Below are 57,671 nucleotides of genomic sequence, written 5' to 3'. Positions count from 1 at the left end.
GCAACGCGGGAGATCGACCGCATCGAGCTACCCTCGCAAAGCATCGAGAGGATTTGGACGCGGGTTTGCAGGGGCAGCTTGTTCATGCCCCTAGTATGTGAACTTTTATGCTTAGCGTCAAGCATTCAAAGTTCAATTCGAATTTCGAAGTCTCGGCGTGAACGGCACGACACGCGTATCCAGGTGACCCTTTGGCAGGCCACAAAGCCGCTCGATATCACCCAGGCTAAGCGCTAGCGCTTCCTCTAATTGGTCTTTGGTCTGCACTCCGTGATCTAAAAGCATTTTGATAGATGATTCCAGAATTGTCGGTTCGCGCGTCTGAAACAGCTCATCAAGCGGCTCGTGATTTCTGATGCGCTTCATATTTAACTGCCGCATAATATAGCCATGCTGATTTACGTTTATTAACTCCAAATCTTTACATCTATAGGCCATAGCGGCGATAGATACACCCCACTTCTGCTTCAAAAACTCAAAGTGACTAAGAGACGTACCCAAGACTTCCCGACTGAAAGTATCTTGCGGCAGAAGTAGCGCGCTGGCGAAGCGATTCGCCTGCCGCTCAATTTCATTAATATTGTCGGATGTAACCGCGACCGAAGAATGCAGCAACATATGCCCAAGTTCGTGTGCAAGATTATAGGCTGTGCGCGGACCGCTGGTTACATCGGACGAAAACAGCACGTATGGGCGGCCCGATTGCCAACACGACACCGCATCCATATCAGCGCAATCAACCGCTTCATGTATTAGAATGAACCCATGCAGTTCCATGATCGCAGATAGGTCTCGAATGGGTCCACGACCAAGCGACCAAGCGCTACGCAAAGCGTCAGCAGCCGCCTCGATTTGCTCAATCGATTGCGATGCCGGTTCAAAATCGAGCGATGGAAGATCAATCGTAGGCAGGTCGATGAAGCGCTCCAAGTACGCCACAACGTCGCTAGCCCATTCAAGACGTCGAGCGATGCGCTTGCGGTGGTGCAGCTCAACGCGTTTCAAACTCCGCCAAAATGGCAATATGCCATCTGCGGCGCGTTGCCTTGGCGTGGTGAAGAAGGCCGGAGGCTGCCGCGTTACGGCTATGATGCGACCGAAGGTCTCCCCACTGGGAGCCGACAGGCCGCTTTCCAGGCGGGAAACCGCCTGTTTAGTAATATCTAAGAGTTCGGAAAAGGCTTCGATCTGCAGGCCCCGCGCCTCACGAGCTTCGCGAATGCGCTCTGGGATTACCCTAGGCAGATTCCTCCTATCGGCCGAAAAGAGGTCATTCATAACTGCTATGCGCCTTTCTTCTTGGCGTCTTCTTCTAGCGCCTGAGCAACGTGGTCTTTCAAGCGCAGCACTTCCTTCGGGTCTGGCACCTTTGTAACGGCAGGCACTTCGGCGCCGCGTTTGGCCACTTCCTCCAACACGTTGATATGGCCAATCCAGGTATCAGTGTCGGGAGCCGGCGCACCCCAGCAGAGATGGCTAAGCTTTCCATCATGGGCCGCGCGAAACGTCAGCCACGCGTAAAGCTTGGGTATCTCGTGAACCAGCTTGTTGATGTCCTTGTCCTTCTCAGACCAGCTCAAGAGATCGGGTTGGATTGAGAGCCGCTTATCCTGTCTACTCTCTGCTTCGTCCGGGAAGCCGTCGACATCATCGGTACGGACGACATGGCCGATTGCACCTGTAGCCGTAATCTCCAGCCAATGCCAATTCCCCTTCGGCATCGGCTTCATAGCCGTGACGAACGGGAGATCGCCACGGTTACAATACAAATCGATCTGGTAGGCGATTCCGACGCGGCGAACGTGCCCTCGGATGTCCCGGCCGATCACATTGTTCAGGAAGGATTCACCCTCAAAAAGATGCCCGGCCAAGAAACTTCCTTCTTGAACCGCGCGTGAGAGGAGAAGGTCACAAGACGGCGGAAAAGCTAGGCGCAAGCGCTCCTGAATTTCGGGAATGATGGGCATTGCCAAATTGGCTCCGATCTGATTCGTGCAAACCAGATTCCAAAAAATGGCGTTTCAGGTCAACTATGCTACCGACTTCCCCATCTCTTTTTTGCAGCGTCCCGTGCGATTTCCGCTCGGCGCTCTGGCGTCATATTGGCGGCGCGCTTCTTTCCGCCTTTCGAACCAAGCTCTTTCGCGGCAGCACTCTTGCCGTCGTCCGACGTGTCGTCGGTTTCCTCGCCAGTTGCAATGCGCATGACGCGGACGGCGTTGCCGATCACGTCGGCGGGGCGTTTCTGTCCTTTGGGTCCCGTGGGCATTAGCTTGCCTGCACCAAAGAGTTTTCCTTCAAGGCATCCAGGGCTATCTTGACGATGCGATCATCAAACAGCCGCAACTTGCGCTCAGCCGCATCTTCGCCACCGGGCCATTTGGGCAGAGCTTCCCTGATTTCGGCAACTTGGGGAGCAACCTTTTCGTGGTGCACCAACCAATCGACAGTCGCGAGCAACTCCATTCCTAAGGGAGACTCGAATCCGTCGATAAGCCTGCTTGTGGCCTCCAAAGCCGATCGATATGGCTTTGCCTCTGCGGTAGAAAAGTAGGCAGAAACGTGCTCCTTTCGCTCATCATCAAAATGAATTGGCTCAAAGGGGCCGGCATCACCAAGTCGCTTGTCGCAATGTAAATAGCTCCCATCCAAAGCATTCAACATGTGCTTCATCTTGTCCGAATACGGACCATATTTATTTGCTCCAAATTCGAATTTCATTGCATCCAAACCTTCTCGGTTCGCGAATCGCTCTACGAAATAGCCAAGCTTCTGGACTTCAAGCAAAGAGCACTGGATTCCAAGAATACAATATCTCCTGACAAGTTCCGCTATCAGCGCTCGCGCTGGAGTCAACTTATCTACGCCAGTACGTTTGGCCACATTCTGGTATTGGTGAGTCGGTTCATAAACAACAACTTCAACATCTTTTAGAGGGTCAAGCTTAGAAAGGATGAGTTCACGAACCTCCTGCCACTCTAAGCCGCCGTTGCCAGCACCCAAAGGTGGAATTGCTATGGATTTGATGTTATTGCGCTTCAAGACCGCTTTAAGGTTGTCCAGGCCATTTGCTATCCATTCAATCTTGGATGGATACCGCCAGTGCGCCTTGGTAGGGAAGTTGATTATCCATTTCGGGCCATAGAGGTCGTTCCTCTCCGTAACGAACATCTCGCCAAGCCGCACGCGCTTGTCCTCACAAGCTGCTTCGTAAAGCTTGAAGTTTTCGGGGAATGCCTCCTTGAACATCAAGGCCACGCCCTTCCCCATCACGCCGACGGTGTTGACGGTGTTTACCAGAGCTTCAGTGTCAGCTTCGAGTAGGTTGCCACGGACAAATTTGACCATCAGAGGAACCATCTCCTTTCCGCCAAAACTTTCGCATTAGCGCCTGCTTTCGCGGCGGCTGCCTCGATCTCGGCCTTAGTTTCTGCGTCATAGCAAACGATGCCGAGCAGCGCATCGAGCGGAACGTGCTTATAGACCAGCGCTTCAGCCTGATATTTCTCGAACTTGTCAACGTCATCGCGTTTGAAATCGCGAGCTTGCAGGGTTGACCAAATGATCCAATTAAGATCGGCCAAATCGTCCGAGAACTGCGCCATCCTCAGATAGGCATGACGGTCGGTAAACACAAACGGAACTTCGAGCTTGGCCAAGTGACGCAGCGAAGACACGAGGATCAAGATATCCCGCATGGGGCGCTGCTTGATGCCGTTGTAACCCGTCTTGATATTGTAGAGCATCGGGCTGTAGGGCGTGAAATAGAACGGAACATAGTCGCTCAGAGTACCGCCTGGCCCGCTTGGCACTGCTTTTTCAGTGCGCTTTTGGATGAGCTCCGGGTTGCCGATCTCGATATATTTTTTACCTTCCATGGTGGCGCGGCAGTGGCAGCCATCGGCCAACACGGGTCCAATGTTGTCCCTGTGGACAATCCGGAAAATCAGCGCTTTCTCTGGGTTGAGGTCTTTGGACATGATTCGGCGTATGCTGCCATATGCTTAGCGGCAAGCACAGCCCGGAATGGTCCTCGTGACGACTCTGCTGACAAGATTTTCAAACTGAGACACTACCGCAACGATGTTGACTTCATCCTCGGCGTTGCGCCCGCCACGACCTTGCGCAAGCATGCCGCGGAGCTGGAGACCCGCACGATGGCGCGCCTTGAAGCGTCGGCAAGACGGGCAAGGTCCGCCGCTTCACGGAGTTCCTGGATGGGCCCGCCAGTTGGAGCCGCGTCGAGCACGTCATCGCGCGGGTCGAGGTCGGCGCCAAAGGTGCCGATACCCGCTTCATCGTCACCAACTTTGCCGGTGGCAAGGCCAAGGCACTCTACGAGGATGTCTATTGCCGGTGCGGCGCGGCCGAGAACCACATCAAGTCCTGGAAGATGCATCTCGCTGGCGACCGGACATCCTGCGCAAGAGCGACGGCTAACCAGTTCCGGCTGTTCCTGCATGCCGGCGCCTACTGGCTTATGCGGGGCCTGCGCGCCGCGATGCCGAAACGAGCTTTGCCGTCGCCCAATTCGACACGCTGCGATTGCGCCTCATCAAGATCGCCGCGCGTGCGATCGAGATGAAGACCCAAATTCGCCTGCACCTGCCGACATCCAGCCCGGACCAGCGCATCCTGCGCATCGTTCGTTTTGGGGCATCTGCGCCCCATCGTTTATGTCGCGAGTTGCGGGATGCGACTGAGGACGCTGACCGCAACCCGCAAAACCCCGCCTCCCATCACCGACGGATCAACCCGGCGCCCGACGAGGCTTGTCAAAACGTACCGCAATGGTGACCAGAGCGCCGCCTCAGGCCGCCGAAAGCTCACCGCCGTGCATCAAGCGGGCTAGGTGACGGTAGGTCTTCGAGGACCTCTGGATCGCCAATGCACAATGCCCCAAGTATACAACTTATCCAGTCTTCACCAACCAAGCTTTGTTCGGAGTAGTGTTTGTCAGCATCTTGGGGGACTGCTGGAGCTGGAGCGGTCATTATAATGGCCAACGCCGTGGCAGCAAGTATCGTTCGTGGCCAGTGAGACCGCAATTTCAGGAGACTCGAGCGCGCCACAGCGTCTTTTTCTGAGGTATGCATTTTTCGTTTTCCTTTTGGATCATCACGGATTTGAAGAGGATCTGGTGTTATGTGCCATTGGGAGAGCCGGCGAAGCAGATATTCATGTGGTCGAGTCATAAGTTCTCCTGAATGTTTGTTTTACGAGAACCCTTATGGCAGCCCTAGCTGACAGCCTGAAAGCGATCTGAGGGATAGCGATCCTGTCTGCCGATCGCAGCGAAATCCAACGGAGCTAGGGCGTCCCACGCGGGATGCGCAGCCTGTATTGCGTTCGGACGAATGTCATGTGAACTCCTGGGCTAAAGACTGCGCGACGAGCCATGTCGGAACACGTATCATGGCTATGAATATGCAATTGGCATGCCACCAAAAAGGTTGTGAGCAGCGACCACAATCCGGAGGAGTCACCCCTGGCCGGCTTGATCCTAACCCTTAGGATGTCTGGACCTGAACACAGATTGTCGTCTATCGGACGCGGACAAAATGCTGTGACCAACTGGGCACCGGGCTGACGCCAGAGTCCTCGGTTGAGAATTGCGCGCCTGGTAGCGGATTGGGCAACAGCGATCGCCGGGGCCGGTAGAATTGCGCAGCCGTGTGTTGCTGTGCGTGGCGGCAGAGGGCCGCAGGTGTGATCCGAGCGCTGAATGCTGGCGCCGTTCGCTGCATCCGGCGACCCATCTAGCGATCACTGATCGCGCGTGATCGAGGTCACAGTGAGAGGCGCGTGGTAGAGTTGAAAACCCAAATTCACCTGCACCTGACGACATCCTGCCCGGATCAGCGCATTTTGCGCATCGTCCTCAGTCGCATCCCGCAACTCGCGACATAAACGATGGGGCGCAGACGTCCCGGAACAAACCCGCTGACCTCAACCCGCAAACCCTCGCCTTCATCCACGACGGATCACCGCCGGCGCCTGATGAGGTTTGGGAAAACGCACCGCAAAGGAAACCAGATCGCCGCTTCAGGCCGCCGAAAGCTCATTGCCGTGCATCAAGCGGGCAAGCATTTGGCTAGAATGCAGCTTGTCGTTTTTGATATCCTGCATCGGTGCCGACATCGCCGGTATGAGTGTCATGCTCGAAAACGGCTCCGGCGATTTCGCAAAGCGCAAATGCACCGCGTCTTCCCCTCACGCGAATGGAGCCTACCGCGCCGAATCGGAGGCGTGAGGATCGATCACGATCGCCTCTTAGCCGCCCTACCCTTTTGCAATCAGGAGGAGCTTCCACAGCTCACTCGGCGGGTCGATACGAGATCGCAGATGGCAGTTGGCCAAACACCAAAACTGGCGCACCGATGGCAATCGGCTTTCCTCGCTGGAGGAAGTGCAAGGCCTCTCGCCAGGCGGAGGCGCATGCGATGCCTACACCCGCTGCCTGCTCGAGGATGTGATCGACGCATGGTCGGACAAGGCGTTGGGCGCGGCCTACCTCGACATTCCTAGAAGCGCGCCGGCAGCCTGGGCGGGGGCTTGGGGCGAGACTGCCGGCGCACGCCACTCACGAAGAGCGGCCCCTTTTTGCGGTTCCGACACCTATAGTCAACCCAGCAGCGTCCGGGTGCCCGCTGTGCTGTTGTAACAGCGGTGGATGTCGGCCGTGTCGGCCGATTGTGGCTGGTGGGTCGGGCCGCTCTGGCCCGGCCAATGTGAGCTCCAGCCAGTATCGCCTTGCCGAGCGCGCCGTCGGCAGTCCTTTGTCGCGAGCCGATGCTATCATGCAAGCGTCGCAGCACTCCGGATGGCTATATTGCTTAAGACTGCATGAAGAAGCGTTCCAACTTCCTGTTCGGCGAGCCTGGGTGAAATCCCTGATTCGGACAATTGAACGAGAATTTGCTTAGCGGTGTTGCGCCAGAAGGCATTCGCGTCTTCCCCGTTCTTGGATTCCAGGATCCGGGCGATACCTTCGACCAACTTCCGCCGCCGGTGCAGCGGAAAGGCGCTTATGTTCGAATCACACATCCATCACCTCACCCGTTGAGCCGGCGAGTTTGTATTGGCGGCTTAGAAAATCTGGTTAACAGCGCTTTTTTTGCCGGTGATCCGCAATGGAATAAAAGCGTCGGCCAGGCTCGGTGGACGGTGCCGCGATAGCACTGGAGACGGCGACAGGGGCGAGTTTCGAGTTCCTGTTCAAGAGGGCCATCAGCCATGATGAGCCGCTGGCCATAGGCGTGACGCGGGTACAGCCGACCAGGCCAGCTGAGGGCAGGCAGGTTCTTGGACTTGATCAGAATCGAGTGAACCGCCATATCCCGATCTGCCCGCCAATTTCAGGCGGCCCATTTCATGGACGAGGCCGACCGGGCCTATTCGACGTCCGTTTTTTTGAATTGCTAGAGCGCTAGGTCGGGGACAAGTCTACCGATTTATCAGGGCGCCCTTGGTCTTCTTGGAGGTGTCTATGAAGGATTCCCGCATTCCTGAACCGGTTTTGGTGGCTATGTCAGAGGGGGTGCACATAATTCGCGCTTTTCGTGAACACCTTGGATATTCGATCGAGGACCTGGCGGTGACGAGCGGGCTGGCCGCTGAGGAAATCCAAAACATCGAGTCGGGTCTGAGGTACAACAAGGGCTATCGGGACCGCATCGTGAGGTCGCTATCCCTACCTGTGGGAATTCTTGCGGAGGCAGACCTATTGGGCGCTACGTGACCGCCTGGTTGCGCGCCTCCGATCTCGGTCTCTGGCAGCCCGATCTGAGTCGGGATCGCCGACGAGGGAGGCCAGACCGAATTGTTGCAGCTCGAGGCAGGTGCAAAGCGCAAACTCGAGCAAGATCTGTGGATAAGGTTTTGTCAGCTCCCCAGAAAGCGGAGGAAAACCGGAGCTTCTAACAGATGATTGAGCTCCGTGACGCCGTTCCTCCTAGGCGCGTCGTCCGCGAGGGTGGACTGCCTAGACAGATGAAAATAGTTGCAATGGCACCATGTGGCGGAAAACGCCGTCCGTGGACGCCGATTGTTCCGGGATGGTGCCATTGCTTATCGGCCTACAGGCACTGGTCTTCGGTCTGGGAAAAGGTGTTTCGGGACTTCTTGGAAATCAGCGAATAACCGGCTCGCCGTGGAAGCGTCGCCGCGAAGGTGGCGAAACGCCGAACCCGACTTCCATCATCAGCCGCGGCGTGTGCGCCGGCACGGTGCCCATGTGAAAGCCGAACGGATCCTCGACGAAGCCAAGCCCCGCCTCTCCGATAAGGGTCACGGGGCTTTGCTCGCCATAGACGTCCAGGATCTCTTCCGCGGGGTGGCCGACGAGAAGCGTCAGCTGGTGCTTGAGCGCGCGGCGCCTGTGGCTGCCGCGGACATAGACATGCGGACCGGTGCCCTCGTCGACCGGCAGCAGGTAGAAGAAGAACTTCAACATTCGCCAGTCGTCGAGGTCGAAGTGGTATTTGCCGAGCGATGCCAGGTTCCTGTCGGCGTCTGAGGCCTGGCCGGTGGGGAAGCTCCACCAAACACGCGTGGTGATCAGTTTCGCCTGGCCACCGAGATAGTGTGCAGCGATATTCATGAGCAGCGGATCGTTTTGAACGGCGAGTGCCGCCTTGCAGCCGAGAATGCGCTCGAAATAGTGGCCGCTGAGTAACGGACGGCCGAATCGAGCCTCAGCCTCCGCATGATCCGCCGGCATGAATTCGAGACGGCGATCGAAATTGCCAAAGCAAGGTGTGCACCGGACGAAAGCTGCGATTTCCTCATGGATAAATTTCGGCAAAACGAGTCCGGAAAAAAGCCCATCCGACTGCAGCGCATCGACAACGTCCTGGCGATTGACGCCGACAAACATTGTTTCCCGGCCGTTCTGCGACGCTCGAACAGGCTTTGCACCACGCCAGTGCATTCTCCGTGCCGGCATAGTGCGGGCGAGCACGAACATCGGCAGCCACGCTGGATTCTCGCGAAGATCCGACAGATATGTCGGAATGCGTACGGCCATGCGACGTAGCATACTGCCGTTTCGCGCGATCGCCTCGAGACTAGTAGCGCCGGCCTTGTCGGTATTCGTAACGGTCATCAGGATCCTCAGGTATGAATGCACTTTCGACGAAGCATTGGTTCTCACTGCTTCGTCCCGTATTACCCAAGCCCGATTCCCGCAGCGGAAGAACGCTAACCGCGCGTCAAATTTTGTGCAACGCACAATTACCGCGCCGCGCAAATGCAGTTAGGTCACTGCGCGCTTTGCAATAAGCCTTGCGAAGCTGTCACCTTAATTACATCAGGAACTGTCCGGCATTAGGCAGCAAAGACCACCAATTGCACGTTAAGTGCCTGGTTTTCGGGCCAAATTCATGATGCCTAATTTGTGCAAGACTCGCTTGCGCAGCAGAAGGGTGTTAGGTTCGTCGATCAGGGTCCCGGTCTCTGTCAGGAGCAGATTGATGACGTTTTCGCGCAGGCTTGCATGCTGGTCGGAGAGGGTCAGGTAGTACGGCACGCCGCCGAAAATGGCGTAGGTCTCTGTGAGCTGCTCGGCGCTGTACTCCGGAAAGAACCCCGGAAGGTCGCGCAGGGGCAACTGCCGCACCTCCAGGCGCAGCGTCACGCGCCCGTAAAGCGGGTTCGTTTCCGCCAGCAGGTCCTCCATCTGAGCGACGGCAGAACCGCACAGGATGATCTTGAGGTTTCCCGCCCGTGCCGCCCCGGAGTCCCAGAACCGTTGGAGCACCGATAGTAAAGCGCTGTCCTGATCGACGAGGTACAGGACTTCGTCGATCGTGACCACAGTGCCCGGTTTGGCCTTGGCTGCTTCGGCTACGAAGTGGAAAATACTCTCCCAGTTGTCGAGCGACGCCAGGACGGGTGACGGGCCAAGAACCCGGGCCACCTCAAGCTTGAACTGTTCCATGTTCAGGACTGAGGAGACCCGCGTCGCCTGGAAATAGATTTCGTTGCGGCCGACGGCAGCTTGGCGCAGGAGCCTTGACTTGCCGATCCGGCGGCGGCCATAGGCGACGACGAGCGATGCCGAACGCTTGTCCAGTTCGCGTTCAGCAGCCATAGCTCCTTTCCCCTCCCGATAAAGTGGTCCATGGCCGTACGTTCGCTTTTATAATCACGATTATTATAATCTGGATTATAGAAGATATCCGGCGACACCGACACACTGGTCTGCGATAGACCATCCGACCTGCCGGACGTGCGTTGCGATTCCGTTGGTAGTCATCAGGGAGGGAGAGCCTTCAAGCAAACTTGGCCACGCAACGCCGCGGGGCCAGGAGGCGATCTCCCAGAGGAACTGCCTGTTTGTGGTCTTGCCGACGTGCCTCACGCGCCCGGCTTTCGTGAGCTGGGTCAAGAGGGCAGCTTACGCGACACCTGGTCGACGATCTCCGCTTCATTGCCCAGTCCAACTGCCTGCGAGAACTTCGCAGCGCATTCGGCTGTCGAAACCGGGCTTGCCGCGTCGCGGAGGATTCCGAGCACGGCCTGGCGCTGGTTCACGCCTCCCATCGACGCTTTCACCTCATCTGAGATCCCGGCGGTCCGGCCGGAACGGACGCGACCTAGCTGCCGTCGGCTCGTAACCGGGTTCGTAAATGGCAATGACCCTGTCGATGGAACTGACCTGCTCGCGCACCTCGGCCTGCAGTTTCGCCAATTCCTCAAGCCTGCTGGTCAATTCGGCTCGTTTCAGCTTCAACTCATACGCGACGCTCGTACCCCGATTTGTCTCGTTTCGACTTGAGACAAGGGTAAATGAGCTCGCTCAGGAGATTTGGTGGTTTTGCCACCTAATGCCGGAACTGTCTCTAGCCGCCACCCCGCTATTCGGTATCAACCGCCACCAGAAGTTTAATCCTTGATCTGATACCTCTGAAAGGAGGATTTCGGGGGCGAGATGGGCGTTTCAGACGAGTTGAAGAGCAAGCGTAGCGAGCTGGCAGGGCGTCCCCGCGGCTGGCGGCGGCCTTGCCGATCTGCAGGCGCAGATCGCGGCCGTCGACAAGGTGATCTCGATCTACGAGCCTGAATGGAGGCCGGAAGACCAGCCGCAGAAGCGCCGCGGCCGACCGCCGACGGCCATGAGCGCCAACGAGCTCGACAAGCTTATCGGTGGGACGAACAAGCGACAGATGACGCTGGAGATCCTGCGCACCGCCAGGCGGCCGCTGTCGACAGCCGAATGCGCCCAGGAATTTGCGGCGGAAGATCGCGAAGGATTGCTCTTCGTCAATCTGGACGAGGTGCTGGATCGGCATGTCCCGGCATTCCGGGGACATGAGAAAGTGCTGGCCGTCCTGGTATTTCACACCTCCGCGCCTCAGCGTCGTAATCGACGTAGACGAAACCCCAAGGCTCCGGACGCTCGAGAACCCTCGGAGTCAGGCGGGGCGTGGGAGAATTAGAGGCGCGGGCGTTCATGTTCAGGCTCCAGGGCCGGCGGTCGTCGATACGCATGGCAGTGCGGCGGCCTCGGGAGGCCGTCGAAACTCAGCGCCGTATGCGTATCCGCCTGAACATGAAGCGGGCCTTTAGCGGATCTCGTTTCAGGAGTCGATCGGAATTGGACAACTGAGGAACGATTTGCAGGGCATTCGATTAAGCCTCGCCCCACTCTCGCGGCATACAACTGCGATGCAGCAACGAAGATCGGCAACCATAATCGGCAACCTATTGCCTATTGCTGACGTAAGTGCCTTATATAAAAGGCAATTGGTATCTTTCAAGATCGGCAAAAAATGTTTGAAACGCCTGCTCGTATCGAGCCCTGCTTTTTCCAGGACACCATCCCGTCCGTCTTAGCGGACCTCACGGTAGAACTGCAGAGGGAGGCAGACAATTTGGGGCGCGGCTTCCATCCAGAATCGGCTGCGGAACTCGCCGACCTGGTTCGGATGATGAATTGCTACTACTCGAATCTGATCGAGGGTCACAACACCCGTCCCAAGGACATCGAAAAGGCACTCGCGGGTGCGGAGGTCGAGCCGGAACGGCGAGCATTAGCGCTCGAGGCCAAGGCGCACGTCATCGTCCAACGCAAAATCGATGAGATGTATTCCAAAGGAATTTTGCCGAGCCCGACATCGGTTGAGTTCATCACTTGGGTGCATCGTATGTTCTATCACGAGATGCCCGAAGAGTTCAGGTTCATGGAACGGCCAGATGGTTCGAAGGTCGAGATCGTTCCCGGCGAGTTCAGAAAGACTGCGAGCGACGACGTGGTTGTCGGAAGACACCAGCCACCCTCTTCAGATCGAGTCGAGGCCTTCATGGCACACTTCTCAAAGCGTTTTGCAGTGGCGGAAAAATGGGCGAGCACCCGTATCATTGCCATCGCTTCTGCTCACCATCGCTTCAACTATATCCACCCATTCCCTGACGGCAACGGCCGCGTGTCCCGGTTGATGTCGCATGCGATGGCGCTGAAAGCAGGCATCGGGGGAAATGGCTTGTGGTCGATTTCCAGAGGCTTGGCCCGCGGTCTTAAGGATCGAGGCGAATACAAACGGATGATGGACCACGCAGACAGCCCCCGTCGCGGAGACCTCGATGGTCGGGGCAATCTCTCGGAAGCAGCTCTCAAGGACTTTTGCGAGTGGTTCCTAACCGTGGCACTCGACCAAATACGCTTCTCCACAGCGATTTTCGACCTTGGTCGCCTGGAAGATCGGTACCGCCTACTCGTCAAGGACATCAGCGAAGACAAACGCGCGCCCGATCTCTTAGCTGCAGTCCTCAAACACGGATCACTTGAGCGCGGTGATGTTCATCTCGTTCTCAAGACATCGGAAAGAACGGCACGGAACACGATGTCAGCAATGGTTAGACAAGGCTTCCTAAAGTCCGAAACGCCCAAAGCCCCTGTCCGAATTGCTTTCCCGCTGGACTATCGCGAGAGACTCTTCCCGAATCTGTTCACCGATGCCGAATTGACTATACCCGATCCGCGACCCCTATCGCTCCGCTGACAGCGGCGGACGCGGCAACCTTGACTTGGTGGCGGTTGCTACCGAATAGCGCGATACCCATTAGGTGGCCGCTATGTTGGATGGGCGCAACGCACCCGATCGCGAAGATGGCCATCCGGATGAGCCCAGTCTTCTTGGACACGCCCTCGCCCGAACAGGGCAATGGCGATTCTCTTGATGGGATGCCGCCGCAAGCGAGCCATCCAAAACCTGGAGCACGCAGACACCCTCCGCGCAGTTCCGGCGGAAAGCAAACGGGTGCCAGCCGGCCGCTATCCTTAATGTCATTGAGGAACTGAAGCGCTATTCGGCACCAACCACCACTAACTCCCGGTTAACCTGTGCCTGATCCCCGGATCCGCCGTCGCGCGTCCCGTCAAGTGCTGACGCGCGCAGTCCGCAAGGGCCTGAGCGAAGCGTCCCTTGAGGACGACTGCATTAAGGATGGAGCGTCGTCTGCCACCCCGGGCGACTTCCAGCTGGCCGATCGCTAGTGAGCCCAGTTCCCGCAGCCGGCGTTATCTATCAAACTCTAAAAGAGACTAGCGTTTTCCACTAGACTCCTATCTATCGGTAGACTTTGTTCTGGAGACCCCGACGGATCCGTTCGCTAATCCGTTTGCACCCGGCGCAGGAAGCCGTCCCCCCGAACTTGCCGGTCGCGACGCGATCCTTGAAGCCGCCAAGATCTCCTGCGGACGCGCGATCAATGGGCGGTCAGGCCGTTCGCTCATACTTTGGGCCTTCACGGCACCGGCAACACGGTTCTCCTGAGCGAGATCGGCCGGATCGCCGAGGCCGAAGGCCTTCTTGTTACGAAGGTCGAGGCTCCCGAAGAACCAATCTCGCGAACCTTCTTCTATCCTGAAATGCGCAAGGTATCTCGTTCGCTTTCCGGCACCGAAGCGGCAAAGCATTTCGCCTCGCGCGCCCTCGGCTGCTTGCGCAACTTCGCCTCCGTATTCAACATAGAGGTCGCCGGCGTGAATGTCGGCGTCGACCCGACGCCCGAGCCGGGCCTTGCCGAAAGCGGTGATATACAGCACGACCTTCCCGATCTATTCGGCCAGATCGGTCGTGCCGCCCAAGCTGCTAACAAGGGCTGGGTTCTTCTGATGAAGTGCAATATATTTCGCAAAAAGATTTATCCGGCCTGATCGTCGCTCTTCATCGCATGTCCCAGGATGGGTTGCCCATCGTCTTCGTTGGCGCAGGATTGCCCCAGGTGGCGCGTCTTGCCGGCGACGCGAAATCCTACGCAGAACGGCTCTTCAGCTATCCTGCCGTCGGCGCACTCGATAAGGAGGCTGCCTCGAAGGCGATCGAGAAGCCGATCAATGATCAAAAGGCGACCATCTCCCAAGAGGCGCTGACGACCGTCTTCGACATGACAAAGGGCTATCCGTTCTTTCTCCAGGAACTCGCCTCCTTCTCCTGGAACAACGCGCAGGGCCCGCAGATCAACGAGAACGATGTCCAAGCATCTTACACGGAAACGATCAAATCCCTGGACGACGGCTTCTTCCGCGTCCGTCTGGATCGTCTGACCAAGGCCGAGGTCCAATTCGTCACGTCGATGGCGGCCCTCGGCAACGGCCCCTATCCCGTCTCTGACATCGCGAAGGCGATGGGCCGAACGCAGAAGTCCATTGGTCCAGCCCGCGCGAGCATCATCTTTAAGGGGATGATCTACAGCACCGATCACGGCTATCTCGACTTCACCGTTCCGCTTTTCGCCGATTTCATCAGGCGACATCGCATTTCGGGTGAGTGATTTTCAGAGCTGTCGTATGGAGATCCGAGCCATGGCGCTTATGCCAGAAGCGTGGCCGGGAATTGACCGCTGGGAGGAACCCCGATGTGTCGCGTTTAGCGACAACGGTTTGCGGTAAAGTTGGTGGCGGCAGCTACCTAATGCCGAACTGAAGGGCAGCGACACGCGTTTGGCATCCGCAATCAGCTATGCCGAACGGCCAAGAACCGATTGCCACAGTACCAGTCCGCTCAGGCGCCGCCTGTGGCACACAAGGGTCGTTTGCGGAGCGCCGCGCAGGACCATGCCGACGCTGTCGCCGATAAGAACGATGTCGCAATGTCGATCGACCAGTTTTGCAATCGGCATCGTATAGGCCGTCAGCCAGACGACGGGGGACGCACCCTTACGCGCCTGGATATCGGGCGGTGTAATCGCCTTCGAACCACCAGCAGTGCTCAAGTGCCTCCTTCCCCTGCGCCACCCCCCGCAGGTGTCGCGTTTGGCACGTCTTTATGCAAGTGCGAAGAGCTAAAAAAAGCCGTGCGGCTGCGCGATGTTGACGTGCGGACAGCTGCGCTTAAATTAAATCGATTCAGGCGCCGTAACCAACCAACCACTTTCGCGAACATGGACGATCAAGAAACAGGAGCCAGCAAAGACCGAGCCGCCGTCACGGGCGATGAAGTCAAAGTGGACCTGATCGCCTTTGTCGTCGCCGTAAACGACGGTGAACCCTGTGTCCTCACCATCGGGCAGGCGGACACTCTGCCTTCCGGACCATTTGCGCTTGAGCACAGATCGCTGCAATCCGGGTTGAGGGGCTGGGTTGAGCAGCAGACCGGCCATCCGCTGGGCTATATTGAGCAGCTCTACACTTTCGCTGACCGGGACCGCGTCGGCGCCGAGCGTCGGCAGCGCGCCATCTCCATCAGCTATCTCGCACTGACTCGCATGGAAAAGGCATCGGGCTCGCCCAAGTGCGGCTGGCGAAGCTGGTATGAATATTTTCCATGGGAGGACCACCGCTCCGGCACGCCGCCGGTGCTGCTGGACGTCCTGCGACCGCGCCTGATTGAATGGGCAAACAGCGTGGGCGACGCGGCCATGCGACGCGAACGTCGGCAACGGGCGGCGATGGCCTTCGGCTTTGACGACCGCCATTGGAACGAGGAACTCACGCTTCAACGCTATGAGTTAGTCTACGAAGCAGGCCTGGTCCAAGAGGCCGGGAGCGGACGCGACACCACGAGGGCCTCGCTGGTGCCCAGCAAGCCCATGGTCGCCGATCATCGGCGCATCGTGGCGACGGGCATTGCGAGACTGCGCTCGAAGATCAAATACCGGCCGGTCGTCTTTGAGCTGATGCCGCAGTCTTTCACACTGCTCCAGCTGCAACGAACCGTCGAAGCGCTCGCCGGCAGGCTAATCAACAAGCCGAACTTTCGTCGCCTCATAGAGCAGCAGGAGCTGGTCGAGGAGACTGGAGAGACTTCTGTCGACACGGGCGGGCGACCGGCAAGGCTCTATCGCTTCCGGCACGCGGTCCTCGACGAAACGGCGATAGTCGGCACAAAATTGCCGGTCGCTCGGGGTTGACACTCTTATAGTCGACATAGATATATATCCCTTATAGTCAAACGGATTATAATTGGAGGCGCCGATGAGCGGGGCGTTACCTTCGGCCGCGTCTCTGTATCGGCGCGTCTGGCGCGTTATCCCACCGGGGGAATGGGCGGCTTTCAGCGATGACATCGAGGCCATTCTGACGCTCAAACGCGAGCGCAATGCCGTCATCCTGGCTCACAACTATCAAACACCCGAGATCTTCCACTGCATTGCCGACATCGTCGGCGACAGCTTGGCGCTGGCCCGCAAGGCCATGACGGTCGAGGCGAAAGTCATCGTGCTGGCCGGGGTGCATTTCATGGCCGAAACGGCCAAGCTCCTTAATCCGGACAAGATCGTGCTCATTCCGGATCTCGACGCCGGTTGCTCGCTGGCTGATTCGATCACGGCACAAGACGTGCGCTTGATGCGCCAGCGTTATCCCGGCGTGCCGATCGTCACCTATGTCAACACGTCGGCCGAAGTGAAAGCCGAATCGGATATCTGCTGTACATCGGGCAATGCCAAGGCGGTCGTCGAATCCCTTGGCGTCCCTCGGGTGATCATGCTGCCGGACGAATATCTGGCCCAGAACATCGCCGCGCAGACCGACGTCGAGATCATCGCCTGGAAAGGCCATTGCGAGGTGCATGAGCGCTTCACGCCGGCCGATATTCGCGAATTGCGCGAAAACCATCCCGGCGTGACGGTGCTGGCCCATCCCGAATGCCCGCCCGACGTGGTGGCCGAGGCCGATTTTTCCGGCTCGACCGCAGCCATGTCCGACTATGTCGAACGGCAAAAGCCGCCACGTGTCGTGCTGATGACGGAATGCTCGATGAGTGACAACGTCGCGTTAGCGCACCCGGATGTCGAGTTCATCCGGCCCTGCAATTTGTGCCCGCACATGAAGCGGATCACGCTTGGCAACATCCGCATGGCGCTCGAGCAGAACCGCCATGTCGTCACCATTGAGCCCGGGATCGCGGGGCGCGCCCGACTCGCAGTCGAACGGATGCTGGCAATTTGAACCCCGATGTCCGCAGCTTCTTCGGGCGGCCCATCATCATCGGGGGCGGCATCGCCGGATTGATGACCGCGCTTCAATTGGCGCCGGAGCCGGTGCTTATTTTGTCCAGGACGCTTCTGGGAGCCGACACTTCGAGTACCTCGGCTCAGGGGGGGCTGGCTGCGAGTTTCGGCCATGACGATCATCCGACACTGCACCTGGCTGATACGCTCGCCGCCGGCGACGGGCTTTGCGATACGGATATGGCGAACCGCATCCTTCAGGCCGCGCCTAGCGCGATCGAGGGGCTTGCGCGCTTTGGGGTCCGCTTCGACCGTACGCTAAAAGGACCCCTGTGCCTCGGATTAGAGGCCGCACACAGCCGGCGTCGCATCGTCCATGCTCATGGCGACGGCAGCGGGCGTGAGATCATGCGCGCACTGATTGATGCCGTGCGCTCCACCCCCTCGATCGTTGTCGTGGAGGGCGTGGAAGCGCGCCGACTAGCGGTCAGGGGGAATGCGATCCGAGGCGTCTGGGCGAGCTGTGCGCTAGGACCTGTCTTCTTCGGCTCACGGCGGGTCGTCCTTGCCACCGGTGGGATCGGCGGGCTATTTCTCGACACCACCAATCCTTCGGGCAGTTGCGGACAGGGCCTGGTACTTGCGGCTCGCGCGGGAGCTGTCCTTGCCGACCTCGAGTTCATCCAGTTCCACCCGACCGCGCTTGAGGGTCCCGAACGCCCCATGGCGCTGGTCAGCGAGGCTGTCCGCGGCGAAGGCGCCACCCTGATCGACGAGACAGGCCGGCGCTTCCTCGATGGCGTTCCGGGCGCCGAACTCGCGCCTCGCGACGTCGTGGCGCGCGCAGTCTGGAGTCATCTGGCAGGTGGCCATCAAGTCTTCCTCGACGCGCGGAAACGGCCTGGCCCGGAATTTGTTCGACACTTCCCGACAATCGCATGTGCCTGTCGTGGACTGGGGATTGATCCCGTGCACGATCTCATTCCCATTCGTCCTGCCCAGCACTATCACATGGGTGGCGTTGCCGTGGACGCCTCGGGCAGGACGTCGGTCAAGGGGTTGTGGGCCTGTGGCGAGGCCGCCTCGACCGGACTGCACGGCGCCAACAGGCTCGCCAGCAATTCCTTGACCGAGGCCGTCGTATGCGCGCGCTGGGTCGCTGAAAGCGTGGGCGGAACGCCTGCTCGCAGAACAAAGCCAGTGTTTGCGGACGATTACCCATCGCCCGATCCGGTACCCGCACGTCCTTTCGTGTCGCGCGCACTCGGTATCGTGCGCAATGGCGAAGCTTTGAAAGCAGCCGCACGGGCGTTGTTGCCGCTCGCTGAACGCGAGGACGCGGCATCGGATCCGGCGGCTGTCGGTCTGATGCTTGCTATTTCAGCCTTGCGGCGCCGAGAGAGCCGCGGCGCTCATTACCGCGAGGACTTTCCCCATCATGCGGCTGTTGCGCGTCGTTCCGAGATCACCCTCGAAGCCGCTCTCGCCGCGGCTCGGGAACTGGCGCACTCGCCAACGCTGGAAAGCGCCACCTGATGAGCCTGTTACCACTTCCCGCAATCATGCTCGAGCCGCTGGTTCGGTCCGCCCTTCTCGAAGACCTGGGCAGAGCCGGTGACGTCACCAGCGAGGCGACCGTAGCGAAGTATCATCACGCCACGACCGTGCTGGCCGCACGCCAGCCCGGGGTTGTCGCCGGGCTCGATCTGGTGAGCCTCGCGTTCAGGTTGATCGACCAAAATATCAAGATAGATGTGAACCGAGCAGACGGCAGCAAAGTTGCGCAAGGGGAGATAATTGCATCGGTGAGTGGCCCGACCCGGGCTATTCTCACCGCTGAAAGGACGGCGCTGAATTTCCTGTGCCATTTGAGTGGCATTGCCACGGCAACCGCATCGATTGTTGCAGCGGTTTGCGAGCACCGCGCCAAGATCACCTGCACCCGCAAGACGACGCCCGGGTTGCGGGCTGTCGAAAAGTACGCCGTGCGCGCTGGCGGCGGCGCCAATCACCGCTTCGGCCTCGACGACGCCATCCTGATCAAGGACAATCACATCATGGCTGCCGGCGGCATCCGCTCTGCCATCAAACGCGCGCGAGAGAGCGTCGGCCACCTCGTCAAGATCGAAGTCGAGGTCGACACGCTTGCCCAATTGGAAGAAGCCCTCTCGCTTGTGCCAGACGCTGTCTTGCTCGACAACATGTCGCTCGATGAGCTTCGCCAGGCGGTGGCCATGGTCGCCAGCCGGGCGATCACGGAGGCGTCGGGCCGGATCACGCCTGTGACGGCGCCAGCCATCGCGGCCACTGGCATCGATCTTATCTCCGTCGGCTGGTTGACCCACAGCGCGCCAATTCTCGACATCGGACTGGACTATTACGCGCCGTGATCGGCCAACGAATCGACAGTCATTCGAAGCGGCATGAATCAGACGAAGAAGCCAGGACAACGCAAAGTGCTAGGAAACAGGACGGATATGCACGACACCAATCCGACTAACACGATGCCACGGACGCAATGCGCTGATGGCGGGATGTGGACCCTAGAGAAGGCTCGGGCACTGCACGACGCACCTTTCAACAATCTGCTCTTCCTAGCGCAGACCGTTCACCGCCAGAATTTCGATCCTAACAGGGTCCAGCTCAGCCGGTTGCTCAACATCAAGACAGGCGGCTGCCCGGAGGATTGCGGCTATTGCAGCCAGTCCGCGCATCACCAGTCGGGCCTCAAGGCCTCGAAGCTGATGGAGGTCGAGCGCGTCATCGCCGAGGCCAGGAAGGCGCGTGACGCGGGCGCCACGCGCTATTGCATGGGCGCCGCTTGGCGCAGCCCCAAGCCGCGCGACATGGAGGCGGTAGTCGCCATGGTCGAGGGCGTGAAGGCTCTCGGCATGGAGACTTGCATGACACTCGGCATGCTCGATCTCGAACAGGCCGCTCGATTGAAGCAGGCGGGGCTCGACTACTACAACCACAACATCGACACGTCGGAGCGCTACTACGGCGAGGTCATCAGCACGCGCAGCTTTGCCGATCGGCTGGATACGCTCGAGAACGTTCGCCAATCCGGCATCAAGGTCTGCTGCGGCGGGATTGTTGGAATGGGCGAAGAGCCGGTGGACCGCATCGACATGCTGGTGACTTTAGCCAATCTGCCTGAGCATCCAGAAAGCGTTCCGATCAACATGCTCATCCCTATCGCTGGCACCCCACTTGCCGACGCCAGCCCTATCGAGCCGATCGAGTTCGTGCGCATGATCGCGCTCGCCCGCATCATGATGCCGAAATCGCATGTCCGCCTTTCGGCCGGCCGTACCGCCATGACCGACGAGATGCAGGCGCTGTGCTTTTTTGCCGGCGCCAATTCGATCTTCGTCGGCGATACGCTGCTGACGGCGGACAACCCCGGCGAGGACAAGGATACGCTGCTGTTTAGGCGTCTCGGCATCGAGCCGATGGAACTGGAGGCGCAGTGAACGAGGCACTGTTTGCCCGCTACGAGGCGACCTTGCAGGGACTGGCGCGCAAGGGCCGGCTGCGGCGGCTTGCGCCGCGCGCCGGCCTCGACTTTTCATCGAACGACTATCTCGGGCTTGCCGCCTGCAAGAGGCTTGGCGATGCGGTTGCTGCCGCGATTGCACGCGGCACGCCGGTCGGCGCAACAGGATCGCGGCTGCTGCGCGGCAACGCGCCGGAGCACGAGGAACTGGAAGCTTACGCTGCGGCGTTTTTCGGGGCCGAGCGCGCGCTTTTCTTCGGCGGCGGTTACATCGCCAATTTCGCTATTCTGACGGCGCTGCCGCAGAAGGGCGACCTACTCGTCCTCGACGAGCTCGCCCATGCCAGCATGCACGAGGGTGCGCGCGCCGGGCGCGCGGAGTTCGTTCTGGCTGCGCACAACGACGTCGACGCGATTGAGGATCAGATCGCGCGCTGGCGCGCTGAAGGCGGCATGGGACGCGTCTGGATCGCGGTCGAAAGCCTCTACAGCATGGGTGGGGACTGCGCGCCTTTGGAGAGCCTTGTGGCGCTCGCCGAACGGCACGAGGCGTTCATCATTGTCGACGAGGCGCACGCCACCGGGGTGTGGGGACCGGATGGCTGCGGCCTTGCCGTCGCTTTCGAGGGCCGCGACAACATCCTCGCGCTCCACACATGCGGCAAGGCGCTCGGCGCCTCAGGAGCGCTCGTCACAGGCCCAAGAACGCTGTGCGACTATCTCGTCAACCGCTCCCGACCATTCATTTACGCCACCGCGCCGTCGCCGCTGATGGCGGTTGCTGCGCGTGAAGCGCTCGCCATGCTCGCCGACGAGCCAATGCGCCGTATTCAACTGCATGAGCGCATTGCCTTGGCGGGCCGCCAATTGGCAGAGCGCTGCGGCATAAAGCCCAGCGGAACGCAGATCCAACCAGTGGTCATCGGCGACAACCGGCGCACCATGGCGGTGGCGGCGGCACTGCAGGCCCGCGGCTTCGATATACGCGGCATTCGTCCGCCGACTGTGCCGGAAGGGACTTCGCGCCTGCGCATATCGCTGACGCTCAACGTCGATCAAGCCGCCATATCCGCCATGACCGATGCGCTTGTCGAGGCGTTGGTCCAGAATGACCAAAGGTGACATGACCCGAAGCGACATCAGCAGAGGCATAGTCATCACCGGAACGGATACCGGCATCGGCAAGACGGTGTTTTCGGCGGGCCTCGCCGGCCTGCTCGACGGCTTCTACTGGAAACCGGTGCAATCGGGCCTCGACGAGGAGACGGACAGCGAGACTGTTACCCGGCTTTCCGGCCTGCCGGCCGGGCGCGTGCTGCCCGAAGTCTATCGTCTGAAGACGCCGCTGTCGCCGCATCGTTCGGCCGAAATAGATGGCGTCGCAATCGAGGCGGCAAAGCTCTCGCTGCCGGACTTGCCAGGCCCGCTCATCATCGAAGGCGCTGGCGGAGTGATGGTGCCGCTCAATCGGCAGACAAGATTCATCGACATATTCCGGGAATGGCAACTGCCGGTCATTCTTTGCGCGCGCACCGCGCTCGGCACCATCAATCATACATTGTTGTCGATCGAGGCGCTCAGGGCCCGTGCCATCCCGCTCATCGGCGTGGCCTTCATCGGCGAGGAAATGGCGGACAGCCAAAGGACGATCACGGAATTTGCCAATGTGCGGCAGCTTGGCAGGCTGCCGTACCTTGATCCGCTGACATCTAAAACCTTGAGGGAAGCGATGGTTTCAGGCTTCGATCTCTCGCCGATTGCACGGGGTCAATGATGTCGCTATCCCGCGTCTGGCACCCTTTCACCCAGCACGCGCTCGAGCCGGCGATCCCTCAAATTGTCCGGACTGAAGGCGCTTATCTCCACAAGGCCGATGGCACCCGCATCCTCGACGCCATTTCGTCCTGGTGGGTCGTCACCCATGGCCATCGCCATCCGCGCATCGTCAAGGCGATGGAGACGACTCTTGCCACCCTCGACCAGATCATCTTCGCCGGCTTCACGCACGAGCCGGCCGAGCGCCTCGCCAAAGCCTTGGTGAATCTCGCGCCGCCGGGACTCGACTGGGTGTTTTATTCCGACAGCGGCTCAACCGCGGTCGAGGTCGCGCTGAAGATGGCGCTCGGCTATTTCCGCAATATCGGCGCGCCGCGCTCGCGCATCGTCGTCATGGAGCACAGCTACCATGGCGACACGATCGGCGCGATGAGCGTCGGCGCCCGCGGTGTGTTCAACGCCGCCTACGAGCCCTTGCTGTTCGAAGTCGACACAATCCCCTTCCCGGCCGTGGGACGCGAGCAGGAAACCCTGGATCGGTTCGAGGTCGTCTCTCGCGACCGGCGCGCAGCTGCGCTGATTGTCGAACCGCTGGTGCTCGGCGCCGGCGGCATGCTGATGTATCCGGCCTGGGTTTTGGCTGAATTTAAGAAGATCGCCGAGACTTCGGGCACGCTCTTGATCGCCGACGAAGTGATGACCGGCTGGGGACGCACCGGAACCATGTTCGCCTGCGAGCGGGCGAATATCTCGCCCGACATCCTTTGCACCTCGAAGGGCCTGACCGGCGGCACCATTCCGCTCGCCGCCACGCTGGCGACCGACGCCATCTTCCAGGCCCATTATTCGGTCGACCGGAAGAAGACCTTCTTTCATTCGAGCTCCTATACGGCCAATCCGATTGCCTGCGCGGCCGCACTGGCCAACGTCGAGATTTGGCACGACGAGCCCGTTATCGAACGGATCGCGGCCCTGGGCGCGCTGCAGGCCGCTGGCCTTCGGCGCTTTCACGACAATCCTTGCTTCACCGACTGCCGGATTACCGGCACGATCGCGGCGCTCGATTTGGGTACCGCATCCCCCGGCTATCTGGCCGAGCTCGGCCCAAAGCTGCGGGCATTCTTCCTCGAGCAGGGATTGCTGGTGCGCCCGCTCGGCAACGTCCTCTATCTTCTCCCGCCCTATAGCGTAACCGGCGCCGAGCTCGATCGGCTTTATGACGCCATCGAGGAGGCCGGCGAACGCTTCGGATCGAAACCATGAGCAGGTCGTCGCGCATCCTCGGGCTTGGCCACCATGTGCCTGGGCGCAAGGTTGAGAACGCCGAGATCGAGAACAATCTCGGCCTCGAGCCAGGCTGGATCGAACGGCGCACCGGAATTCGCTCGCGCTTGTGGGCGACTGACGAAGACACGCTTTCGGGCCTTGCCGCGCGAGCCGGCGACATGGCGCTGGCAAATGCCTGTATCGACCGCGCCGACATCGGTCTTCTGTTGCTCGCTACGTCCACTCCGGATCACCTTCTGCCGCCGAGCGCGCCACTGGTCGCGCATCGGCTCGGCCTCGGCCGCGCTGGCGCCATCGACCTGACCGGCGCCTGCGCCGGTTTCATCTATGCGCTGATGTTCGCCGACGGGTTCACCCGCCTGCACGGCAGACCCGCCCTTGTCATTGCCGCCAACATTCTGAGCCGCCGCATCAACCCGGCCGAGCGCGCCAGCGCCGTGCTGTTTGCTGATGCCGCCGGCGCGGTCGTGATCGGTCCCAGCGAGGATGCCGAACGGGGCATTCTTGGCGCCTCGGTGGATTCGGACGGTTCGCGCTACGGATTGATCCAGATCCCCGCCGGCGGCAGCAACAGACCGTTCCACGATGGTCTCGACATCGAGCAGACCCGGATGACGATCGTCGACGGCCGCGAAGTGTTCGCCAAGGCCGTGGAGATGATGACGACATGTTCAAGGGAAGCGCTCGCCATAGCTCGAATGCGGCCGCAAGACATCGACCGGTTCGTCCCGCATCAAGCCAACGCCCGCATTTTCGATGCCGTCGGCCGAAACCTCGGCATTGCGGACCAAGCAGTCGTCAAGAGGATCGCCGAATACGGTAACTCTTCGGCCGCAACGATCCCGCTCTCGTTGTCGCTCGCCAATCGGACGCAGCCACTGCAACCGGGCGAAAAAATCCTTCTGGCGGCGGCGGGTGCCGGTCTCAGCGGCGGGGCGCTCGTGGTTGGAATTTAGCCGCGCGGCGGCCGCCGACAAGACACCAAGACTGTTCATGCGAGACGAAAATAGGACAACAGACCAATGCGAAAAATAGTCGCCGGCAAGCTTCACGGCATCCACGTCACCGAAGCAAATCTCAACTACCATGGGTCGATAACGCTCGACCCAGACCACTGTGAGGCAGCCGGGATCCTGCCGATGGAATTCGTCGAGATATGGAACAAGAATTCCGGCGCGCGGATTTCGACCTATGTCATCCTCGGCGAGCGCGGATCACGATGCTGCATCCTCAATGGTGCTGCCGCCCGCACCTGCCAGCCTGGCGACCCGATCATCGTCTGCAACGCCATCTACCTGAACGAAGCGCATATCACAGCGCTGAAGCCGCGGATCGTCACGTTCGACCAGGATAACCACATACGCGAGCGCCTGAGCTACTCGGTCGACCTCGACGCATCTGGCCGTTACAGTTTCTCGATCCATGATGAGGCCAATGAGGCTTTGGCGATTCCTGCGCTTGTTTCCCGGGCGTGACTTGTCCCTGACGCACGCGTGAGCCGATGCGCCGTCCCCGTCCCCGTCCACGACGTAGTGTCTTGACCCGCCGTGAGGAGGCTATGACGAACCTCGAGGCCATCCTAGTCGGCGAGCGCTGAGGTTGCGGCGCCTCGGGGTAGCGGTAGGGCCGCATGACAGGCCGCAAAAAAAGATCGCGACCAGATGATATGGAGCAAGTCATGATCTTCCGTCAGCTGTTCGATTCCGTTTCGAGCACCTATTCCTATTTGCTTGCCAGTCGCCAAGGCGGCGAGGCACTGATCATCGATCCGGTTCTGGACAAGGTCGACCGCTATCTCCGGCTCGTGCGTGAGCTCGACCTGAGGCTGGTCAAGGCGGTGGACACGCATCTCCATGCCGACCACATCACCGGCCTAGGCGCGCTGCGCGACAAGACGCAATGCATCACGGTGATGGGCGAGCAGACCAAGGCCGACGTCGTGTCGATGCGGCTTGCCGACGGCGACAGGCTGACCATCGAGGGGCTGGCGCTCGACGTCGTCTACACGCCCGGCCACACCGACGATTCCTACAGCTTCGCCCTGCCCGACCGGGTGTTCACTGGCGACACACTGCTGATCCGCGGCACCGGCCGCACCGACTTCCCGAATGGCGATGCGCGACACCAGTATGAATCGATCTTCGGCCGCCTGCTCAAGCTGCCGGACTCCACGCTGGTCTATCCGGCGCACGACTACAGGGGCGACACTGTCTCGACCATAGGCGAGGAGAAGGCCTTCAATCCGCGCCTGCAGGTGAGGTCGGTCGAGGAGTATGTCGAGATCATGAACAATCTGAAGCTCGCCAATCCGAAAATGATGGATTTCGCCGTGCCCGCCAATATGAAGGTCGGGCTGCACCAGGACGAGATCGCGCGGCGCGGCTGGGCGGCCAATGCCAACGAAGCGTTGGCGCTGGCCGGTAAGCCGGATGTCGCGCTGATTGACCTGCGCGAGCGCTCCGAGCGCGAACGCCAGGGCATTATTCCGGGGGCGCTGCATGTGCCTTACCCGAGGCTGCAAGAAAGCATCGCTCCCGGCGGCGTGTTGCACGAGCTCGTCCGTTCGACCGGCAAGCGGCTTGTGCTTTACTGCGCCTTCGGCGAGCGTTCGGCCATGGCGGTGCAGGCCGCCCAGGATGAGGGCCTCACATCAGCCTGCCACATCGAGGGCGGAATCGATGCCTGGAAGAGGGCGAATGGACCATTGGTAAGGTAGCTCCGCCCTCTCCCACGACAAGAAAGAAAGCGGGGCTCGTCAGAAATCCATGCCGCCGCCGCCCGGCATCGCCGGGGCGGGAATTTCCTTCTTCGGCTTCTCGGCCACCATCGCCTCAGTGGTGACGAGCAGGCCGGCTACGGAAGCGGCGTCCTGCAGCGCCGTGCGCACGACCTTGGCGGGGTCGATCACGCCTTGGCCGAAGAGATCGCCAAATTCGTTGGTCTGGGCGTTCCAGCCATAGCCGAACTCAGGTTTCTCGCGAACCCTGCCAACGATAATGGAGCCTTCCGCCCCGCTGTTTTCGGCGATCTGGCGAGCGGGAGCCTCGATGGCGCGCCGCACAATCTCGACACCGGTCCTCTGGTCGGGGTTGTCGAGAACGACATGGTCGAGCGCCCTTGCTGCCCTGAGTAGTGCAACACCGCCACCCGGCAAGACACCTTCCTCGACCGCCGCGCGAGTGGCGTGCAGCGCGTCGTCAACGCGGTCTTTACGCTCCTTGACCTCGACTTCGGTCGAGCCTCCGACGCGGATCACCGCGACGCCACCGGCGAGTTTGGCCAGGCGCTCCTGCAGCTTCTCGCGGTCATAGTCGGAAGTGGTCTCCTCGATCTGGGCCCTAATTTGAGCAACGCGGCCGTTGATTTCGTCCTTATGGCCGGCACCGTCGACAATGGTGGTGTTTTCCTTCTCTATCTCCACCTTGCGAGCGCGGCCGAGCATTTCCAGCGTCACATTCTCGAGCTTGACGCCGAGATCCTCGCTGATCGCCGTGCCGCCGGTCAGGACGGCGATATCCTCCAGCATCGCCTTGCGGCGGTCGCCGAAGCCGGGGGCCTTGACGGCGGCCACCTTCAGTCCGCCGCGCAGCTTGTTGACCACCAAGGTCGCGAGCGCCTCGCCCTCGACATCCTCTGCGATGATCAGCAGGGGCTTCGCCGACTGAACCACCGCCTCCAGCACCGGGAGCAGGGCTTGCAGATTGCCGAGCTTCTTCTCGTGGATCAGCACGTAGGGCTCTTCGAGCTCGACGCGCATCCTGTCCTGATTGGTGATGAAGTAGGGCGAGAGGTAGCCGCGGTCGAACTGCATGCCTTCGACAATTTCGAGCTCAGTCTCGGCAGTCTTGGCTTCCTCGACGGTGATAACGCCTTCGTTGCCGACCTTCTCCATTGCCTCCGCGAGGAAGCGGCCGATCTCGGCATCGCCATTGGCCGAAATGGTGCCGACCTGGGCGATCTCGTCGTTCTTTGTCACCTTGCGGGCGTTAGCCTTCAGATTGGCGACGATCGTTTCCACCGCCTTGTCGATGCCGCGCTTCAAATCCATCGGGTTCATGCCGGCCGCGACTGCCTTGGCGCCCTCGGTCACGATCGACTGCGCCAGCACCGTGGCGGTCGTGGTGCCGTCGCCGGCGATGTCGCTGGTCTTGGACGCGACCTCGCGCACCATCTGCGCCCCCATGTTTTCGAATTTGTCCTCGAGCTCGATCTCCTTGGCGACGGTGACGCCGTCCTTGGTGATACGCGGGGCGCCGAACGACTTGTCGATGACGACGTTGCGGCCCTTCGGGCCGAGCGTCACCTTCACCGCATTGGCGAGAATGTCGACGCCGCGCAGCATGCGCTCGCGGGCATCAGAATGAAATTTCACTTCCTTGGCAGCCATTCGTTCACTCCTGTGAATAGGCAGTTCTTGTTGAGTGTTTGTGTCACGCGGTTTCGGTCACGCGGCTTGCCTGGCCGAGGCCGAAACCTCGATCACACCCAGGATGTCGCTTTCCTTCATGATGAGCAGGTCCTCGCCGTCGAGCTTGATTTCGGTGCCGGACCACTTGCCGAACAGGATGCGGTCGTCGACCTTCACGTCGAGGGGGGTGAGCTTGCCGCTCTCGTCGCGAGCGCCTGGGCCGACGGCGATGACTTCGCCTTCCTGCGGCTTTTCCTTGGCCGTGTCGGGGATGATGATGCCGCCGGCCGTCTTTTCGTCGGCCTCGATGCGACGGACGAGTACGCGGTCGTGCAATGGACGGAACTTCATATCGTTCTCCTTTAGGACAAACAGATTGCGAGAGCCTCCCCGGATCCGGACCTCAGGGCCAGAAAGGGGTTCGCGCGACTTTTGCGGCATCGCGCGCGCATGCCGAACTGGTTATTGCTCCTTTCACGTTTCAAGAGGTGGAGTGACTCGGGAGAATTTCCGAACGCCATGGCCCCTGTGATTTCCCAAAGTGACGCTTGTGATTTCCCAACGCGGGGCTTGAGCTTTGTCGCGTAAGCGCGAGACCAGGGTTCGGGCCGGCACCATGCTAAGCACTGCGCAAAAGGGTGTTTGGCGCGTATTGCGTCTGGCATAGTTGTCAGATGCACGTCACTTCAGGCAGGCTGGAGAACTTGCGGCAAGTAATTGACGAAGACGCATCCGCTTTCCCATTTAACAGAGGGAGTGCCTTCTGGCGGCTGCACGGATACGTCTTGGCACCCCTGCGAGCATCAATACTTAGCACATCGTTGGTTTCTTTTATGTCCAATGCGAACGCCAACGTCGATGCCATAAGCAAAGCTGCTGTCGTTATGATGCTTGTCATTTGTCTTGCTCCATTCCTAAAGAAGAATGTTCATTTTCGTGCCTTTCGAATAAATCGAATCGAGCACGCATTTTTTTTTATAATGTCTTCATATTTTGTATAACGTCTTCACATGTTAACAGGCAGAGAGCAAACGTCATGCCAGATGCAGCGGTGGCTTAAATTTCAATCAGTTACCAATTCTCCACGCCTTGTGGGTAAAGCGGCGTCGCTATTTTGTCGAATTCCTTGCAGGAATTTGAAGGGAACCGGTCGTTCTTTCACAAATTAGCGGTCGGGACGCCTGGGCGAGATGCCTCGTTGCACGTTCGCGAGCCGGAAGTCACGGTTGGCGACGCGAGTGGCAACAGCCATGCGCAAGCATGGCATCCGACGTGGACTGATGTGGATCAAGACAAAGCCAACGGGCGATCCCGCCGCGCTCGAATAATCGGAACCAGAAACCTGACCCGGCCGACACCCCACCAGTCAGACCCGACAACGAGCCGGCGCCGCTGGTCGCGCCCAGCGACGTTTCACAGCGGGGACGCCCGGATTCACGAGAGGGGCTTCCGCGCCGTGGCCCGACCTCGGGAAGTCTGCCTGCGTGGCATTCGCGAATCGGTCGAACAGACGGACTTTGAAGGTCACGAGCTCCTCAGAAATTGAAGAGCTTTCATGCCGCAACCCTCTCACCGACAATTTGCGACAGGATGCCTTGGCATTGTGCGAGGCGCGACAAATATCGGACATGCCGCGATCGATCGGCGTGCCTCTAATGAGTTCTTTCTTTGGCACGCATGTTGCTGCGAGTGTCGCTAAACGCATCTCGCGCAGAGTGTTTCAATGTTCGCACCATGCTGTCTGCTGGGATCAGGCTGACCGTAAGACCTCCCGACCCAGAAGAAGCAAGCGGCCGCACTGCAAGAAATAGCCAGGCCAAAGGCTGCAAGGCACTTTGCCACGGATGATCCTCTTGCCTGGAGACCAACTCTGCAGTCGGTCCAACCTGGCCAATTTCTGGATGTCCGCGCCAGAACCCGAAAATCAACACAAAGGAGAATCTGCCTATGCGGCGAGTGCTTTTAACATATGTCGCGCTTTGCGATCTGTCGGCGGGCGCCGCCGCTGCCGACACCCCGGTGGTCGCCGAGCCGGCGGCAGTCGCCAGCGCGGTGTCCCCGGTCTTTTCGCTCGAGGGCGGGCTACGCTACTGGTACAGTAGCGGCGAAGCATCGAAGGAACTTTACAACACCAACGGCGCGGTGATGGTGTCGCGGCTCACATACAACGATCTCGGTGCCCTATCGGGCGAAATCTTCCTCAACGCGACCCACAATCCGACTGGCATCTTCGTCAAGGGCTTCCTCAGTGCGGCCGGGATCGCCCAGGGTTCTCTCACCGACGAGGATTTCCTGAAACAACCCTATTCGAGGACGTTGTCCGATCAGCACAGCGGTCGCATCACGTATTTCACCGCCGACCTCGGATATAATTTCTGGAACACGCCGCGTTACCGCATCGGTGCTTATGTAGGATATAATTTCTGGAACGAGAGCTACCACGCCGTCCGTTGCGCGCAGCAGGCGGCCAACCCGCGGATTTGCGTCCCAGCCATTACGACCAATATGGGCGGCGTCAGCCAGGATAATGATTGGCATTCGCTGCAACTCGGCCTGGCCGGGCAGACGCAACTCACCGAACGACTCAGCCTTTCCGGTGACGTCGCGGTGCTGTTCACGCGGCTTGACGGCAAAGATCAGCACCATCTGCGCCCAGAGATCAATCCGCAACCTGAAGACGGCAACGGGCATGGCGTCCAACTCGAGGCAATGTTGAACTACAAAGTCACGGATTTGTTCAACATCGGCGTCGGCGCCCGCTACTGGCGCGCGGGAGCTGCTGGCGCCGCTCATTTCGACGAGACGCCGGGCGGTGGTAGGCCGCAGATCCTGCATTGGGAGATTGAACGCTACGGCGTGTTCGGGCAGGCGAGCATCAAGTTCAACTGAGAAAGCACCGCCAGCACCAAGTTGCCGTTGGAACCAATCACAGTCCTGAGAGAAGCTGCATGATCGGACTCGGCCAACTACCACAACATGGCTGAATCTCGCGAGCGGGTACGGCACCCGTGAGACTCGCGCGCAACGCATACCCCAATCACCGTAGCCGGACGAAGGATTATATCACCTAAGCAGCACGCCATGCTCTGCGAAGTCAAAGGTGGTCGACACGTTGGCAGCACCCGTTCTCGGGCGTCCGCAGTCGTGTTGGTTGCCGTCGCACCTAGGCCTCGTTAGGGGGAGCTCGGTCGAGAAAAGCATCGAATGCGACAGCAACCGCGCGAATCGCGAAGCGATGCTGCCGCCGTATGTGAACAAGACCGTTCTCGAAGTCCACTATCTCGTCCTTGGCCAAAATCGCCAAGCGTTCAGTTGAATCGAGAAAACAGAAATGACGCTTACGTGGCCATGCTGCAAGGATCACATGCCCAGTCTCGCTCATGACTTATTTCAGCGTCGTGCGGCACCCGCCTGACGTACCGAGCGGTGCCGCCGCATGATGTCTCAATATCGAGGCTCACAACAAACAAAAGCTGTCGCCTTTGAACGCAACCTGTCGCGTATCGAACACGCGAACCATTCAAAACCCTGGCGTTTCGTGCGCGGCTTGATCTCAAGCCAAAATGAAAAGGAAGCGCGAACCAAGGTCCGCCGGCACACTTGAGTGTCAGCCACAGCTGCGTCGCCAGGATGGCACGTCACTTGCGTATGCAACTGTGGAAGTCGTTGTGAGGGTCTCCCCACAACTGGCGGAAATAACTTTGGCGGTTGGCTCAAAAAGGGGGAATTCACAGTGCTGTATTGCAGCAATTCACATATTTATAAATGCCCCTATCTTTTGATAATATCATTTAGCTTCATCGCCTTTGTTCTTGAACCGTTGTCATGACGGGTTCGTCGCGCTGCGAAAGGCGCAGCGCATTGCGCCTCATTTTTAGATCGCGGGGATAAGCGAAGGGTCCGCTCTTCGACGTCCTTCCTCTTTTATATGTTTGACGGAGATCAAATGAACTTCACGAGTCTTCTTCTCGGCTCAGCTGCGACCCTGATTGCCGTTTCCGATGCCCGCGCCGTCGACGCCGAGCCAGACGCGGGCGAATACGTCAAGATCTGCGACGTCTATGGCGCAGGCTTCTTCTATATTCCAGGCACCGAAACCTGCCTGCGCATCGGCGGCTATGTCCGCTATGACATCGCCTTGGGTGACGTCGGCTCGTTGGATGGGGCAAAGGCAACCGACCACGTGGGCGGCAGCACCAATGCAACCTGGAAGAAGAATGCCCGCTTCACAGTGAAGACCTGGACGAACCGGGAAACCGAGTTGGGCACGTTGAAGACCTACACCGAAACCCGCATGAACTTTGGTAACCGCAACGATTATTCGGATCCGGGCAGTCCTCAAAACTATGCCTCCAATAGAGACCTCAGCCTGACTTTCGCCTGGATCCAGCTTGGCAACCTTCGAATTGGCAAGGACTGGTCGGCCTTCGACATGTTTATTGGCTATCCCGGCAACGTGCTCAATCCGATGCTCGTTCCCTACGGTGATTTCGAAACCAACGTCATCCAGTACTACTTTGACGCCGGTGATGGCTTTTCGGCCGTGGTCTCGCTTGAAGAAGGCGAAGGCGTGGCCGGCTCCGTCGATAGCTACGTTCCGCACGTGGTCGGCGGCCTGAAATACACACAACAGTGGGGCGCGATCACCGGTGTTGCCGCTTATGATAGCAACTACGGATCGGTGGCCGGCAAAATCCGCGTCGAGGTCAATGTCACCAACGAGCTGTCGCTATTCGGAATGTTCGGCTACGGCTCCAATGGCAAGCTCAGCGATGATTCCGCTAACGCAATCGACGCTCACGGCCGCGGCTTCTACAAAACTTGGGGCGGCAACTGGGCTTTCTGGGCTGGCGCCACTTACCAGTTCAACGAGACAACTGTGTTCAACCTTCAGGTCTCGGGTGATCAGCTCAAGAACTATGGTGTCGCCATGAACGTCGCCTATACGCTCATTCCAGATTTCACGGTAACAGCCGAGGTCGACTATGACCACTGCGGCGACTTCGGCGTCGGCATGGTGAACCCTTCCAACGTGAACTGGACTAACGCCGACAAAAACGACAGCGTCGGCGGCATTCTGCGTTTCCAACGCTCGTTTTAACGGATGAAGAGTTGCATCCAGGCAATTGAGCGGGGATCAATCCCGCAACACTCTAAGAGAGCATCGCATGGAAGAGAGACGAGATTGGAAGCCTCGATCACAGGCCGGATGACGTTCGAGATCCGGACATGGGCGAATGTGCAGGCGACATTCATGCTCGGGCGCTCATAGCTGCGGCACGCATGAGCCTGTTTCGGTCCTGCAAGGAAGTCCTGGGTTCGCCGTCGGCTCAGATACAACGTCGTTGGACGCGGCCGAGCAGCGGCTTCATCACCGATCCGCCGCATGGCGGCGTTCGACCGTGGGGAATCCCGACGCGTCCAGCATTACTGAGACCGAGTTGCCGTGAGCGACTACCCAGACAAGCACCGCCCTCGTAGCCCAGTTCCTTGAGGCGATGGCGGTTTCTCCCGCCGGTCCAGGCAATGGGTCGCGAGGTGACCGTTTGTCGATGACGATTTCACGATCCCGCAAATGCGGCGCCGAAACGGGATTGACGTTACTCATCGCGGCGGTCGTTTCGCTCCGACAATGACGTTCGGCCGCTGCCACCTGTGTTGAGACGGCCAGTCGTCGCCCGAGTAGGCGGAAATCTTTGAGCGAGACACTCAGCAGAATCCGTTTTCGGCAAAGTGTGGCTTGCAGCATCAATTTTCAGGGAATAGGTTATAGACTTCTAGACTGCTAGTCGCTTTGGACAAGAAGGGGACCCCAATTTTCGTGGCAGCGGCGCAGCAGAACCAATTTTCAGGCCCTGTTATCGTTTTTCAGGAAATTCGGCTTCCCGAGACGGCGACGCCGGCCGGCTACAGCGCCTTGATCGGAGCCTACGATCTCGCCGTGCCCTTGCCGCGAACGTTGTCCGCCACCGGCCAGCATCATCGCATCAGCGAACGGAATGGCTGGCGGATCATGACGCCCCGCCATGCTCCACATGCAACCCTCGAAGGCCACCTGACCTTCGCGCTTAAGTACGAAGGGCTCGACCTTGCCGTCCTCAAGCGGCTCTTCCAGGTGACCGGTCCCGCGCCGATCGAGGCGCTGGTCCGTGAAAGCCCGAGCGGCAGTTATGCCCGCCGGATCTGGTTTTTATATGAATGGCTGACAGGCGCCCGTCTCGATCTCCCAGATGCTGATGCCGGACGCTATGTTCCGGTCCTCGATCCCGAGATGCAGTGGTCCGGACCCGAGAAAACCGTCTCGCGCTACCGCGTAAAGGAAAATCTCCCCGGTACGCCTGAGTTCTGCCCTCTGGTATTCCGCACCAAGACGCTCGAAAAATTCATCGACCTTGAGCTGCCGCGACGCGCGGAGGCAATCGTAGCGGACGTGCCGCGCGACCTCCTTGCTCGGACCGCCGCCTTTCTTTTGCTCAAAGACTCCCGATCAAGCTACGCGATCGAGGGCGAGCGCCCGCCGGAAGATCGCATCCAACGCTGGGGCCGCGCTATCGCCGAAGCTGGTCGGCAACCGATTGATCGCGATGAGCTGCTTCGACTGCAAAGAATTGTCCTCGGCGATGCCCGATTCGTTAGACTTGGCTTTCGAAAGGAGGGAGGCTTCGTCGGTGAGCATGACAGGGAGAATCGCATGCCCCTGCCCGATCACATCAGCGCTCGGCCTGAGGACCTGCCGCGGCTGATTGATGGGATGGAGGCCTTCGATCAAGGCCCCGCGCAAAACCTTGATGCAGTCATCGCCGCCGCTATCCTTGCCTTCGGCTTTGTCTACATCCATCCATTCGAGGACGGAAACGGCCGTATTCACCGCTATCTAATCCATCACATCCTTGCCACGCACGGATTCAATCCGCCGGGAATTGTGTTTCCCGTCTCGGCCGCGATCCTGGACCAGCTAGACGAGTACCGGCGCGTGCTCGAGAGCTATTCCCGGCGCCTTCTGCCATTGGTCCACTGGGAAGCGACGCCGCAATTCAACGTCCGGGTACTGAATGACACCGGGGATTTCTACCGCTTCTTTGATGCAACCCCGCACGCCGAATTCCTCTATGCCTGCGTTCAGCGAACCATCGAACGGGATCTTCCCAACGAAACCGCGTTTCTGAAGCGCTACGATCAGTTCCGGCAACAGGTGGATGCCTTTATCGACATGCCCGAGCGGCTGATCGATCTGCTCTTCCGTTTCCTCCACCAGAATGGCGGCCAGCTATCGAACCGCGCCCGCCAAAAGGAATTCGCCGCGCTGACTAATGATGAGGCAAGGCAGATCGAAGCGATCTACGCGCAAACCTTTGGTGCCGATTAACGGCGTGATCATCGCAAGAATCGAACTTTCAGCTCGGTGATTTGACAGTCTTCCGGCATTATTTAGCTCACACCTAAAAAGAATCGGGTCAACGAATGGCGTACGTATGGTGCGGTATGGGTGAGCCGCACGTCATATCCGCACTGGTAGCAAATCGTGCTGAACTGGCGGGTGCAGCTCTCACATCTGGTAAAGCCAAGGCCGAAGCGATCGGCGCCCAGATCGCACACGTTGACGCAGTGCTGTTCCTGTTCGGATATCGCGGCGATCCGCGCGACATCAAGCCCAAGGGCAAGCACTCTATATCTTCAAGCGGCGGGAGCTGCCGCGCCTCATGGCGCAAGTCGGACCGCAAGGAACCAACCGGGAAATCGCCCTGCGCGTCATCGAGGCGAAGGGATGGGATGCCGGCGACCGCACTTTGGTCGCTAAGGTGGCGAGTGCCATAAGAAGTTCCAAGAATTGGGACCGTCGCCGAAGAATGAACGCCCTTTAATTGGCTGCGCCGCCCCTGTTCGGTCGCAAATACATAGCCTTCAATATCAGATAGAGCCCCTTTCGGTCGACGGCACCGCCCAATAGGTAATTGAGCAAATCGTGGCGCATATCGGCCGTCATCGGTTGGCGGTATGGGATGGCTCGGTCCGTACGATTTCTTTCGAACCAATTAATAATTAGGAGGCAAAAATCGAGCGCAAGGATAGATTCCCTCCCGTCGATTAGGTCCTGCCTAGCGGTGGCTTTCTGCTCGTCGCTTCCTTTGAAATCGTACGGCACGTCCTCATTATATTCGTGGTCGAAGAAATTGCCCAAGAAGGGCTCTGAATTCAGATTAAAAAGGAGCAGGGCACAAATTTTTACGTGAGACAGCCGCGTCGTTTTTTCAGAGGTTTCCTCTGAAAGCCATTGCTGGTTGTCGGCCACCCACTGAGCGTGAATCTGCTTTGTGACGTTCGGAATGAAATGGGCTTCGAGTCCATGCACTTTGAAATTGGCGTAACAGAACTCGCGGAAAGCGTAGTTGAAAGATTCGTAGTCGGCGAGCCATTCATCCAACTTCTTTTCATCGAACGGAATCATACAGGCGAGAACTCCAAGCCCCAAAGCAAGAGGGCGAAGGTTGGTAAACCTTCGCCCTCTAAAAGGAAATAAAAAAACGGGGTTACGCGGCGGTTTTCACCGTCTCGTTTACCAATTCGACGGTAGACACATACCCGAGGGTTTTGTCAGGATCCGATTTGATAACGGCGCGACCATTTTCGTACAGCTTTTTAAATCTGGAAATGTCGCGCGGAAGGGCGCACCGTTCAGCGCTCTTCGGCAAGCCTCTCTCTGGCATCATCGTTCTCCCGGTCCTGTCCCTGGCTTGGGCCGTCTGTCGTGGCGGCGCCATACAAGCAACGCACATATTTGTCAATTTTCGGCAAATATGCAACGTGCATTTAGACGCATTTAAAATGCGTCGACCGTCATTTGGTTGCCGTTTAGACGATTTTCGATGCGAAAAGCGATTAAATTTTGTCCACGCTTCGCTGCCAATATCCAGTCCACACTCGGCTGATTGGGTGATTAAGCGAGGCGTTGGCGACGGCGAGATACTGCTCGCCATTGCTTACAACGGCGGTTGTCCTCACGCCATGCCATCTCTGCTGCGTAGGCATGAAGATAGCGACCGCTGACTTGATGATGGGTGCCGATCTCAGCGCGGCGCAGGCGGGAGAAGAAGCTTTCGGCCTAATTGGCGCAAGCGTCCCCGTGCTGGTCTCGGGCGCGCGATCTGTCGCCGCCATGTGCGCGAACTTTTCCGCCCGTTTGATCAGCAGCCGATCAGCGCCGCGGCCTGAAGGCGCTTGACAAGATAGCGGCGGCCCGGTCAATTCGAAAGCATTCACCAGGGGAGTCCCGGCAAGGGGCTGAGATACTGCTGGCTTTGCGGCGCAGTGACCCGTTGAACCTGATCCAGTTCATACTGGCGTAGGGACGGTGCAAGCGCTTGTGGGCGTTCATGCCCGAAGACCTGTCTCAAGCAGGCCTACCAAAAGCGTCTTTTCATCCTTCCGGCACCGAACTGGGTCTCCAATGCAACGAGCAAAGGAGCCTCAAATGAATGCCTTGACCCTGACCGTATCGACTGGACCGCTGCCGGCCTCGCGGAAGATCCACAAATTCGGCGTCCTCCATCCGCAGATCAGGGTGCCCATGCGCGAGATCGCGGTCCATCCGACTGCCGGCGAGCCGCCGGTGACGGTCTACGACCCGTCAGGCCCCTATACCGACCCCGCGATCGAAACCGATATCGAAAAGGGTCTTGCCCGCCTTCGTCAGGACTGGATCGCGGCGCGCGGCGATGTCGAAGCCTATGACGGCCGCCATGTGAGGCCGGAGGACAACGGATTTGCGACCGGCGAACGGCTGACGCCGGAATTTCCGATCCGCAATCGCCCCCTGCGGGCGAAAGCCGGCAAGGCGGTGACCCAGCTTGCCTATGCGCGCGCCGGCATCATCACGCCCGAGATGGAGTTCGTCGCGATCCGCGAGAATCTGGGCCGCGAGGCCCTGCGCGGCAAGCTTGAGCGCGACGGAGAAGCCTTCGGCGCGGCAATCCCCGACTTCGTGACGCCGGAATTCGTGCGCGACGAAGTGGCGCGCGGACGGGCGATCATTCCCGCCAACATCAATCATCCCGAGAGCGAGCCGATGATCATCGGCCGCAATTTCCTGGTCAAGATCAACGCCAATATCGGCAACTCCGCCGTCACCTCGTCGATGGCCGAAGAGGTCGAGAAGATGGTGTGGGCGATCCGCTGGGGCGCCGACACGGTGATGGACCTGTCGACGGGCCGCAACATCCACAACATCCGCGAATGGATCGTGCGCAATGCGCCGGTGCCGATCGGCACGGTGCCGCTTTACCAGGCGCTGGAAAAGGTCGGCGGCATCGCGGAAGACCTGACCTGGGAGGTCTACCGCGACACGCTGATCGAGCAGGCCGAGCAGGGCGTCGACTATTTCACCATCCACGCCGGCGTGCGGCTGCACTATATCCCGCTGACCGTCGACCGGGTCACGGGCATTGTCTCGCGCGGCGGCTCGATCATGGCCAAATGGTGCCTGCACCATCACCGGGAGAGCTTCCTCTACGAACACTTCGCCGAGATCTGCGACATTTGTCGCGTCTACGACGTGTCCTTCTCGCTCGGCGACGGGCTTCGTCCGGGCTCGATCGCCGACGCCAACGACGCCGCGCAGTTCGCCGAGCTGGAAACGCTAGGCGAGCTGACTCAGATCGCCTGGGCCAAGGACTGCCAGGTGATGATCGAGGGGCCCGGTCATGTGCCGATGCACAAGATCAAGCAGAACATGGACAAGCAGCTCGCCGTCTGCGGCGAGGCGCCGTTCTATACGCTGGGGCCGCTGACGACCGACATCGCGCCGGGCTACGATCACATCACCTCCGGCATAGGTGCTGCCATGATCGGCTGGTTTGGCACGGCAATGCTCTGCTACGTCACGCCGAAGGAACATCTCGGCCTGCCCGACCGCAATGACGTCAAGACCGGCGTGATCACCTACAAGATCGCCGCGCATGCAGCCGATCTCGCCAAGGGCCACCCTGCGGCGAAGGTCAGGGACAATGCGCTTTCCCGCGCGCGGTTCGAGTTCCGCTGGGAAGACCAGTTCAACCTGTCGCTCGACCCCGAAACGGCGCGCTCGTTCCACGACGAAACCTTGCCCAAGGAGGCGCACAAGCTGGCGCATTTCTGCTCGATGTGCGGGCCGAAATTCTGCTCCATGCGCATTTCCCACGACATCCGCGCCGAAGCCCAGAAGGAGGGGATGGCGGCCATGGCGGAGAAATATCGCGCAGGCGGCGATCTCTATATGCCCGTCGAAACGCCCGAGGCGGAAAAACAGGCTTTGGCGCAGAAAGATCAGGAGACGCGCTGAGCCATGCGCAGCGTCCTTGTCAAGGGCGCCGGTGTGGCAGGCCTCACCGTCGCCCATGAATTGGCCGCGCGGGGTGCGTCGGTCACAGTTGCCGAAATTCGGAGCCAGATAGGCGGCAATGCCTCCTGGCTCGCCGGCGGCATGCTCGCCCCTTGGTGCGAACGCGAAAGCGCTGAAGAGCCGGTTGTCACGCTCGGCAAGGTTTCGGCCGACTGGTGGGAAAGGACACTGCCCGGGCTCGTGAGAAGGGCCGGCACTCTCGTCGTCGCCCATGCGCGCGACGCCTCCGAGCTCGCGCGTTTTGCGGCTCGTACGCGCAATTGCGAGTCCGTCGACGAAGAAGCGATTGCCGCCCTCGAGCCCGATCTTGCCGGCCGCTTCCGCCAGGGCTTGTTCTTTGCCGGTGAAGCTCATCTCGATCCCCGTCGGGCTCTCGAAGCCCTCGTCGATAAGCTGCGCGCGATGGGCGTCGTCTTCCTTTTCGAGGCGGGCGAGATGGCCCTTTCCGACTTCGATCAGGTGATCGACTGTACGGGCATCGCGCGGGCCGACGACGATCTGCGCGGCGTGCGCGGCGAAATGCTGCTCCTCCGCACGCGTGATGTCTCGCTCGCGCGGCCCGTGCGTCTCCTCCATCCGCGTCATCCGATCTATATCGTGCCGCGAGCCGATCATCACTTCATGGTCGGGTCGACCATGATCGAAAGCGACCACGATGGGCCGATCACCGCCCGCTCGCTGATGGAGCTCCTCAATGCGGCCTATGCACTCCATCCGGCGTTCAGCGAGGCCGAAATCGTCGAGACAGGAGTGGGCGTGCGCCCTGCCTATCCCGACAATCTGCCGCTGGTGAAGTGTTGGAAGGACGGCACGATCACGGTCAATGGCCTCTACCGGCACGGTTTCCTGCTTTCACCGGCCATGGCCGAGCAGGCTGCCGGCCTTCTCTTCAATTCATCTGCCGGCAATTCATCTGCCGGCCTGGAGTCTGAAAATGAAGCTGATCGTCAATGGCGAAGCGCTTGAGGTCGAGGCGACGACGCTCGCCGCCCTTTTGAAGGAACTCGACTATGAGGGCGGCTGGCTCGCCACCGCGCTGAACGGCGATGTCGTGCCCGCGGCCGAACGGACGGAATTCCGGTTGAGCGATGGCGACCGGATCGAAATCCTGTCGCCCATGCAGGGAGGCTAGCCGATGTTCGATCTTCTCGGGACAAAGCTTGCCTCGCGCCTGCTGCTGGGCACCGCCCAATATCCTTCGCCGGCGATCCTTGCCGAAGCGGTCAAGGCGTCGGGCACCTCGGTGGTCACCGTTTCGCTGCGCCGGGAAATGGCCGGCGGCAGGGGCGGCGAGCAATTCTGGTCGCTGATCCGCTCGCTCGGGGTGAGGGTGCTGCCCAATACCGCCGGCTGCCATTCCGTCAAGGAAGCCGTGACGACCGCGAAGATGGCGCGAGAGGTCTTCGGCACGCCGTGGATCAAGCTCGAAGTGATCGGCAACCACGACACGCTGCAGCCCGATGTATTTGGCCTTGTCGAGGCGGCACGCATCCTGTGCGAGGACGGCTTCAGCGTATTCCCCTACACTACCGACGACCTCGTCGTCGCCGAGCGGCTGCTCGAGGCGGGCTGCAAGGTGCTGATGCCGTGGTGCGCCCCGATCGGTTCGGCGCTCGGACCGATCAACATCATGGCGCTGCGCTCGATGCGAGGAAATCTCCCCGACGTGCCGTTGATCGTCGATGCTGGACTCGGACGGCCGTCGCATGCGGCAACAGTGATGGAACTCGGCTTTGACGCCGTGCTCCTCAACACGGCGGTCGCCAAGGCTGCCGACCCGGTGGGCATGGCGCGCGCTTTCAGCAAGGCGGTCGATGCCGGCCGCGAAGCCTATGCTTCGGGACTGCTCGAGCCGCGCGACGTCGCCGTGCCATCGACGCCTACATTGGGCAGGGCGGTTTTTTCATGAAGCTCGATCCCTTCTATCTGATCGTCGACAGCGCCGCCTGGATCGAACGGCTTGTGCCGCTCGGCGTCAGGCTGGTGCAACTCCGCATCAAGAATATGGACGAGGACGGGCTGCGCGCGGAAATCCGCAAAGCGAAAGCCTTGTGCGCCCGGCATCATTGCCAGCTCATCGTCAACGATCATTGGCGCCTCGCCATCGAGGAGGGCTGCGACTTCGTCCACCTCGGCCACGAGGATCTGCGGACCGCAAACCTCCCCGAGATACAGGCGGCCGGCATCAGGCTTGGACTGAGCACCCATGATCATGCCGAACTGGAGACGGCCATGGCAGCCGACCCCGACTACGTCGCGCTGGGTCCGGTCTATCCGACCATCCTGAAGACCATGAAATGGGCGCCGCAGGGGCTCGAGAGGCTTCGCGCCTGGAAGGACGCCGTCGCACCCATTCCGCTGGTCGCCATCGGCGGTCTCAATCCCGAGCGGCTTGATGGTGTTTTCGAGGCCGGAGCCGACAGCGCCGCGGTGGTGACGGACATAACGCTGAACCAAGATCCCGAAGCGCGCACCGCGCAATGGATCGAAAAGACGGAGCAATGGCGCTGAGTCAAAACGTGAATGTGCTTGTCGTTGGCGGATCGGATTCCAGCGGGGGTGCCGGAATTGCGCGCGATATCGAGACGATCTCTTCAATAGGCCTGCGCACTTGCGTTACTGTCACCGCGGTAACGGTGCAGACGCACCACGCTGTCGGGGACATCCGTCACATGCCACCCGGCCTGGTGGCCGATCAAATGCGGGCGGCGTTGCAGGCCAACGCGGTGGCGGCCATCAAAATCGGCATGCTCGCAACTGCGCAGATCATCGCTGCCGTAGCCGCCGTGCTGCGCGAAAATCCACAGATACCGGCAATCCTCGATCCGGTGCTGGCTTCCTCGTCGGGCAGGCAACTGCTGGAACCGGGTGCGATCGACGTCATGAAGCGTGATCTCATGCCGCTTTGCCGCCTGGTCACGCCCAACCTCATTGAACTGGCGGTGCTGACCGGCTCGGAATTGGCCGCGGGCGACGATGATGCGCTGCGGCAGGAAAGGCGATTGCTTGCGGAAGGGCCGCAGGCGCTGCTCGTCAAGGGCGGCCACGCGGAGGGGCCGAGGTCCACAGATATCCTGTTGAGCCGCGGCCGGGAACCCATCCGCTTCGACATGCCCAGGCTTGCCGGATCGATGCGCGGCACTGGCTGTATCCTGGCCAGCGCGATAGCGGCGTATCTGGCAATCGGGGATTCCATTGAGAAAGCCGTGCTCCAGGCCAAGCTCCTAGTCTTCGAAAAGATTTCGAAGAACCCCATGTGAGGATCGGGCTCGCGATAGTCGCCCGTGCTTCGCCTCGAAGGATCATGTTCGCCGGCCGGTGCCCCATGACGAAAGCATCTGGATCCTGACCGCTTTTGTGGCTCTGGTCCGTGGATTGGTGATTTCGGTTCAGCCGACAATAAGCGGCGGGGAGCTCGATGTGTAGTTCCCGAGTGGGATGGTTCATCGTCAAACCCGAGCCGTCAGCATGAGGATGCCCTATGGCAAGTGTTCTTCACGGCAGCGCTCGTAAGTCGCCGCGTCTTCGAGCCGAGCGCAATTGCTGTCCTAAACGATGCAAAAGTGGCGGCGATCCTTGAGGCTCGCAGAATATGAGCAAGGCGGCGATCGCATTTGAGCTGCTTTGCTGACAGCGAGTGTGCGGACCCTCCTGAACACAGATGGCCACGCTCCAGAGCTTTCAATCGACCCATATCCTGTATGATGCCGCCAGCCGCTTTCTCGTCGGCCTCGCTGACCAGGATACTGTCAGACGGAACTTCATGTTTCCCCTCTACATCGCGCGCCAATAGCGGCCCGCTCGGGACTGGCCCCCTTCGTCAGCATCGCGCGCCAATGCCGACTTAGTTTTGCTCATTTCCTGTATCAAGAGGTGGACTCATTGATCAATCCCGATGACGCGACCAACCCGAAGTCGGCAATCTCCTGTCTTCGAAGGATCTTGGGGATCAGTTCACATTTGGGCGACGACTGCGCAGACCTGCAGAGAGAGGCGATTGGACGAGCACAACCCCAAGGAAGAACCGATCGAGACCGTCTTCCGGAACGGCACGATCACCGTCGTCGGCATATTGCTGGCGTTTTCGCTGGGTTTCGTCACACATTGGGCGGCAAACCCGGTGCCGTGGCGACTTTACGACCTGTTCGCAGTGGTCCCAATCCTGGTCGGCATAGCCTCGCAGATGCGGGCGCTTTCGCTGTTGCTCGACATCAGTTCGCTGCGACGCCACGTCTACGAACGCGCAAACCGCATTTTCATGGCCGGCCTCATCCTGACCGCCTGCGGCGTCGGGCTGGCAATTCTGCTTGACGTCTTCGAAGTGGCGTCGACGGTCACGCTGCCTGGAGCGTAACCAAGGGCAGCACCATCAACCGCTTTCACGCCCTATGAGCTCATCTCAGCGCTGTTGCGACTGCTGGCCTTGATCTTGTCGAGCACGTCTTCAATTGCCCAAAATCCGCAGGCCCCGTACCTCGATCGGAGCGCTTCGACGCAAGGATGCTTTTTTCGGCATTCTTCCATCCCGATCGTGTTGCCCCATTGTTTTGAAACCATGCGGCTCGGCCCATCTTGATCGGCATCTCGGGGAGCAGACATTGCAACAGTTTCTTCAAAGAAATTCATAGACTCTTAGCAACCCAAAATCGCTAAAATTGGTAGGCTTATCTCAACGTATCAGGTCAGCCAGAGGACTCAAAACCGCGGTCCTTCCTATTCTGCGACCGCCGAACCGCACGAAATCTAGGACTAAAGGCAATGGCAAGAAGAGCTCCCGTCATGGTTGCTCCAAATCAATCAACTGTCGGTTCGAAACAATTACATGCGTGGAAATAAGTACGTATCAACGCGACCGCTCAGAGTGTCTGGTTGGTGATATAAGCAACGAGATAATTGGGTCGAAAGCTGCAACATCTGCGGAGAACGCCAAATGACAAATTCAGTGCAACGAGTGTCCATTCTTTCCAATGTGGCTTGATGCTGAACAATGATGACACTGGTCAGTCGCCTACGGGCGGCAGCGCATTTTGATCGCCTTCGAATCCTGGGCCTTTGCGCGCATGCGGACCTAACAGTCTGCGAGCTGGCAGACATTTTGGATCTGCGTCGCGATCGCGTTGTGCGACACGTCCGGCTGCTCGCGAGAGCCGATTTTCTTTGCTGCGACGAACAGCGCCCGTGGCGCTCCTATCATCTCAAACCAGGAGACAAGCACAGTGGTCTGGCCCAATTGCTAGTCGATCTCCTGCCCCACTGCGATGGCCATCATGAACGAGACTTACAACGACTCGAAGCGATGCGAAACGAGCAGCCGAAGGGGACAGCCTGCTTGATCGTGAAATAGATTGGAGCGCGAGCCCATGATGGACAACTCTGGCGAGCGCGCCATCGCGCAGCCCGACACTTACGGACGCTCTTCCTTAGCCTCGGTTGATAGCTGCGTTCACGAACTGCTCCTGAGACAAGAGCGACAGGAGCGCACGACGCTCAAACTCATCGCTTCTGAAAACTTTGCCTCCTCGGCGGTGCTCGAAGCGACTGGGTCGATTTTCACAAACAAGTACGCCGAGGGGTACCCAGGTGCGCGCTACTATGCGGGAAACGAGATCGTCGATGAGCTTGAGAACCTCGCCATCGAGCGCTTGAAGAAGCTGTTTGGAAGCGAGCACGCCAACGTCCAGCCCTATTCTGGCTCGCCGGCCAATCAGGCTGTCTATCGCGCGCTTTTGAAGCCCTGCGACAAAGTCATGGGCTTGCCCATTGCGGAAGGGGGTCATCTGACCCATGGTTGGGCTATCAACTTTTCCGGAACCGACTACCGACGAGTCCCCTATGGACTACACGAAAAGACCCAGCAAATTGACTACGACCTCTTGCGCGAGACAGCTAAGCGGGAACGGCCGCGGCTCATTTGGATCGGCGGAACTGCTTATCCGCGTGTCTTTGATTACGCGGTAATGGCAGAAATTGCTCGGGAGGCGAACGCCTATCTCGTGGCCGACATTGCGCACATCAGCGGCCTGATTGTGGCAGGAGCGCATCCGAATCCCGTGCGCCATTGCGACGTCGTCAGCAGCACCTCTCATAAGTCGATCCGCGGCCCCCGCGGTGGCTTCATTTTGTCGAGGAATGAAGATCGTTATCAGGCGCTCTATCATCCGAAGAGCAAATACAATCTCGCCAGGCGGATTGATCGCGCGGTCTTCCCCCACCTGCAGGGCGGGCCACATATGAATGTTATCGCTGCGCTAGCAGTCGCCTTACAGGAAGCGGCGACCCCGGCATTCCGAATCTACGGGGAACAGACCGTCAAGAATGCCAAGGCTCTTGCACAGGCGCTGCTTGAGCGAGGTTATGACCTGGTTACCGGGGGGACCGACAATCACATGCTCATCCTTGACCTGCGCGATCGACCACTGTCGGGCAAGGCTTATGCCGAGCGATTATCAAAGGCGGGCATCATTACGAACTTTAATATGGTGCCGGGGGATCCGCGCGATCCGGCGGTTACAAGCGGAATTCGCTTGGGGTCGCCAGCAGTGACGTCAATGGGCATGCGCGAGGGGGAAATGGTGCAAATCGCTGCCTTCATTGACCTGGTCTGTCGCCAGCCCAACGATCCGGATGTTCATGCCGGCGTGCGAAAAGACGTTGCCGACTTGTGCGCTGCGTTCGAGGTCCCGGGCATCACCGACAGGTAAGTCGGGCTAAGCAAAATGCCCCATGCAAACTCCAACACCCGAAGCGAGGCATTTCATGGCTAGGCAGTTCGTTTTCTCTTCCGAATCGGTTGGCGCGGGACACCCGGATAAGCTCGCCGACAACATCTCGGACGCAATCCTCGACGCAGTCTTGCGCTTCGATCCGAAGGCGCGCGTCGCTTGTGAAGCCCTGGTGAAGACATGTGAAGCCTTGGTGAAGACAGGAACCGTCGTTCTGGCTGGCGAGATTACCAGCGATGTGACGGTCGACTACGGCCAAGTGGCCCGCGATACGATTGTTGATATTGGATACGACGATGAGGCGATTGGCTTTGACGGCCGGCGTTGCTCCGTCATTCATGCCCTCACCGAGCAGTCACCCGACATTAGCCAAGGGGTTGACGAAGGTCGGGGACAAGATCTCGAACAGGGAGCAGGAGATCAAGGCCTCATGTTCGGCTATGCATGCCGCGAGACCGATACTCTGATGCCTTTGCCGATCCAACTCGCCCACGGCTTGACGAAAAGGCAGGCAGATGTCCGCAAGGCCGGACAGCTAAGCTGGTTGCGCCCTGACGTGAAATCCCAAGTCTCCGTGCGCTATGAGGGCTTGCGCCCCGTCGCCCTGGATACCATCGTCGTGTCGACGCAACACAATGAGCAGGTTTCGCAAGAGACGGTTCGCGAGGGCGTCATTGAGGAAATAATAAAGCCGGTCCTGCCGACCGACCTGGACACGGAAGGCATCAGAATTCTGGTCAATCCAACAGGGCGGTTCGTGGTCGGGGGGCCCCGCGGCGACTGCGGCCTCACCGGACGCAAGATCATCGTCGATTCCTATGGCGGAATGGGGCGTCACGGCGGCGGCGCCTTTTCAGGCAAGGACCCATCCAAGGTTGACCGCTCGGCTGCCTATGCAGCCCGATATGTTGCGAAGAATGTGGTGGCTAGTGGACTCGCGGACGTCTGCGAGGTGCAGCTTGCTTACGCGATCGGCGTGGCCAGTCCGGTTTCCGTCATGGTCAATACTTTCGGGACAGCAAGGGTCGAGGAAAGAAGAATCGAGCAGCTCATTCCTAAGTTGTTCGATCTCAAACCGAAGGGCATTATCAAGATGCTCGATCTGTTACGCCCGATTTACCGCAAGACTGCGACCTATGGTCATTTCGGTCGCGAAGAGCCCGAGTTCACCTGGGAGAGGACTGACAGAGCCGACGACTTGCGGCGCGAGGCAGGGCTCGCCGCACCTTGAAACCCGGCGCCAAAAGGATGCGCAACACCCTTCTATGACCAGACCTCAGCCGGTCGGCATGGAAGAAGGCCGGAGTCCGTTGGCGAACCATCGGCGATGCCATTGTTCGAAATCATCGCGCACGACGCGGACTTCTCGAAAAAGCCTGCATTAAAATTTAGCAAGTCGCCATGACCCTCGTCGACACCCTGCGCGCCGAGCTGCTGATTGTGAGCGCCGCGATGCAGCCCGCATCTGACCTGCCTCAACCAACTGCCCAGCGGTGCGGTGCTCGTGACGCTTACGCTGATTTTGCAACGCTCTTTTGCCGTGGCAAGTTGCCGCCACAACAGTGACGCATAGTCTGTTGCCTCGGGCAGCAAACTCGCCCAAGGGTCTTTTCCGACCATTTAGGAAACGGATACGTCTCATCCAAACAATCGATTTTACCAATCCAAGAGAACCCCGCATAGTCCGCTCCGGCGATGCCCCGCGCACCGACGGAATAATCACCGCTGAATGCGCACGAAAAGCAAATTGCATGACCGCTACGTGCAATTGGTACTTTCTGCGCGGATACAAATTCGGGTGCCGACCTCGAATTTATCGGGCCGCGCCGGAGATCTACTAACGATTGGATTCGCCCTGATGACGAAAATGACTGCCTCGATGTTCCGACCTGCAGCTTGAACGATCGCCGGAGCAAACAAATGCAAATTCTCGATTTTAATCATATATCGCAGATCTTCGTGAACTCGCTCGAGCTGGTGGTGGTCTTCGCGACCATCTGCGCCGCGCTGGAGTTCACCTTTCCGGCCTATCGATACAGTCTTGCCTCATACGCTCGCGGCGTGCGGAATTGGCTTATTCGGCTCGGATTGGGTGCGTTTGTTTGGCACTTCTTCGCTGTTGGTCTGGCCTGGCTAGGAGTAAAGCCGCTGGTAACGATCAATTTCGCGACCTTGCTCCACTCTGACAACGCAATCGTCAGCAGTGGAATGGCGGTTCTTTCCGGGGTTTTAGTAGCGATTGCTGGCGATTTCTTTTACTATTGGATGCACCGCGCTCAGCATGCTGTTCCATTCCTCTGGCGGCTTCACGCTACGCACCACTCGATCCGCGAATTGACGGCGTGGAATTGCAATCATCACATCTCCGAACCACTCGTTTACGCAGCGCTGGTAGCACTGCCACTCGCTCTGATCCATTTTGAATCTGGCGTGGTGCCCATCGTTGCCATGACGCTGATTACATTCCAGGCCCATCTCTCGCACTCTAGTACCCGCATCAATCTTGGGCCGCTTCGATACATCATTGGCGACAACAAATTCCACCGCATCCACCACTCGATGGAATCGCATCACCGGCACCGAAACTATGGGTTTTTCACAACCCTCTGGGATACGATTTTTCTGACGGCATACTGGCCAAAAAAGAATGAGTGGCCGGAGGTTGGCATGCGAAACCAGCCCGAGCCGCTGACCGTGCGGGATTACATTATGTTCCCGTTCGATCGACGTCGTTGGCGTAAACCCAAAGTTGGAAATGCTGTGGAGGCCAGGGATTAGACGAGTGGAGGCTTACGCCTCGTATCTGACTGTCGAGGCCAGAAAGCCATCGATGAATGCATATCTGGAACATTCCCACAGACGCCCGACAAGCCTCCACCTAACAGGGACTGTTGCGCCTGAGCGGCAGCAGAGTAGGGAATTTTCCTATCGCGCTGCCGCGTTGGCGAGATTGACCGGAAATGGTCGCGCCAGTCGCGTGACTTTGCCGGCGCTGCAACGTCAAGCCAGCAATCCCTCTCGGGTCTCCGCGCACTCTGTCTTAACGGCAAGGTGGGCACCTGTTATCTACTTCACGACACGGTTAATCAACTGAGAGCAGCCAGACGGCAGTGCGCAAACCGGTCAAATAGGTGCACCGCCCGTCGCGCGGCACCATCAGCCGGCTACCACCTCGGATCGTCTCAGGCATAGCGTTGCGTTTCGGTTGAGCGTTGTAACAGACGCTTCCAGAAAATTCACAGAGGCTTTGCAACACCAAATCGCTAAAAATGGTAGGAATCCCAAAGGCTGTTTGAGGTCCGCAAGGTCAAGCCGGGTGCATCTATTTCCGGTCACAAAGCCGCGGCCTATGAGCACTTCGGGTGCGAAGAGCCTGCGTCTACCTGGGAGAGGCTTGCACTTAGGGCGCGATGCAAGGCTCGCAGCGCCGCGAGACTCGTGCCGAATAGATTGCCATGCTGAAAGCCCATCCCAACTGATCGCGCCCGGCCGGCATGGCAGAAAGCCGGTTGTCGTTGGCGGAGACATTGATGCCGGAATATGACGTGCTTTGCATCGGCAATGCCATTGTCGACATCATCGCCCAGTGCGACGAGGCTTTCCTAGAGACCAACGGCATCATCAAGGGCGCGATGAACCTCATCGACACGAGGCGCGCCGAGCTACTCTACAGCCGCATGGGACCGGCGATCGAGGCTTCGGGCGGCAGCGCCGGCAACACGGCGGCTGGCGTGGCGAGCTTCGGCGGACGGGCCGCTTTCTTCGGTAAGGTGTCGAGGGACGCGCTGGGCGAAATCTACACGCACGACATCCACGCCCAGGGCGTGGCCTTCGATACCGGGCCGCTCGAGGGCGAACCGCCGACGGCGCGCTCGATGATCTTCGTCACGCCGGACGGCGAGCGCTCGATGAACACCTATCTCGGCGCCTGCGTCGAACTCGGGCCGGAAGACGTCGAGGCCGACAAGGCCGCCGGCGCCAAGGTCACCTATTTCGAAGGTTATCTGTGGGATCCGCCGCGCGCCAAGGAGGCGATCCGGCAGACCGCGAGGCTCGCGCATGCGGCCGGGCGCGAGGTGTCGATGACGCTGTCGGATTCCTTCTGCGTCGACCGCTACCGCGACGAGTTCCTCGAGTTGATGCGCTCCGGCACGGTCGATATCGTCTTCGCCAACAGCCACGAGATCAAGTCGCTCTACCAGACCTCCTCTTTCGAGGAGGCGTTGGCCGCCATCCGCAAGGACTGCAGAATAGCCGCCGTCACCCGTTCTGAGAAAGGCTCGGTGATCGTGCGCGGCGACGAGACCGTCACCATAAACGCGACTGCGATCAAGGAACTGGTCGACACGACCGGCGCCGGCGACCTCTACGCCGCGGGCTTCCTCTACGGCTATACGACCGGACGCAGCCTCAAGGAGTGCGGCGATCTCGGCTCGCTGGTCGCCGGCCTCGTGATCCAGCAGATCGGCCCGCGCCCGCGCCAGAACCTGCGCCGCGAGGCCGAGCAAGCCGGGCTGCTGTAGGCGCATGCCAAGGACTAGCTTCCTTCCTCCTAGTGACAGCTGTTTAGGAAAGCGCGGGCAATCGAAATGTCGCATGTGCATCCCGTTAAGGGCGGTTTTCCCCTTGGCGTCCCAGTCTAGTTACCGGAACTCGGAAACGGGTTGGCGCCACTTACCGGTTTCAGGTGATCTTGATGTCAGTCGGCGCGCGGACGCCCACATTCGCGTAATCTAGCAAGAGACTAGCCTCGCAGTTCTGCTGGCGCGCCACCCCGCCCTCCAAGCGCTTCAACCGAAGTTTGGAGGTTTCAATTTACGGCCTATGCACCTTAATTTTTGTGACGCAGAGGCTTAGCCGCTTCCCGCACCGAATGAGTTAGTTTCCGATTTCCTACAGGTCTCCGTAACCATCCCAAAACATCCAACGCAATTTCCGGCCGGAAATCAAAAAATTGCGATGTAGCAATGGGTCCGCGACAAGAAAGTTTCCGCTTTTGCGATAGGTCTCCCTATTCGACGGTGACTGATTTTGCGAGGTTGCGCGGCTGGTCGACATCGGTGCCCATGAACACCGCTGTGTGATAGGCAAGAAGCTGTATGGGCAGCGAGAAGATCATCGGCGCGATAATCTCGTCGACAGCTGGCAGCACGATCGTGTGCATGGTGTCGAGCTTGGATGCGGTTGCTCCTTTTTCATCGGTGATGAGGATAACCCGCCCTCCACGGGCGGCGACTTCCTCCATGTTGGAGACGGTCTTGTTGAAAAAGCGATCAAACGGCGCGATGACGATCACCGGCATGTTCTTGTCTATCAATGCGATCGGACCGTGCTTCAATTCACCCGCCGCATAGCCCTCGGCGTGGATGTAGGAAATCTCCTTGAGCTTCAGCGCACCTTCCATCGCCAGTGGAAAACTGGTGCCACGGCCAAGATACAGGACGTCATGATACTTGGATAATTCGCGCGCCAGAAGCTCTATCTTAGGTTGGATGCTGTTCAGGACCTGGCCCATAATGCGTGGCATTTCGGCGAGGCTTCGGACCAGCGCCTGCACCTCATTTTCGGTTACCGTTCCGCGGGTCCGGGCGGCGCTGATGGCAAGTGCGGCAAGAACCGCAAGCTGACAGGTGAAGGCTTTGGTGGAGGCGACGCCGATCTCCGGGCCGGCAAGGATTGGGAAGACCGCGTCGGCCTCCCGAGCGATGCTCGATTCGGCGCTATTGACGACGGCGCCGATTTTCAGTCCAAGCTTCTTGCAGTATCTCAGCGAGGCCAGCGTATCGGCGGTTTCGCCAGATTGCGAAATGAAAAGAGCAGCAGACTGGGGCGAAAACGGGATCTCGCGGTAGCGAAATTCGGACGCAACGTCGATTTCGACTGGCAGGCGAGCATAGCGCTCGAACCAGTATTTTCCGATCAGTCCGGCGAGGTAGGCGGTGCCGCAGGCAGAGATCGCCAGGCTCGGAATGCTGGTAAAATCGAAGCTAGGAACCGGATCGGCGCGATTCTCTATCAAGCTGACATAATGGGTGAGCACATGGCCGATGGCCTCGGGCTGCTCGTAGATTTCCTTCTCCATGAAGTGGCGATGTTTGCCCTTGTTGGCCAGATAAGCCGCGGCCATGGAGGTCTGACGCGGACGCTCTACGGGGTAGCCGTCGAAATCGAAGATATCGGCACCCCCCTTGCCGATTACGGCCCAGTCACCGTCGATGAGATAGGTGACTTCATTCGTGAAGGGGGCAAGCGCGATCGCGTCGGATGCCAGAAACATCTCGCCGTCGCCGTGGCCGATTGCCAGCGGTGGTCCATTGCGCGCTGCGATGATGCTCGACGGATCATCCTCAAAAAGGATGGCGAGCGCGTAGGCGCCCTTGATGCGCTTCAGCATGGCATGCATGGCTTCGCCGCGCCCCATGCCCTCCTGGCGGTGTCTTGCCACAAGATGCGCGACGACCTCCGTGTCGGTGTCGGTCTGGAACTCGGCTCCCGCCGCCGTCAATTCCTCCTTCAGCTCGGCAAAATTCTCGATGATGCCGTTATGAACGACGGCCACACCGCCAGTAAAGTGCGGGTGCGCATTGCCTTCCGTCGGCGCTCCGTGGGTTGCCCAGCGCGTGTGGGCGATGCCGATGGAGCCGTTTAGCGGCTCTGCCTTCAGTCTCGTCTCGAGATTGACGAGCTTGCCCTCAGCGCGCCTGCGCTGCAAGGCGCCCCCGGTGATCGTCGCAACGCCGGCGGAATCATAGCCGCGATATTCCAGACGCTTCAAGGCGTCGACCAACCGTTCGGACACGGGCTGTTGCCCTACGATACCAACAATCCCGCACATGCCGTCGCCGACTTCTTTCCGGCAGCCTCAGTCGACGCACCAATCACGACGAGGATACCCAACGCGCTGCAATTCAGGATCCTCTAATACGATTTTATTCGGACGGTAAAATTGATTGTTGGAATAGCAATCATCCACCCGATAAATGGACCAAAGATGCGCGACGGCATTCCAACAGAGCCTTTGCCCTGCGCGCCGCGGCTATCCTCAACACCACCTAGGCCAACATCACAGGCCAAGGCTCGATCGGCGGAGTGAGGAATCTCGGCAAGGTATGGCTGCTGCCGCCCACACTGACATTGCCGTACCATTTTACCGATTTCGGTGCTTCAAGCCCTATGTCGGCGCCGGCGTGATCTTAGGCAGGCCGGCAGCGCCGATGATCTCAAGGTCAAGAACACGTTCGGCACTGCGCTGCAGGTCGGGTTCGACTACATGATGGGCCATCACTGAGGCGTCAACTGACGTGAAGAAGCTATTGCTGAAACCAGACTTCGAAGTCACAGTGGCTGGCGGCCAGCTGACGGGAAGGCGGCCCTCGATCCCTGGCCGATAGGCGCGGGTGTCACCTACCGCCTCTAGTGACGAAAGGACGCTGAAGGAGCAGTTTTCTGAAGTCCGCGCGGGGATCATCCGTGGCAAGGACAGATTCGCGATAAGGCCGGCCTTCGTGTCGACGTTGACCAAATGGTTCGACATCAACCATCACTACATTGTGCCAGAACTCACGGACGGTCAGAGCTTTGCCCTCTCGTGGGCGAAACCGGTCGATTATTTCCTCGAGGCCAGCGCGCTCGGCATCCACACTCGCCCGGTCCCGCTTGGACCGATTACCTTTCTCACCTTGGCGAAGTCGCCTGAGGAAGGTTTTCAACCCAATCGCGCTCCCGCCACGGCTGCTGCCCGTCTACGAGGAGCTCCTGCGCAGGCCGGCCAGGATCCATGCGAACTCGGACAGAGCCTGCAAGCTCACAGCCACAACGTCGGCTTTCGCAAGCAGATCTACCGCAATGGCCGCCTGCTCTTCGCCACCGGCCACCAGGCCCACAGCAGCACGATTCTCGTTAGCGCTGACCTTCATCGACCGGTAGTCGCTGGGCAGGCCTCGGTGTCGTGGCGACGCTTGGGGGCAAGTTCAGATATGTGAGCTGCGGCTGGTCTCCGGTGAGCGCTTTCAGGAACGCAGCGATCTCGGCCACTGACTCGGGTGTGAGTCGAATGCCGAGCTGTGCCCTGCCCATCACCGTGACCGCTTGCCCAAGGTCCCACACCCGACCGCTGTGAAAATAGGGAGCCGTAAGAGAGACGTTCCTCAAGCTAGGGATCGTCCGGATTCTGGGTAACTTCCGCCCGCCCCCTGTCCGCCGGCGGCAGCAATTGCTGGCCAGGCCGCTCGGCCACGCCAAACTGCGCATACATGCCACCGCCGACGTTTGTGCCGTGGTGGCAGGACGAGCAACCCTTGTCGATGAAAAGCGCGAGGCCTTCCTTCTGTTCGGCGGCAAGCGCGTTTTCGTCGCCTTCGAGATAACGGTCGAACGGTGCGTTGGGCGTGATCAGCGTAGCCTCGAATACGGCAATGGCTTGCTCGATGTTGTCGTAAGTGACGGAATCGCTATCGGCTGGAAAGGCTTTGTCAAATGCGTCGACGTAGCCTGGGATGCCTTTGAGCTGCACCACTGCTTCGCCGGGGGTGATTCCCATCTCGACCGGGTTGGCGATGGGACCACCGGCTTGCTCCTTCAGGTCAGCAGCGCGTCCATCCCACAACTGAGCGGTATTGAATACCGAGTTGAGCACGGTTGGTGCATTCCGTCCGCCATGCTGCCAATCGTGGCCCAAGGAGGTGGAGCGGCCATCGGCTCCGCCGCGCCCGATCTATGGCAGGTGTTGCAGCTGATATTGTGTGCTTTGGAGATTCGGGTCTCGAAATAGAGCATCTTGCCCAGTTCGAGCTTTTCCGTGGTTGCCGGATTCGGCTCCAAGGCTGGGGGATACCTTGGAATTGGACCGAATAGCGATTTCGCCTCGGTAAGAAGATCGGTCTGCCCGATGGTCGTAGTCAGGAGCAGACACCATCCCACTGCAGCATACGGAAAGATCCGCGTCATCATGGAGACGAGATCCGGTTGGACGGGAACCTATAGGCATGAGGGTCTCCAGTTCCCACCGATCGACCCTCCGGCGCATCGTGCGCAGGCGAAGTTTGCCCAAAGTTCATGGCCAGCACGGTCTGCTGCCTGCCGGAAGCCCGATGCCCGTATCGAGGCCGATCCCGAGACAGGTCTTGCGCTTCCGAAACGGAATCGGTTTGCGAGGTGTGTCCAAAACGGAATCGGTGGAGAATGGCACGGATCGTGCTTGGGCACATCTATCCCGGGGCGCAAAAGGCAGGCTCATCGGTTTTTCGAATTGTGGAAGCGCAGGCGGGCCCACGCGCGTGATTGGCAGTTCAACTTAATGGACCCAGCAAGGCACGTGCCAGGTGGTCGAAAGCCTTTATCAATTTGAAGATTCTCAGCGACGAAACATGTGGATCAACCGACTTTAGGGTCGGTTTGTTTCGATTATTGTAAGAAAACAGCCATTGATACCACGACAACAATCGGGGCAGAGGCATATATGTGCATTGGTCGACGGGATCTATGATCGCTACTAACAAGGATGGCCAGCTTTGCCGCTGTTCGACCAGCTAGCGGTGACGGCACCTGCCTGTGCGTCTAACGTGATGAACCCTGTCACCAAGTAGTCAGTGAAGCGCCTCGTCGATAAGCAGCCCAAATCCTTCCCCCGACTCCCGGGGCCGCGGCGTCGGCGGCTTGTCGGCGGGGGAGTTCAGTCTTCCTGCTCCTCAAGCGCATAACCAGCTGAACGTATGGTTCGGATGAAGTTATGGGGCGCTAGAGTCTTCCTGAGCCGACTGATGTGAACATCGACGGTACGCGGGCCAACATGGATGTTGTGGGGCCAAGCCGCGTGGACCAGTTCGTCGCGGAAACACACTTTCCCGGGATTTTCGATCAGGTAGCACAACAGGTTATACTCGATCGGGCCCAAATGGAGCTGCTCGCCGTTGCAGTTGACGCGGTGGCTGGCAAGCCGGATTTCGAGCGGGCCACAGTTCAGCGACTCCCGACCGTTCCTGCCATTGAGACCGAGTCGCGCTACCGCGAGTTCCCTGCGCAGATAGGCGAGCAACTTGGCAGGCGCGAAGGGCCGCATGAAACTTTCGTCGATGCCTGTCTTTATGAGCTCCACATGCTGATGCTCGGCGCCTGGCGCGATCAGGGCCACGACACGCACTGCACCCGCCTCCACCTCGCTCTTCAGCCGCGCACAAATCGTCGGGCCGATGGCACCAGCCGGCAGGCAGTCCAGGACGACTGCCTGCGGCTCCCGCTCCGCGGCCTGGGGAACCGCGTCTTCCACGTCGATGAGCTCTGCCGAGAAGCCGTCGACTTCGAGAATGTGGCTGAGGAATAGGTAGAACTCGGCGTCTTGTGAGCAGATCAAGACCAATGGCTTCATCTACAGCCCTACCTCGCTTGGTGACATCGGCGCAGGTTGCGCAAGCAGCACTGCCAGGCCGATCGGTTAATTTGCTAACCAGCTTCAATCGCCGAGGCTATCGATCACGCCAGAGTGCCAGCGCCTCGGTCGACTTGAGCGCGCGCAATGTGTTCGATGCAGAGCCAACATGAATTTAGTTCCTCGGTCAGGCGACGGCCACATCGGCCGCGACGTGAAATAGCAGTTCGCGCCGTTTCGCCTTGGGAGGTCAAAACTCATGCCAACTGGCGGAAGCGAGCGTAAAAGCGTCTTTTGAAATTATGATTCAAGAACTTGACCAAAACGCTGCAGGAAGCGAGTTGGACGCGATGTGTGACAGATTCGACAAACCTGTGTCATTCGGGATGGGTTGCTAGACATCTTCCCGGGGCGAGGCCTGATGGTAGGACGGAGCAAGCTGACGGCAAGTGCTCCCAAGGTAGCTCAGGGTTTGATCTTGAAGCTCCTGTGGCTCGGGTCGAGCAAAACTCATGATCGCGAGGCTGGATTCGGGCCCTCGCAAGGGAATGCTGACGCCTGACCTCGAGCCGAAGGTTGCCGCCTCGTCCAAAACACGACGTTCGCTTTCCGTCGTCCTAGCATCATTGTAAACGTCGCTCCATCGAAACGCCCCTGCCTGTCTTCGGCATCTTTTTGAGATAGGATCTATTTCGTCATAGCCCATTTCGAAATAGCGTGCGCATTTCGCTGATTGTGAGCAGCCATTTCACGCGATGGTGAGCGCTCATTTCATTTGATCGTGAGCAGGGATTTCACGCGATCATGAGCGGCCGCTTCGAACCGACCTGTTGATTGATTCAGGT

At 59.3% G+C, this 57,671-nt stretch carries 49 protein-coding genes, 7 pseudogenes and 1 riboswitch (1 of these 57 running past the window's edge); of the genes and pseudogenes, 34 read left to right on the top strand and 22 right to left on the bottom strand.

The features are described from left to right. The 6 genes from RFM68_RS26425 to darT form a co-directional block, all read right to left on the bottom strand. Positions 1-86: the beginning of an IS1 family transposase gene (locus tag RFM68_RS26425; protein WP_320235954.1), read on the bottom strand. 802 nt of this gene lie to the left of the window's left edge; the window shows 86 of its 888 coding nt (coding positions 1-86); it begins with the start codon at positions 84-86; its stop codon lies beyond the left edge, outside the window. 46 nt (positions 87-132) lie between these two features. Beyond that, positions 133-1,278: a helix-turn-helix domain-containing protein gene (locus tag RFM68_RS26420; protein ID WP_320235953.1), complete on the bottom strand. Its 1,146-nt coding sequence runs from the start codon at positions 1,276-1,278 to the stop codon at positions 133-135. 5 nt (positions 1,279-1,283) lie between these two features. After that, the gene (locus RFM68_RS26415; protein WP_320235952.1) at positions 1,284-1,967 is read right to left on the bottom strand and encodes a hypothetical protein; all 684 of its coding nucleotides are present in this window, start codon (positions 1,965-1,967) and stop codon (positions 1,284-1,286) included. Positions 1,968-2,035: 68 nt separating this feature from the next. Beyond that, positions 2,036-2,269 (bottom strand): RNA-binding protein, encoded by a 234-nt coding sequence (locus RFM68_RS26410; protein WP_320235951.1) that lies wholly within the window; start codon positions 2,267-2,269, stop codon positions 2,036-2,038. Beyond that, positions 2,269-3,348, bottom strand: coding sequence for a type II toxin-antitoxin system antitoxin DNA ADP-ribosyl glycohydrolase DarG (gene darG, locus RFM68_RS26405; protein ID WP_320235950.1), 1,080 nt, complete (start codon positions 3,346-3,348; stop codon positions 2,269-2,271). Before darG ends, RFM68_RS26410 begins: the two co-directional genes overlap by 1 nt. After that, the gene (gene darT / locus RFM68_RS26400; RefSeq protein ID WP_320235949.1) at positions 3,348-3,980 is read right to left on the bottom strand and encodes a type II toxin-antitoxin system toxin DNA ADP-ribosyl transferase DarT; all 633 of its coding nucleotides are present in this window, start codon (positions 3,978-3,980) and stop codon (positions 3,348-3,350) included. Before darT ends, darG begins: the two co-directional genes overlap by 1 nt. 105 nt (positions 3,981-4,085) lie before the next feature. Between darT and RFM68_RS26395 the strand changes: the two are divergent. Beyond that, a pseudogene (locus tag RFM68_RS26395) lies at positions 4,086-4,644 on the top strand (transposase); the annotation flags it as partial. A 1,401-nt stretch (positions 4,645-6,045) separates the two neighbouring features. Here RFM68_RS26395 and RFM68_RS26390 read toward each other — a convergent pair. Together RFM68_RS26390 and RFM68_RS26385 are read right to left on the bottom strand one after the other, a co-directional pair. Beyond that, positions 6,046-6,201: a hypothetical protein gene (locus tag RFM68_RS26390; protein WP_320235948.1), complete on the bottom strand. Its 156-nt coding sequence runs from the start codon at positions 6,199-6,201 to the stop codon at positions 6,046-6,048. 597 nt (positions 6,202-6,798) lie between these two features. Beyond that, positions 6,799-7,047, bottom strand: coding sequence for a DUF6074 family protein (locus RFM68_RS26385; RefSeq protein WP_320235947.1), 249 nt, complete (start codon positions 7,045-7,047; stop codon positions 6,799-6,801). Positions 7,048-7,489: 442 nt separating this feature from the next. On the opposite strand from RFM68_RS26385, the gene RFM68_RS26380 reads away from it, so the two are divergent. Beyond that, the gene (locus tag RFM68_RS26380; protein ID WP_320235946.1) at positions 7,490-7,741 is read left to right on the top strand and encodes a helix-turn-helix domain-containing protein; all 252 of its coding nucleotides are present in this window, start codon (positions 7,490-7,492) and stop codon (positions 7,739-7,741) included. Between the two features lie 390 nt (positions 7,742-8,131). Here the strand turns inward: RFM68_RS26380 and RFM68_RS26375 are convergent, their stop codons facing one another. The 3 genes from RFM68_RS26375 to RFM68_RS26365 all read right to left on the bottom strand — a co-directional run bounded on the left by RFM68_RS26375 (position 8,132) and on the right by RFM68_RS26365 (position 10,714). Next, positions 8,132-9,106, bottom strand: coding sequence for a hypothetical protein (locus tag RFM68_RS26375; protein ID WP_320217240.1), 975 nt, complete (start codon positions 9,104-9,106; stop codon positions 8,132-8,134). Between the two features lie 249 nt (positions 9,107-9,355). After that, complete coding sequence (locus RFM68_RS26370) at positions 9,356-10,093, bottom strand: AAA family ATPase (RefSeq protein ID WP_320235945.1); 738 nt, start codon at positions 10,091-10,093, stop codon at positions 9,356-9,358. 465 nt (positions 10,094-10,558) lie between these two features. Continuing rightward, positions 10,559-10,714 (bottom strand): hypothetical protein, encoded by a 156-nt coding sequence (locus RFM68_RS26365; protein ID WP_320229286.1) that lies wholly within the window; start codon positions 10,712-10,714, stop codon positions 10,559-10,561. 328 nt (positions 10,715-11,042) lie between these two features. Here RFM68_RS26365 and RFM68_RS26360 point away from each other — a divergent pair, with 328 nt between their 5' ends. The 4 genes from RFM68_RS26360 (at position 11,043) to RFM68_RS26345 (ending at position 14,778) form a co-directional block, all read left to right on the top strand. Continuing rightward, a complete protein-coding gene (locus tag RFM68_RS26360; protein ID WP_320235944.1) occupies positions 11,043-11,441 on the top strand; it encodes a hypothetical protein in 399 nt (132 codons plus the stop codon). A 333-nt stretch (positions 11,442-11,774) separates the two neighbouring features. Next, positions 11,775-13,004, top strand: a complete 1,230-nt coding sequence (locus tag RFM68_RS26355) for a Fic family protein (protein WP_320235943.1) — start codon at positions 11,775-11,777, stop codon at positions 13,002-13,004. 737 nt (positions 13,005-13,741) lie between these two features. After that, positions 13,742-14,161 (top strand): hypothetical protein, encoded by a 420-nt coding sequence (locus tag RFM68_RS26350; RefSeq protein ID WP_320235942.1) that lies wholly within the window; start codon positions 13,742-13,744, stop codon positions 14,159-14,161. Positions 14,162-14,229: 68 nt separating this feature from the next. Next, a complete protein-coding gene (locus tag RFM68_RS26345) occupies positions 14,230-14,778 on the top strand; it encodes a DUF8462 domain-containing protein (protein WP_320235941.1) in 549 nt (182 codons plus the stop codon). Positions 14,779-15,036: 258 nt separating this feature from the next. On the opposite strand, the pseudogene RFM68_RS26340 reads toward RFM68_RS26345, so the two are convergent. Continuing rightward, positions 15,037-15,219, bottom strand: a pseudogene (locus RFM68_RS26340) (3-methyl-2-oxobutanoate hydroxymethyltransferase); the annotation flags it as partial. A 168-nt stretch (positions 15,220-15,387) separates the two neighbouring features. On the opposite strand from RFM68_RS26340, the gene RFM68_RS26335 reads away from it, so the two are divergent. The 11 genes from RFM68_RS26335 to RFM68_RS26285 all read left to right on the top strand — a co-directional run bounded on the left by RFM68_RS26335 (position 15,388) and on the right by RFM68_RS26285 (position 26,675). After that, positions 15,388-16,356 carry an NUDIX hydrolase gene (locus tag RFM68_RS26335; RefSeq protein WP_320229316.1) on the top strand — a complete coding sequence of 323 codons (969 nt, stop codon included), beginning with the start codon at positions 15,388-15,390 and terminating at the stop codon, positions 16,354-16,356. Positions 16,357-16,420: 64 nt separating this feature from the next. Next, positions 16,421-17,395 (top strand): quinolinate synthase NadA, encoded by a 975-nt coding sequence (gene nadA, locus RFM68_RS26330; RefSeq protein ID WP_320235940.1) that lies wholly within the window; start codon positions 16,421-16,423, stop codon positions 17,393-17,395. Then, a complete protein-coding gene (locus RFM68_RS26325; protein ID WP_320235939.1) occupies positions 17,392-18,933 on the top strand; it encodes an L-aspartate oxidase in 1,542 nt (513 codons plus the stop codon). The genes nadA and RFM68_RS26325 overlap by 4 nt, the downstream gene beginning before the upstream one ends. After that, complete coding sequence (nadC, locus tag RFM68_RS26320; protein ID WP_320235938.1) at positions 18,933-19,787, top strand: carboxylating nicotinate-nucleotide diphosphorylase; 855 nt, start codon at positions 18,933-18,935, stop codon at positions 19,785-19,787. The genes RFM68_RS26325 and nadC overlap by 1 nt, the downstream gene beginning before the upstream one ends. A gap of 144 nt (positions 19,788-19,931) precedes the next feature. Continuing rightward, entirely contained in the window at positions 19,932-20,873 is a 942-nt protein-coding gene (gene bioB, locus RFM68_RS26315; RefSeq protein WP_320235937.1) for a biotin synthase BioB, read from the top strand. Next, positions 20,870-22,018 carry an 8-amino-7-oxononanoate synthase gene (locus RFM68_RS26310; protein ID WP_320235936.1) on the top strand — a complete coding sequence of 383 codons (1,149 nt, stop codon included), beginning with the start codon at positions 20,870-20,872 and terminating at the stop codon, positions 22,016-22,018. Before bioB ends, RFM68_RS26310 begins: the two co-directional genes overlap by 4 nt. Before the next feature lie 16 nt (positions 22,019-22,034). Further along, positions 22,035-22,670 carry a dethiobiotin synthase gene (bioD, locus tag RFM68_RS26305; RefSeq protein WP_320236007.1) on the top strand — a complete coding sequence of 212 codons (636 nt, stop codon included), beginning with the start codon at positions 22,035-22,037 and terminating at the stop codon, positions 22,668-22,670. Further along, positions 22,670-23,935: an adenosylmethionine--8-amino-7-oxononanoate transaminase gene (locus RFM68_RS26300; protein WP_320236006.1), complete on the top strand. Its 1,266-nt coding sequence runs from the start codon at positions 22,670-22,672 to the stop codon at positions 23,933-23,935. Before bioD ends, RFM68_RS26300 begins: the two co-directional genes overlap by 1 nt. Then, a complete protein-coding gene (gene bioZ / locus RFM68_RS26295) occupies positions 23,932-24,915 on the top strand; it encodes a 3-oxopimeloyl-[acyl-carrier-protein] synthase BioZ (protein WP_320235935.1) in 984 nt (327 codons plus the stop codon). Before RFM68_RS26300 ends, bioZ begins: the two co-directional genes overlap by 4 nt. Before the next feature lie 66 nt (positions 24,916-24,981). Continuing rightward, a complete protein-coding gene (gene panD, locus RFM68_RS26290; RefSeq protein ID WP_320235934.1) occupies positions 24,982-25,434 on the top strand; it encodes an aspartate 1-decarboxylase in 453 nt (150 codons plus the stop codon). 203 nt (positions 25,435-25,637) lie between these two features. Then, positions 25,638-26,675 (top strand): MBL fold metallo-hydrolase, encoded by a 1,038-nt coding sequence (locus tag RFM68_RS26285; RefSeq protein ID WP_320235933.1) that lies wholly within the window; start codon positions 25,638-25,640, stop codon positions 26,673-26,675. 39 nt (positions 26,676-26,714) lie between these two features. Here the strand turns inward: RFM68_RS26285 and groL are convergent, their stop codons facing one another. Then, positions 26,715-28,346 (bottom strand): chaperonin GroEL, encoded by a 1,632-nt coding sequence (gene groL / locus RFM68_RS26280; RefSeq protein ID WP_320235932.1) that lies wholly within the window; start codon positions 28,344-28,346, stop codon positions 26,715-26,717. Between the two features lie 57 nt (positions 28,347-28,403). Further along, positions 28,404-28,718, bottom strand: coding sequence for a co-chaperone GroES (gene groES, locus RFM68_RS26275; RefSeq protein WP_128372672.1), 315 nt, complete (start codon positions 28,716-28,718; stop codon positions 28,404-28,406). Positions 28,719-30,314: 1,596 nt separating this feature from the next. Here groES and RFM68_RS26270 point away from each other — a divergent pair. Beyond that, positions 30,315-31,256, top strand: a complete 942-nt coding sequence (locus tag RFM68_RS26270; protein ID WP_320235931.1) for an omptin family outer membrane protease — start codon at positions 30,315-30,317, stop codon at positions 31,254-31,256. Between the two features lie 274 nt (positions 31,257-31,530). On the opposite strand, the gene RFM68_RS26265 is transcribed toward RFM68_RS26270, so the two are convergent. Then, positions 31,531-31,749, bottom strand: coding sequence for a hypothetical protein (locus RFM68_RS26265; RefSeq protein ID WP_320235929.1), 219 nt, complete (start codon positions 31,747-31,749; stop codon positions 31,531-31,533). A 564-nt stretch (positions 31,750-32,313) separates the two neighbouring features. Here RFM68_RS26265 and RFM68_RS26260 point away from each other — a divergent pair. Continuing rightward, positions 32,314-33,468 carry a porin gene (locus RFM68_RS26260; protein ID WP_320235928.1) on the top strand — a complete coding sequence of 385 codons (1,155 nt, stop codon included), beginning with the start codon at positions 32,314-32,316 and terminating at the stop codon, positions 33,466-33,468. Positions 33,469-34,188: 720 nt separating this feature from the next. Then, positions 34,189-35,733 carry a Fic family protein gene (locus RFM68_RS26255; protein ID WP_320235927.1) on the top strand — a complete coding sequence of 515 codons (1,545 nt, stop codon included), beginning with the start codon at positions 34,189-34,191 and terminating at the stop codon, positions 35,731-35,733. Positions 35,734-36,225: 492 nt separating this feature from the next. Here RFM68_RS26255 and RFM68_RS26250 read toward each other — a convergent pair whose 3' ends face one another. Then, complete coding sequence (locus RFM68_RS26250) at positions 36,226-36,813, bottom strand: hypothetical protein (RefSeq protein WP_320235926.1); 588 nt, start codon at positions 36,811-36,813, stop codon at positions 36,226-36,228. 431 nt (positions 36,814-37,244) lie between these two features. Then, a pseudogene (locus RFM68_RS26245) lies at positions 37,245-37,488 on the bottom strand (transposase); the annotation flags it as partial. 128 nt (positions 37,489-37,616) lie between these two features. Continuing rightward, positions 37,617-37,732: riboswitch (TPP riboswitch) on the top strand. A gap of 104 nt (positions 37,733-37,836) precedes the next feature. On the opposite strand from RFM68_RS26245, the gene thiC reads away from it, so the two are divergent. The 7 genes from thiC to RFM68_RS26210 all read left to right on the top strand — a co-directional run bounded on the left by thiC (position 37,837) and on the right by RFM68_RS26210 (position 44,095). After that, entirely contained in the window at positions 37,837-39,681 is a 1,845-nt protein-coding gene (gene thiC / locus RFM68_RS26240; protein WP_320235925.1) for a phosphomethylpyrimidine synthase ThiC, read from the top strand. Positions 39,682-39,684: 3 nt separating this feature from the next. Further along, on the top strand, positions 39,685-40,707 hold the full coding sequence (thiO, locus tag RFM68_RS26235; RefSeq protein WP_320235924.1) for a glycine oxidase ThiO: 1,023 nt from the start codon (positions 39,685-39,687) through the stop codon (positions 40,705-40,707). Beyond that, on the top strand, positions 40,676-40,873 hold the full coding sequence (gene thiS / locus RFM68_RS26230; protein ID WP_320235923.1) for a sulfur carrier protein ThiS: 198 nt from the start codon (positions 40,676-40,678) through the stop codon (positions 40,871-40,873). The genes thiO and thiS overlap by 32 nt, the downstream gene beginning before the upstream one ends. A 3-nt stretch (positions 40,874-40,876) precedes the next feature. Next, the gene (locus RFM68_RS26225; protein ID WP_320235922.1) at positions 40,877-41,650 is read left to right on the top strand and encodes a thiazole synthase; all 774 of its coding nucleotides are present in this window, start codon (positions 40,877-40,879) and stop codon (positions 41,648-41,650) included. Next, positions 41,647-42,252: a thiamine phosphate synthase gene (locus RFM68_RS26220; RefSeq protein ID WP_320235921.1), complete on the top strand. Its 606-nt coding sequence runs from the start codon at positions 41,647-41,649 to the stop codon at positions 42,250-42,252. Before RFM68_RS26225 ends, RFM68_RS26220 begins: the two co-directional genes overlap by 4 nt. Further along, positions 42,243-43,001 (top strand): hydroxymethylpyrimidine/phosphomethylpyrimidine kinase, encoded by a 759-nt coding sequence (locus tag RFM68_RS26215; RefSeq protein ID WP_320235920.1) that lies wholly within the window; start codon positions 42,243-42,245, stop codon positions 42,999-43,001. Before RFM68_RS26220 ends, RFM68_RS26215 begins: the two co-directional genes overlap by 10 nt. 737 nt (positions 43,002-43,738) lie before the next feature. Then, a complete protein-coding gene (locus RFM68_RS26210; RefSeq protein WP_320235919.1) occupies positions 43,739-44,095 on the top strand; it encodes a hypothetical protein in 357 nt (118 codons plus the stop codon). Between the two features lie 32 nt (positions 44,096-44,127). On the opposite strand, the gene RFM68_RS26205 is transcribed toward RFM68_RS26210, so the two are convergent. Further along, positions 44,128-44,367, bottom strand: a complete 240-nt coding sequence (locus tag RFM68_RS26205; protein WP_320235918.1) for a hypothetical protein — start codon at positions 44,365-44,367, stop codon at positions 44,128-44,130. 737 nt (positions 44,368-45,104) lie between these two features. Between RFM68_RS26205 and glyA the strand changes: the two genes are divergently transcribed. The 5 genes from glyA (at position 45,105) to RFM68_RS26180 (ending at position 50,986) form a co-directional block, all read left to right on the top strand. Then, positions 45,105-46,442, top strand: a complete 1,338-nt coding sequence (gene glyA / locus RFM68_RS26200) for a serine hydroxymethyltransferase (protein WP_320236005.1) — start codon at positions 45,105-45,107, stop codon at positions 46,440-46,442. A gap of 55 nt (positions 46,443-46,497) precedes the next feature. Next, the gene (gene metK / locus RFM68_RS26195; RefSeq protein WP_320235917.1) at positions 46,498-47,694 is read left to right on the top strand and encodes a methionine adenosyltransferase; all 1,197 of its coding nucleotides are present in this window, start codon (positions 46,498-46,500) and stop codon (positions 47,692-47,694) included. Positions 47,695-47,864: 170 nt separating this feature from the next. Beyond that, on the top strand, positions 47,865-48,029 hold the full coding sequence (locus RFM68_RS26190) for a hypothetical protein (protein WP_320235916.1): 165 nt from the start codon (positions 47,865-47,867) through the stop codon (positions 48,027-48,029). A gap of 354 nt (positions 48,030-48,383) precedes the next feature. Next, entirely contained in the window at positions 48,384-49,241 is an 858-nt protein-coding gene (locus RFM68_RS26185) for a sterol desaturase family protein (protein WP_320235915.1), read from the top strand. A 752-nt stretch (positions 49,242-49,993) separates the two neighbouring features. Beyond that, on the top strand, positions 49,994-50,986 hold the full coding sequence (locus tag RFM68_RS26180; protein WP_320235914.1) for an adenosine kinase: 993 nt from the start codon (positions 49,994-49,996) through the stop codon (positions 50,984-50,986). Positions 50,987-51,474: 488 nt separating this feature from the next. On the opposite strand, the gene glmS is transcribed toward RFM68_RS26180, so the two are convergent. After that, positions 51,475-53,298 (bottom strand): glutamine--fructose-6-phosphate transaminase (isomerizing), encoded by a 1,824-nt coding sequence (gene glmS / locus RFM68_RS26175; RefSeq protein ID WP_320235913.1) that lies wholly within the window; start codon positions 53,296-53,298, stop codon positions 51,475-51,477. Positions 53,299-53,519: 221 nt separating this feature from the next. On the opposite strand from glmS, the pseudogene RFM68_RS26170 reads away from it, so the two are divergent. Next, positions 53,520-53,880 (top strand): annotated as a pseudogene (locus RFM68_RS26170) (OmpW/AlkL family protein); the annotation flags it as partial. Between the two features lie 97 nt (positions 53,881-53,977). Beyond that, a pseudogene (locus tag RFM68_RS26165) lies at positions 53,978-54,227 on the top strand (5-methyltetrahydropteroyltriglutamate--homocysteine S-methyltransferase); the annotation flags it as partial. A 388-nt stretch (positions 54,228-54,615) separates the two neighbouring features. Here RFM68_RS26165 and RFM68_RS26160 read toward each other — a convergent pair. From RFM68_RS26160 to RFM68_RS26150, 3 genes and pseudogenes are all read right to left on the bottom strand, one after another. Continuing rightward, a pseudogene (locus RFM68_RS26160) lies at positions 54,616-55,238 on the bottom strand (cytochrome-c peroxidase). 895 nt (positions 55,239-56,133) lie between these two features. Continuing rightward, entirely contained in the window at positions 56,134-56,826 is a 693-nt protein-coding gene (locus RFM68_RS26155) for a response regulator transcription factor (protein WP_320235912.1), read from the bottom strand. A 394-nt stretch (positions 56,827-57,220) separates the two neighbouring features. Beyond that, positions 57,221-57,535: pseudogene (locus tag RFM68_RS26150) on the bottom strand (autoinducer binding domain-containing protein); the annotation flags it as partial. Positions 57,536-57,671: the final 136 nt, after the last annotated feature.

This window comes from Mesorhizobium montanum (genome assembly GCF_033977145.1).
GTDB lineage: Bacteria > Pseudomonadota > Alphaproteobacteria > Rhizobiales > Rhizobiaceae > Mesorhizobium > Mesorhizobium montanum.
Note: the sequence above shows the minus strand (reverse complement) of the source record. Positions and strands in the feature narration are given on the sequence as shown.

Bases quoted from the DNA above. Each gene is read 5' to 3' on its own strand.
- RFM68_RS26375 (WP_320217240.1), bottom strand. From the start codon at position 9,106: ATGACCGTTACGAATACCGACAAGGCCGGCGCTACTAGTCTCGAGGCG.
- panD (WP_320235934.1), top strand. From the start codon at position 24,982: ATGCGAAAAATAGTCGCCGGCAAGCTTCACGGCATCCACGTCACCGAA.
- RFM68_RS26225 (WP_320235922.1), top strand. From the start codon at position 40,877: ATGTTCGATCTTCTCGGGACAAAGCTTGCCTCGCGCCTGCTGCTGGGC.
- RFM68_RS26180 (WP_320235914.1), top strand. From the start codon at position 49,994: ATGCCGGAATATGACGTGCTTTGCATCGGCAATGCCATTGTCGACATC.
- RFM68_RS26155 (WP_320235912.1), bottom strand. From the start codon at position 56,826: ATGAAGCCATTGGTCTTGATCTGCTCACAAGACGCCGAGTTCTACCTA.
- glyA (WP_320236005.1), top strand. From the start codon at position 45,105: ATGGACAACTCTGGCGAGCGCGCCATCGCGCAGCCCGACACTTACGGA.
- RFM68_RS26285 (WP_320235933.1), top strand. From the start codon at position 25,638: ATGATCTTCCGTCAGCTGTTCGATTCCGTTTCGAGCACCTATTCCTAT.
- RFM68_RS26205 (WP_320235918.1), bottom strand. From the start codon at position 44,367: ATGAATTTCTTTGAAGAAACTGTTGCAATGTCTGCTCCCCGAGATGCC.
- bioB (WP_320235937.1), top strand. From the start codon at position 19,932: ATGTGGACCCTAGAGAAGGCTCGGGCACTGCACGACGCACCTTTCAAC.
- RFM68_RS26190 (WP_320235916.1), top strand. From the start codon at position 47,865: ATGACCCTCGTCGACACCCTGCGCGCCGAGCTGCTGATTGTGAGCGCC.
- RFM68_RS26380 (WP_320235946.1), top strand. From the start codon at position 7,490: ATGAAGGATTCCCGCATTCCTGAACCGGTTTTGGTGGCTATGTCAGAG.
- RFM68_RS26260 (WP_320235928.1), top strand. From the start codon at position 32,314: ATGAACTTCACGAGTCTTCTTCTCGGCTCAGCTGCGACCCTGATTGCC.
- RFM68_RS26265 (WP_320235929.1), bottom strand. From the start codon at position 31,749: ATGAGCGAGACTGGGCATGTGATCCTTGCAGCATGGCCACGTAAGCGT.
- RFM68_RS26370 (WP_320235945.1), bottom strand. From the start codon at position 10,093: ATGGCTGCTGAACGCGAACTGGACAAGCGTTCGGCATCGCTCGTCGTC.
- RFM68_RS26385 (WP_320235947.1), bottom strand. From the start codon at position 7,047: ATGTGTGATTCGAACATAAGCGCCTTTCCGCTGCACCGGCGGCGGAAG.
- bioZ (WP_320235935.1), top strand. From the start codon at position 23,932: ATGAGCAGGTCGTCGCGCATCCTCGGGCTTGGCCACCATGTGCCTGGG.
- groL (WP_320235932.1), bottom strand. From the start codon at position 28,346: ATGGCTGCCAAGGAAGTGAAATTTCATTCTGATGCCCGCGAGCGCATG.
- RFM68_RS26250 (WP_320235926.1), bottom strand. From the start codon at position 36,813: ATGATTCCGTTCGATGAAAAGAAGTTGGATGAATGGCTCGCCGACTAC.
- RFM68_RS26185 (WP_320235915.1), top strand. From the start codon at position 48,384: ATGCAAATTCTCGATTTTAATCATATATCGCAGATCTTCGTGAACTCG.
- thiO (WP_320235924.1), top strand. From the start codon at position 39,685: ATGCGCAGCGTCCTTGTCAAGGGCGCCGGTGTGGCAGGCCTCACCGTC.
- RFM68_RS26410 (WP_320235951.1), bottom strand. From the start codon at position 2,269: ATGCCCACGGGACCCAAAGGACAGAAACGCCCCGCCGACGTGATCGGC.
- thiS (WP_320235923.1), top strand. From the start codon at position 40,676: ATGAAGCTGATCGTCAATGGCGAAGCGCTTGAGGTCGAGGCGACGACG.
- groES (WP_128372672.1), bottom strand. From the start codon at position 28,718: ATGAAGTTCCGTCCATTGCACGACCGCGTACTCGTCCGTCGCATCGAG.
- RFM68_RS26420 (WP_320235953.1), bottom strand. From the start codon at position 1,278: ATGAATGACCTCTTTTCGGCCGATAGGAGGAATCTGCCTAGGGTAATC.
- RFM68_RS26220 (WP_320235921.1), top strand. From the start codon at position 41,647: ATGAAGCTCGATCCCTTCTATCTGATCGTCGACAGCGCCGCCTGGATC.
- nadC (WP_320235938.1), top strand. From the start codon at position 18,933: ATGAGCCTGTTACCACTTCCCGCAATCATGCTCGAGCCGCTGGTTCGG.
- metK (WP_320235917.1), top strand. From the start codon at position 46,498: ATGGCTAGGCAGTTCGTTTTCTCTTCCGAATCGGTTGGCGCGGGACAC.
- nadA (WP_320235940.1), top strand. From the start codon at position 16,421: ATGAGCGGGGCGTTACCTTCGGCCGCGTCTCTGTATCGGCGCGTCTGG.
- RFM68_RS26300 (WP_320236006.1), top strand. From the start codon at position 22,670: ATGTCGCTATCCCGCGTCTGGCACCCTTTCACCCAGCACGCGCTCGAG.
- RFM68_RS26335 (WP_320229316.1), top strand. From the start codon at position 15,388: ATGGACGATCAAGAAACAGGAGCCAGCAAAGACCGAGCCGCCGTCACG.
- RFM68_RS26415 (WP_320235952.1), bottom strand. From the start codon at position 1,967: ATGCCCATCATTCCCGAAATTCAGGAGCGCTTGCGCCTAGCTTTTCCG.
- RFM68_RS26355 (WP_320235943.1), top strand. From the start codon at position 11,775: ATGTTTGAAACGCCTGCTCGTATCGAGCCCTGCTTTTTCCAGGACACC.
- glmS (WP_320235913.1), bottom strand. From the start codon at position 53,298: ATGTGCGGGATTGTTGGTATCGTAGGGCAACAGCCCGTGTCCGAACGG.
- thiC (WP_320235925.1), top strand. From the start codon at position 37,837: ATGAATGCCTTGACCCTGACCGTATCGACTGGACCGCTGCCGGCCTCG.
- RFM68_RS26270 (WP_320235931.1), top strand. From the start codon at position 30,315: ATGCGGCGAGTGCTTTTAACATATGTCGCGCTTTGCGATCTGTCGGCG.
- RFM68_RS26215 (WP_320235920.1), top strand. From the start codon at position 42,243: ATGGCGCTGAGTCAAAACGTGAATGTGCTTGTCGTTGGCGGATCGGAT.
- darG (WP_320235950.1), bottom strand. From the start codon at position 3,348: ATGGTCAAATTTGTCCGTGGCAACCTACTCGAAGCTGACACTGAAGCT.
- darT (WP_320235949.1), bottom strand. From the start codon at position 3,980: ATGTCCAAAGACCTCAACCCAGAGAAAGCGCTGATTTTCCGGATTGTC.